Origin of the sequence: Campylobacter estrildidarum, from assembly GCF_005406205.1 — a bacterium.
GTDB lineage: Bacteria > Campylobacterota > Campylobacteria > Campylobacterales > Campylobacteraceae > Campylobacter_D > Campylobacter_D estrildidarum.
This window is the reverse complement of record NZ_NXLZ01000009.1, coordinates 1-57,671: the sequence shown is the minus strand read 5'-3', so window position 1 is coordinate 57,671 and position 57,671 is coordinate 1. Positions and strand designations below refer to the sequence as shown.

General features: G+C 30.1%; 54 protein-coding genes, 1 tRNA gene, 1 other RNA gene and 2 pseudogenes (1 of these 58 running past the window's edge). 38 read left to right on the top strand and 20 right to left on the bottom strand.

Features of this window, described 5'->3' with window-relative positions:
* The 3 genes in view from CQA69_RS05910 to CQA69_RS05900 are tightly spaced (each overlapping or abutting the next) and all read left to right on the top strand, a layout consistent with a single transcriptional unit that may run on beyond the window.
* Positions 1-379, top strand: partial view of a DUF829 domain-containing protein gene (locus CQA69_RS05910; protein WP_137620875.1) — the 3' end only. Its footprint begins 743 nt before the window's first position; 379 of the gene's 1,122 nt are visible here — the last part of the coding sequence; its start codon lies off the left edge, out of view; its stop codon occupies positions 377-379.
* Positions 376-1,758: a cytochrome P450 gene (locus CQA69_RS05905; protein WP_137620874.1), complete on the top strand. Its 1,383-nt coding sequence runs from the start codon at positions 376-378 to the stop codon at positions 1,756-1,758. Before CQA69_RS05910 ends, CQA69_RS05905 begins: the two co-directional genes overlap by 4 nt.
* Positions 1,748-2,155: a hypothetical protein gene (locus CQA69_RS05900; RefSeq protein WP_137620873.1), complete on the top strand. Its 408-nt coding sequence runs from the start codon at positions 1,748-1,750 to the stop codon at positions 2,153-2,155. Before CQA69_RS05905 ends, CQA69_RS05900 begins: the two co-directional genes overlap by 11 nt.
* A gap of 3 nt (positions 2,156-2,158) precedes the next feature.
* Here CQA69_RS05900 and acpS read toward each other — a convergent pair whose 3' ends face one another.
* Together acpS and fliL are read right to left on the bottom strand one after the other, a co-directional pair.
* Positions 2,159-2,506, bottom strand: a complete 348-nt coding sequence (gene acpS, locus CQA69_RS05895; protein ID WP_137620872.1) for a holo-ACP synthase — start codon at positions 2,504-2,506, stop codon at positions 2,159-2,161.
* Entirely contained in the window at positions 2,506-3,045 is a 540-nt protein-coding gene (gene fliL / locus CQA69_RS05890; RefSeq protein ID WP_137620871.1) for a flagellar basal body-associated protein FliL, read from the bottom strand. The genes acpS and fliL overlap by 1 nt, the downstream gene beginning before the upstream one ends.
* A 113-nt stretch (positions 3,046-3,158) precedes the next feature.
* On the opposite strand from fliL, the gene CQA69_RS05885 reads away from it, so the two are divergent.
* Together CQA69_RS05885 and CQA69_RS05880 are read left to right on the top strand one after the other, a co-directional pair.
* Positions 3,159-4,532 carry a phosphomannomutase/phosphoglucomutase gene (locus CQA69_RS05885; RefSeq protein ID WP_137620870.1) on the top strand — a complete coding sequence of 458 codons (1,374 nt, stop codon included), beginning with the start codon at positions 3,159-3,161 and terminating at the stop codon, positions 4,530-4,532.
* 40 nt (positions 4,533-4,572) lie between these two features.
* Positions 4,573-4,947 carry a DUF1090 family protein gene (locus tag CQA69_RS05880; RefSeq protein ID WP_137620869.1) on the top strand — a complete coding sequence of 125 codons (375 nt, stop codon included), beginning with the start codon at positions 4,573-4,575 and terminating at the stop codon, positions 4,945-4,947.
* A 117-nt stretch (positions 4,948-5,064) separates the two neighbouring features.
* On the opposite strand, the gene rsfS is transcribed toward CQA69_RS05880, so the two are convergent.
* Together rsfS and nadD are read right to left on the bottom strand one after the other, a co-directional pair.
* Entirely contained in the window at positions 5,065-5,391 is a 327-nt protein-coding gene (gene rsfS / locus CQA69_RS05875) for a ribosome silencing factor (protein ID WP_137620868.1), read from the bottom strand.
* Between the two features lie 15 nt (positions 5,392-5,406).
* Entirely contained in the window at positions 5,407-5,961 is a 555-nt protein-coding gene (gene nadD, locus CQA69_RS05870) for a nicotinate (nicotinamide) nucleotide adenylyltransferase (protein WP_137620867.1), read from the bottom strand.
* Between the two features lie 59 nt (positions 5,962-6,020).
* On the opposite strand from nadD, the gene gap reads away from it, so the two are divergent.
* The 5 genes from gap to CQA69_RS05845 are packed head-to-tail and all read left to right on the top strand — an operon-like array spanning position 6,021 to position 11,234.
* Positions 6,021-7,019 (top strand): type I glyceraldehyde-3-phosphate dehydrogenase, encoded by a 999-nt coding sequence (gene gap / locus CQA69_RS05865; protein WP_137620866.1) that lies wholly within the window; start codon positions 6,021-6,023, stop codon positions 7,017-7,019.
* 2 nt (positions 7,020-7,021) lie between these two features.
* The gene (locus tag CQA69_RS05860; protein ID WP_137620865.1) at positions 7,022-8,221 is read left to right on the top strand and encodes a phosphoglycerate kinase; all 1,200 of its coding nucleotides are present in this window, start codon (positions 7,022-7,024) and stop codon (positions 8,219-8,221) included.
* Complete coding sequence (locus tag CQA69_RS05855) at positions 8,222-8,893, top strand: triose-phosphate isomerase (protein WP_137620864.1); 672 nt, start codon at positions 8,222-8,224, stop codon at positions 8,891-8,893.
* A 4-nt stretch (positions 8,894-8,897) separates the two neighbouring features.
* The gene (gene fabI, locus CQA69_RS05850; protein WP_137620863.1) at positions 8,898-9,722 is read left to right on the top strand and encodes an enoyl-ACP reductase FabI; all 825 of its coding nucleotides are present in this window, start codon (positions 8,898-8,900) and stop codon (positions 9,720-9,722) included.
* Between the two features lie 3 nt (positions 9,723-9,725).
* Complete coding sequence (locus tag CQA69_RS05845; protein WP_137620862.1) at positions 9,726-11,234, top strand: hydrogenase small subunit; 1,509 nt, start codon at positions 9,726-9,728, stop codon at positions 11,232-11,234.
* A 33-nt stretch (positions 11,235-11,267) separates the two neighbouring features.
* Here CQA69_RS05845 and CQA69_RS05840 read toward each other — a convergent pair whose 3' ends face one another.
* The 6 genes and pseudogenes from CQA69_RS05840 to CQA69_RS05820 all read right to left on the bottom strand — a co-directional run bounded on the left by CQA69_RS05840 (position 11,268) and on the right by CQA69_RS05820 (position 17,019).
* Positions 11,268-12,599, bottom strand: a complete 1,332-nt coding sequence (locus CQA69_RS05840) for an MmgE/PrpD family protein (protein ID WP_137620861.1) — start codon at positions 12,597-12,599, stop codon at positions 11,268-11,270.
* Between the two features lie 8 nt (positions 12,600-12,607).
* Positions 12,608-13,975: an adenylosuccinate lyase gene (gene purB / locus CQA69_RS05835; protein ID WP_137620860.1), complete on the bottom strand. Its 1,368-nt coding sequence runs from the start codon at positions 13,973-13,975 to the stop codon at positions 12,608-12,610.
* A gap of 11 nt (positions 13,976-13,986) precedes the next feature.
* A pseudogene (locus CQA69_RS05830) lies at positions 13,987-15,150 on the bottom strand (trans-sulfuration enzyme family protein).
* Between the two features lie 13 nt (positions 15,151-15,163).
* Positions 15,164-16,432 (bottom strand): annotated as a pseudogene (gene dcuC / locus CQA69_RS05825) (C4-dicarboxylate transporter DcuC); the annotation flags it as partial.
* A 32-nt stretch (positions 16,433-16,464) separates the two neighbouring features.
* Positions 16,465-16,653, bottom strand: a complete 189-nt coding sequence (locus tag CQA69_RS09410) for a hypothetical protein (protein ID WP_407924070.1) — start codon at positions 16,651-16,653, stop codon at positions 16,465-16,467.
* Between the two features lie 3 nt (positions 16,654-16,656).
* Complete coding sequence (locus CQA69_RS05820) at positions 16,657-17,019, bottom strand: RidA family protein (protein WP_137620859.1); 363 nt, start codon at positions 17,017-17,019, stop codon at positions 16,657-16,659.
* A gap of 154 nt (positions 17,020-17,173) precedes the next feature.
* On the opposite strand from CQA69_RS05820, the gene CQA69_RS05815 reads away from it, so the two are divergent.
* From CQA69_RS05815 to fldA, 4 genes are all read left to right on the top strand, one after another.
* Positions 17,174-17,842 carry a helix-turn-helix transcriptional regulator gene (locus CQA69_RS05815; protein WP_137620858.1) on the top strand — a complete coding sequence of 223 codons (669 nt, stop codon included), beginning with the start codon at positions 17,174-17,176 and terminating at the stop codon, positions 17,840-17,842.
* 216 nt (positions 17,843-18,058) lie between these two features.
* On the top strand, positions 18,059-18,376 hold the full coding sequence (locus tag CQA69_RS05810; protein WP_137620857.1) for a DUF2325 domain-containing protein: 318 nt from the start codon (positions 18,059-18,061) through the stop codon (positions 18,374-18,376).
* Entirely contained in the window at positions 18,377-19,066 is a 690-nt protein-coding gene (locus tag CQA69_RS05805; RefSeq protein WP_137620856.1) for a hypothetical protein, read from the top strand.
* Positions 19,057-19,548: a flavodoxin FldA gene (gene fldA, locus CQA69_RS05800; protein ID WP_137620855.1), complete on the top strand. Its 492-nt coding sequence runs from the start codon at positions 19,057-19,059 to the stop codon at positions 19,546-19,548. Before CQA69_RS05805 ends, fldA begins: the two co-directional genes overlap by 10 nt.
* A 345-nt stretch (positions 19,549-19,893) precedes the next feature.
* Here the strand turns inward: fldA and CQA69_RS05795 are convergent, their stop codons facing one another.
* On the bottom strand, positions 19,894-21,525 hold the full coding sequence (locus CQA69_RS05795) for a 4Fe-4S dicluster domain-containing protein (protein WP_137620854.1): 1,632 nt from the start codon (positions 21,523-21,525) through the stop codon (positions 19,894-19,896).
* Positions 21,526-21,596: 71 nt separating this feature from the next.
* Between CQA69_RS05795 and selA the strand changes: the two genes are divergently transcribed.
* The 4 genes from selA to CQA69_RS05775 are packed head-to-tail and all read left to right on the top strand — an operon-like array spanning position 21,597 to position 25,991.
* Positions 21,597-22,916 (top strand): L-seryl-tRNA(Sec) selenium transferase, encoded by a 1,320-nt coding sequence (selA, locus tag CQA69_RS05790; RefSeq protein WP_137620853.1) that lies wholly within the window; start codon positions 21,597-21,599, stop codon positions 22,914-22,916.
* A complete protein-coding gene (gene selB, locus CQA69_RS05785; protein ID WP_137620852.1) occupies positions 22,913-24,715 on the top strand; it encodes a selenocysteine-specific translation elongation factor in 1,803 nt (600 codons plus the stop codon). Before selA ends, selB begins: the two co-directional genes overlap by 4 nt.
* A gap of 47 nt (positions 24,716-24,762) precedes the next feature.
* Positions 24,763-25,473 carry a bifunctional thiol oxidoreductase gene (locus tag CQA69_RS05780; protein ID WP_137620851.1) on the top strand — a complete coding sequence of 237 codons (711 nt, stop codon included), beginning with the start codon at positions 24,763-24,765 and terminating at the stop codon, positions 25,471-25,473.
* Positions 25,474-25,502: 29 nt separating this feature from the next.
* Entirely contained in the window at positions 25,503-25,991 is a 489-nt protein-coding gene (locus CQA69_RS05775) for a hypothetical protein (RefSeq protein ID WP_137620891.1), read from the top strand.
* On the opposite strand, the gene CQA69_RS05770 is transcribed toward CQA69_RS05775, so the two are convergent.
* Entirely contained in the window at positions 25,981-27,276 is a 1,296-nt protein-coding gene (locus tag CQA69_RS05770; RefSeq protein WP_137620850.1) for an MFS transporter, read from the bottom strand. The genes CQA69_RS05775 and CQA69_RS05770 overlap by 11 nt on opposite strands.
* Before the next feature lie 149 nt (positions 27,277-27,425).
* Between CQA69_RS05770 and rdgB the strand changes: the two genes are divergently transcribed.
* Entirely contained in the window at positions 27,426-28,049 is a 624-nt protein-coding gene (gene rdgB / locus CQA69_RS05765; RefSeq protein ID WP_137620849.1) for an RdgB/HAM1 family non-canonical purine NTP pyrophosphatase, read from the top strand.
* Between the two features lie 135 nt (positions 28,050-28,184).
* Here rdgB and CQA69_RS05760 read toward each other — a convergent pair whose 3' ends face one another.
* The 3 genes from CQA69_RS05760 to mqnE are packed head-to-tail and all read right to left on the bottom strand — an operon-like array spanning position 28,185 to position 31,024.
* On the bottom strand, positions 28,185-28,625 hold the full coding sequence (locus tag CQA69_RS05760; RefSeq protein ID WP_137620848.1) for a phosphoribosyltransferase: 441 nt from the start codon (positions 28,623-28,625) through the stop codon (positions 28,185-28,187).
* A 9-nt stretch (positions 28,626-28,634) separates the two neighbouring features.
* Positions 28,635-29,948: an NCS2 family permease gene (locus tag CQA69_RS05755; RefSeq protein WP_137620847.1), complete on the bottom strand. Its 1,314-nt coding sequence runs from the start codon at positions 29,946-29,948 to the stop codon at positions 28,635-28,637.
* 11 nt (positions 29,949-29,959) lie between these two features.
* Positions 29,960-31,024 carry an aminofutalosine synthase MqnE gene (mqnE, locus tag CQA69_RS05750; RefSeq protein WP_137620846.1) on the bottom strand — a complete coding sequence of 355 codons (1,065 nt, stop codon included), beginning with the start codon at positions 31,022-31,024 and terminating at the stop codon, positions 29,960-29,962.
* A gap of 220 nt (positions 31,025-31,244) precedes the next feature.
* Here mqnE and glmS point away from each other — a divergent pair, with 220 nt between their 5' ends.
* Positions 31,245-33,041, top strand: coding sequence for a glutamine--fructose-6-phosphate transaminase (isomerizing) (gene glmS, locus CQA69_RS05745; protein WP_137620845.1), 1,797 nt, complete (start codon positions 31,245-31,247; stop codon positions 33,039-33,041).
* Positions 33,042-33,177: 136 nt separating this feature from the next.
* A complete protein-coding gene (gene fumC, locus CQA69_RS05740; protein ID WP_137620844.1) occupies positions 33,178-34,569 on the top strand; it encodes a class II fumarate hydratase in 1,392 nt (463 codons plus the stop codon).
* Between the two features lie 29 nt (positions 34,570-34,598).
* On the opposite strand, the gene CQA69_RS05735 is transcribed toward fumC, so the two are convergent.
* Both CQA69_RS05735 and ruvB read right to left on the bottom strand, forming a co-directional pair.
* Positions 34,599-35,642 carry an AI-2E family transporter gene (locus CQA69_RS05735; protein WP_137620843.1) on the bottom strand — a complete coding sequence of 348 codons (1,044 nt, stop codon included), beginning with the start codon at positions 35,640-35,642 and terminating at the stop codon, positions 34,599-34,601.
* 3 nt (positions 35,643-35,645) lie between these two features.
* Entirely contained in the window at positions 35,646-36,653 is a 1,008-nt protein-coding gene (gene ruvB / locus CQA69_RS05730) for a Holliday junction branch migration DNA helicase RuvB (RefSeq protein WP_137620842.1), read from the bottom strand.
* Between the two features lie 94 nt (positions 36,654-36,747).
* Between ruvB and CQA69_RS05725 the strand changes: the two genes are divergently transcribed.
* Together CQA69_RS05725 and ssrA are read left to right on the top strand one after the other, a co-directional pair.
* Entirely contained in the window at positions 36,748-37,158 is a 411-nt protein-coding gene (locus CQA69_RS05725; RefSeq protein WP_137620841.1) for a histidine phosphotransferase, read from the top strand.
* A 1-nt stretch (position 37,159) separates the two neighbouring features.
* Positions 37,160-37,519: a transfer-messenger RNA gene (gene ssrA / locus CQA69_RS05720) on the top strand.
* Positions 37,520-37,728: 209 nt separating this feature from the next.
* On the opposite strand, the gene CQA69_RS05715 is transcribed toward ssrA, so the two are convergent.
* Positions 37,729-39,813, bottom strand: a complete 2,085-nt coding sequence (locus CQA69_RS05715) for an RNA degradosome polyphosphate kinase (protein WP_137620840.1) — start codon at positions 39,811-39,813, stop codon at positions 37,729-37,731.
* 210 nt (positions 39,814-40,023) lie between these two features.
* On the opposite strand from CQA69_RS05715, the gene nrfH reads away from it, so the two are divergent.
* From nrfH to CQA69_RS05695, 4 genes are all read left to right on the top strand, one after another.
* A complete protein-coding gene (gene nrfH, locus CQA69_RS05710) occupies positions 40,024-40,515 on the top strand; it encodes a cytochrome c nitrite reductase small subunit (protein WP_137620839.1) in 492 nt (163 codons plus the stop codon).
* A 15-nt stretch (positions 40,516-40,530) separates the two neighbouring features.
* Positions 40,531-42,363 (top strand): ammonia-forming cytochrome c nitrite reductase subunit c552, encoded by a 1,833-nt coding sequence (locus CQA69_RS05705; protein WP_137620838.1) that lies wholly within the window; start codon positions 40,531-40,533, stop codon positions 42,361-42,363.
* An 86-nt stretch (positions 42,364-42,449) separates the two neighbouring features.
* Positions 42,450-43,004, top strand: a complete 555-nt coding sequence (locus tag CQA69_RS05700) for a hypothetical protein (RefSeq protein WP_137620837.1) — start codon at positions 42,450-42,452, stop codon at positions 43,002-43,004.
* Between the two features lie 53 nt (positions 43,005-43,057).
* Positions 43,058-43,147, top strand: a tRNA-Ser gene (locus CQA69_RS05695).
* A 5-nt stretch (positions 43,148-43,152) separates the two neighbouring features.
* On the opposite strand, the gene CQA69_RS05690 is transcribed toward CQA69_RS05695, so the two are convergent.
* Together CQA69_RS05690 and CQA69_RS05685 are read right to left on the bottom strand one after the other, a co-directional pair.
* Positions 43,153-44,154, bottom strand: a complete 1,002-nt coding sequence (locus CQA69_RS05690) for a phospholipase A (RefSeq protein WP_137620836.1) — start codon at positions 44,152-44,154, stop codon at positions 43,153-43,155.
* Positions 44,151-44,726, bottom strand: coding sequence for a molybdenum cofactor guanylyltransferase (locus tag CQA69_RS05685; protein ID WP_137620835.1), 576 nt, complete (start codon positions 44,724-44,726; stop codon positions 44,151-44,153). The genes CQA69_RS05690 and CQA69_RS05685 overlap by 4 nt, the downstream gene beginning before the upstream one ends.
* Positions 44,727-44,787: 61 nt before the next feature.
* Here CQA69_RS05685 and CQA69_RS05680 point away from each other — a divergent pair, with 61 nt between their 5' ends.
* From CQA69_RS05680 to CQA69_RS05630, 11 genes are all read left to right on the top strand, one after another.
* Positions 44,788-46,095 (top strand): NFACT RNA binding domain-containing protein, encoded by a 1,308-nt coding sequence (locus tag CQA69_RS05680; RefSeq protein ID WP_137620834.1) that lies wholly within the window; start codon positions 44,788-44,790, stop codon positions 46,093-46,095.
* A 2-nt stretch (positions 46,096-46,097) separates the two neighbouring features.
* A complete protein-coding gene (locus tag CQA69_RS05675) occupies positions 46,098-46,436 on the top strand; it encodes a hypothetical protein (RefSeq protein WP_137620833.1) in 339 nt (112 codons plus the stop codon).
* Between the two features lie 9 nt (positions 46,437-46,445).
* Positions 46,446-47,171 (top strand): phosphatidate cytidylyltransferase, encoded by a 726-nt coding sequence (locus CQA69_RS05670; protein WP_137620832.1) that lies wholly within the window; start codon positions 46,446-46,448, stop codon positions 47,169-47,171.
* Positions 47,168-48,244 carry a 1-deoxy-D-xylulose-5-phosphate reductoisomerase gene (gene dxr, locus CQA69_RS05665; protein ID WP_137620831.1) on the top strand — a complete coding sequence of 359 codons (1,077 nt, stop codon included), beginning with the start codon at positions 47,168-47,170 and terminating at the stop codon, positions 48,242-48,244. The genes CQA69_RS05670 and dxr overlap by 4 nt, the downstream gene beginning before the upstream one ends.
* Complete coding sequence (gene pgp1, locus CQA69_RS05660; protein WP_137620830.1) at positions 48,241-49,629, top strand: peptidoglycan D,L-carboxypeptidase Pgp1; 1,389 nt, start codon at positions 48,241-48,243, stop codon at positions 49,627-49,629. The genes dxr and pgp1 overlap by 4 nt, the downstream gene beginning before the upstream one ends.
* The gene (gene tsaD / locus CQA69_RS05655) at positions 49,626-50,633 is read left to right on the top strand and encodes a tRNA (adenosine(37)-N6)-threonylcarbamoyltransferase complex transferase subunit TsaD (protein WP_137620829.1); all 1,008 of its coding nucleotides are present in this window, start codon (positions 49,626-49,628) and stop codon (positions 50,631-50,633) included. The genes pgp1 and tsaD overlap by 4 nt, the downstream gene beginning before the upstream one ends.
* 3 nt (positions 50,634-50,636) lie before the next feature.
* Positions 50,637-51,173: a prepilin-type N-terminal cleavage/methylation domain-containing protein gene (locus CQA69_RS05650; RefSeq protein ID WP_137620828.1), complete on the top strand. Its 537-nt coding sequence runs from the start codon at positions 50,637-50,639 to the stop codon at positions 51,171-51,173.
* Complete coding sequence (locus CQA69_RS05645; RefSeq protein WP_137620827.1) at positions 51,151-52,410, top strand: DUF2920 family protein; 1,260 nt, start codon at positions 51,151-51,153, stop codon at positions 52,408-52,410. The genes CQA69_RS05650 and CQA69_RS05645 overlap by 23 nt, the downstream gene beginning before the upstream one ends.
* Positions 52,407-54,236, top strand: a complete 1,830-nt coding sequence (locus CQA69_RS05640) for a motility associated factor glycosyltransferase family protein (RefSeq protein WP_137620826.1) — start codon at positions 52,407-52,409, stop codon at positions 54,234-54,236. The genes CQA69_RS05645 and CQA69_RS05640 overlap by 4 nt, the downstream gene beginning before the upstream one ends.
* Before the next feature lie 131 nt (positions 54,237-54,367).
* Positions 54,368-56,104: a flagellin A gene (locus CQA69_RS05635; RefSeq protein ID WP_137620825.1), complete on the top strand. Its 1,737-nt coding sequence runs from the start codon at positions 54,368-54,370 to the stop codon at positions 56,102-56,104.
* 144 nt (positions 56,105-56,248) lie between these two features.
* The coding region (locus CQA69_RS05630; RefSeq protein WP_137620824.1) for a flagellin at positions 56,249-57,671 on the top strand (1,423 nt) is incomplete at its 3' end.

The window sequence follows — 57,671 nt, the reverse complement described above, 5'->3', positions numbered from 1 at the left end:
AAGTAAGCTAAAGATTATTACTTTGGGCGAGTGCATTCCTTTGGTAAGTTATCAAAAAAATTCTAATGATTTTAGAGAAAAATTAGAATTTGTTTCTAAATTTAATTTGAAATGGTATGATTATACTTCGGTTATTGATGGGGCGTGTTTTCCTCAAGTTGATTTTTTTCGTACAAGTGGTGTTAATGCGAAATTCACACCGCATTTTTTAAGTGCTAAATTTCATACTTTATATGAAAAAGATGAATATAAAAAAATTAAAAGAGATAAAAATAAAGCCCATTTTTTATATCTTTATAGCCCAAATATTAAAGGTGGTTATGATTTTTTTAGTTTTATTTTATCCTCTAAGTTTCTAGAAGAAAAGGTAAAAATATGAGTCAGTGTCCTTTTTATCCAAAACCTTATAAAAATAAAGCCTCTACATTTTTAACCTTTTTGCTTAAACGCAGATCTTGGCTTGATGGACTTTATGAACGTAGTTATAAAATGCAAACTGGTTATGTAAAAATGCCTAATTTTGATCTTTACGTGATCAATGATACTAAAGAAGTCAAAAGAATGATGGTGGATGAGGTTAAGGAATTTCCAAAAAGTGCTTTTTTGCACGAGCTTTTAAGTCCGCTTTTAGGAGAGAGTATTTTTACTACTAATGGAGAAATTTGGAAAAAACAACGTGAGCTTTTACGTCCTAGTTTTGAAATGACACGAATTAATAAAGTTTTTAATCTTATGAGCGAAGCCGTAGCAGATATGATGGATCGTTTTAATAAACATCCTGACAATTCCATTATCGAAGTGGATGAAGCGATGACTTTTGTCACCGCTGATGTGATTTTTCGCACCATTATGTCTTCTAAGCTTGATGAGCAAAAAGGTAAAAAAATTCTTGATGCTTTTGTCGTTTTCCAAGAACAAAGTGTACATACAGCTATGCGCCGTATGTTTTATTTTCCAAAATGGCTTTCTTATATATTAGGGGATCGTAAACGAGCAAAAGCAGGAGATACGATAAGACAAGTTTTAAGTGATATTATAAAACCTCGCTATGAAGCTGTAAGCGCAGGAGATTTTGGAAAATTTGAAGATATTTTGAGTTCTTTGCTTTTAGTTATCGACTCAGAAACCAATAAACGTTTTTCATTTGAGGAAATTCTAGATCAAGTTGCCATGCTCTTTTTAGCGGGGCATGAAACAACAGCTAGCTCTTTAACTTGGACGCTTTATCTACTCAGTCTTTATCCTGAAGAACAAGAGAAAGCTTATGAGGAAATTATTCAAGTTTTAAAAGATGACAATATTGAAATTTTGCATTTAAGACAATTTAAATATTTAACTAATATCTTTAAAGAATCATTAAGACTTTACCCTCCTGTAGGGTTTTTTGCAAGAGAAGCGAAAAAAGATACAAAAGTTAGAGATAAACTGATTAAAAAGGGATCGGGTGTTGTAATAGCACCTTGGCTTATTCATCGTCATGAAAAATTTTGGACTAATCCAAATGGTTTCGATCCTTCTCGTTTTGATAAAGAATATAAAAAAGATGCATATTTGCCTTTTGGAGCAGGCGAAAGAATTTGCATAGGACAAGGATTTGCAATGCAAGAGGCTATTTTAATTTTAGCTAATATTTTAAAAGCTTATAAATTAGAGCTTGAAGAAGGTTTTGTACCTGATGTGGTAGGACGCCTTACTATAAGATCGGCTAATGGAATGAAGATAAAATTTAGCAAAAGGGATTTAAAAGATGAAAAATAGACTTAAAAATCTTTTTTTTCATTTAAAAAATAAACTTAATGGCAATTTAAAAGAAAAATTAGCAGGAACTTTATTGCTTTGTGCTATTGTTCCATTAGCAGTTTGTGGCTATATTTTTATTGTTATTGTGGGAATTTTTTTCAATACTGCACGTGCTAGACAAGGCGTAAGAGCACTTGATCATTTTGTTAATGCAAGTTTGTTTAATGGTTATGCTTGGGAGAGTGTGTCTTCGCATGCGTGGAGAGAAAGGAACCATAAAAAATGGGCTAGAATAGTTATTAAGATTACGGATTTTTTTCAAAAAGATCATTGTAAAAGAGCAAATAAGAGAGAACAACCGGTTGTAGATTTTATACTTTCAAAAAAATTAGATAAACAAACCATAGGAAATTGATTTTTAAGCTAAGGCTACTACAGCTATAGCAAAGCCATTATCGTGTGAAATACTAAGGGAAGTTTGAGTTATATTAAAATTTTCTATGATTTTTTGAGAATATTTTAACTTAGGAGCATTTCTTTGATCTTTAAAAATTTCTATATCTAAAAACCCACAAAGATCGCAAATTCCTACTCCTAAGGCTTTACTTGCAGCTTCTTTTGCAGCCCAAAGTCCCGCTAAATTTGCAGGACTTTTAACCAACAATTGTTCTTGAGAATTTAAAAACTTATTTAAAAAAATTTTTCCATGCTTTTTATAGATATTTTCTATTCTATTAATAGCAACAATATCACAGCCTACACGCATTAAGACACAACAAAATCCGTAAAATAAACATTTTTAATGAAACCATCGGTTAGAATTTCATTTATTTTTCCTACCAACTCGTCCTTTAAGCGCTCTTTTCCTTTTTGAGTGCTTACTTCTTCAAAAGTTTTTGCAGTTAAAGTCCGAATAATAATATCACGGATAACTGCTACTTTTTTATCAAGTTCAGGCTTTAAAAGTTCGCTATTTTGTTCAAGCTCTATAGTACATTTTACATACCGTGAACCACTATCACTAAGCAAATTTAATGTAAAAGGATCAAGTGGATACATAGGTCCTATATTGGCATAATCACTGCCACGTTGAGCAGGAGCTACTACTTTAGGTTTGTCAGTTTTAGCTTCTTCTTTTGGAGCTTCTTTTACTTCGCTTTCATCACTTGAACTACTAGAAATAAGCCAAGCAATTACACCCATAATACTAAGAAGTAAAACAAAAAGCAAAACGACAATAATAATTACAAGTGAACCACCTTTTTTCTTTTTTCCTTCTTCGTTATTTTCTAATTCCTCATCCATAAATTTTCCTTATATTTGTAAAATTGATGTAAAATTGTAGCAAATTTTTCTTTATCTATGGCAAAATTTATTTAAATACTAAAGAAATTTTTAAATTATTTAAGGATTTTATTATGCTAGATGTTATTTTTAGAGAATATGATATTCGTGGACTTTATGGTAAAGAACTTCACGAAAAAAGCGTAAAGGCTATAGGTTTTTGTTTGGGGCAAACCATGCTTGAAAAAGGTTGCAAAAATGTAAGCGTAGGTTATGATGCAAGATATAGCGCAAAAGAGCTTTTTGAGTATTTATTAAGCGGATTAAATAAAGCTGGAATTAAGGTTTATGATATAGGACTTGTGCCAACTCCACTTGGATATTTTAGTCTTTATGAGGGTTTAAAATTTGATGCAAATATTATGATAACAGGCTCACATAATCCAAAAGATTATAATGGCTTTAAAATCACTATAGGTAAGGAGAGCTTTTTTGGAGCAGAACTTAAAGAGTTTTCTAAAGAAGTTTATAAGCATTTAGATGACGAGATCGAAGATAATTTTAATGCGCAAAAATATGATATTTTAAATCTTTATGTGGAATTTATGCTTCAGCAGTTTAGTTTTTTAAAAGATTTTCATTATAAATTTGCTATTGATTGTGGTAATGGTGCTGCAGGAGTTGTGATAGAGCCTTTAATCAAAGCTTTAAATTTAAAGGCTCATATTATGTTTGCTAATCCAGATGGGCAATTTCCAAATCACGCGCCTGATCCAACAGAGGAACAAAATTTAGAGGCTGTAAAAAATTTTTTAAATCAAAATGAAGATTATGGACTCGCTTTTGCATTTGATGGAGATGCTGATAGAATGGTAGCTTTAAGCAAATCTCATGTTTTTTGCGGAGATGAACTTTGCTATTTGTTTGCTAAAAATATTCCAAATCCAAGAATTTTAGGTGAGGTAAAATGTAGCAAGAATCTTTTTGATGAAGTTTCAAAATTTGGAACTATTTTTATGAGTAAAACTGGACATTCAAATATAAAAAAAATGATGAAAGAAAAAAATATTGATTTAGCTGCTGAGGTGAGTGGGCATATATTTTTTAAGCATAGGTATTTTGGATATGATGATGGAATTTATGCCTTTTTAAGAGCTTTAGAGCTCGTTTATAAGGGATTTGACTTAGAGGGTATGATTAAAGAATTGCCTAAATTATATACAACGCCAGAAATTAAGCTTCCAGTAAACGAAGAAGAAAAATTTAAACTCGTGGATGAATTTAAAAAAGCGGTAGAAAATGGAGCATTGCAAGATGTAAAAAGTCTTTGTGAAATCGATGGGGCAAGAATTGATTTTGGCTATGGCTGGGCTTTACTTCGAGCTTCAAATACAAGCCCATATCTTATAACTCGTTTCGAAGCAATTTCTTTAGAAAAGGCAAATGAGCTTACAAATAAGGTTTTAGATTTATTTGAACAAATTAAATTAAAATTTAAGAATGAGTAAGCTAGTATTCTCATTTTTATTTTAATTATGGAGTAATTTAATGAAAAAAATATGGATTTTGATATCTATTTGTGGTGTAATATTTGCAAGCGAATGTGATAAAAAAATAGATCGCATTAATAAAGAAATAGAATTTGCAAAAATTCATAATGATAATGCGAGAAAATTAAGCCTAGAGCTTGCTTTAAAAGAAGTACAAAATGATTGTAGCAAAGATCCTCTTTTTTATGATAAAAAGCTAGAAGCTAAAAAACTTAAAGAGCAAGAAATAGAAAAAATAGAAAAAGAACTTGATGTTTTAAATGAAAAAAAGGATTATATGAGTAAAGTCGAATATAAAGCCAAGAAAAAAGCATTAAAAGAACAAAAAGATAAAATTAAAAAAGAAATTGAAGAATATATAGATAATCTTTAAAAATGTTAAAAAACCATATTTAAGGTTTTTTAGTTCTCATTATTCTTAAATTAAAATTTTTAGAGATTCTTAATTTTCTTTTTTAAAAATATATTTTCGTCGTTTTAAATTCTTAAGTTATTGTTTGTGCTTTTTAAGATCCTCTAATAATTCTTCTATATTATAAATTCCTCGATGTTCTGGTGTTAAAAGATGGATTAAGATATCACCCAAATCAATTACACTCCATTCTTCGCTACTTTCTATACTTAAAAATTCTTCACCTTTGGATTTGAGTTTGGTTTTTAATTCATCAATTAAAGATAAAGCATGCTTTTCACCTAAAGTGGCTGCAATGATGACATATTTTACAAAATACTCTTGTTCACTCATATCAAAAGTTTTTATATCTTCTGCTTTTTTTTCATCTAGAATTTTAACAATAAGCTCAACTCTTTTTTGCATTTTTTTCCTTTATTTTCAAATTATATCTGTTTTTTGAAATTTCTTATAATAATCTTTTACTTCATTTTTAATTTTTTCGCACACTTTGTCTGTATCTAATGTATAGCGTATAAAAGAAGAAGAGATTTTTATATCGGTTTTTAAATCTTTAAATTTTTTTGGAATTTCTATATTATCACGATTGGCTATAACAAATTCAACCAAAGAATTTAATTTTTCAAAATTATGCCAAAGATGAAGTTTTTCTAAATGATCAGCACCAATTAAAAAATAAAATTGACTTGGTTGATAAATTTTATAAAGATATTCTACACTTTCTATGCTTGGAACTGGACGTTTTTGCTTGATTTCAAAATCACAAATTTTTACTTTGTCTAAATTTCCCCAAAGTTTAATCACCCATTCTAATCTTTTTTCTTCATCAGCAAAAAATCCTTTTTTAAATGGATTGATAAAAGTTGGCATGATAATTAATTGATCAATATCAATGGTTTTTAAAGCTTCTTTTATGACAGCATCATGTCCTTTATGTGGTGGATCAAAGCTACCTCCAAAAAGTGCGATTTTCATTTAGTTTTTAACCTTTTTTTAGTAGAATATTAGCATAAAAAAATTGCAAAGGAAAACAAATGGCCGTAAAAGTTGCTATTAATGGTTTTGGGCGCATAGGCAGATGTGTCGCGAGGATTATTTTGCAAAGAGATGATATTGAGCTTGTAGCGATCAATGATACTACTGATATAGAACTTGCAAGATATCTTTTTAAATATGATACGGTTCATGGAGAATTTAGAGGAGATGTAGAAATTGAAAATGGTGATTTAATTATTGATAATAAAAAAATCAAGGTTTTTAAAAGTCGCAGTATAAAAGATCTTGATTTTTCAAAATACGGAGTTCAAATTGTTTTAGAATGTACAGGAGCACATCTAACAACAGAAAAATGTCAAGATTTTTTAAATATGGGAGTGCAAAAAGTGATTATGAGTGCTCCTGCAAAAGATAATACCCCCACCTATGTCTTAGGTGTTAATTCAGAGCTTTATAAAGGGGAGAGAATTATTTCAAATGCGAGTTGCACTACAAATTGTTTAGGGCCTGTTTGTAGGGTTTTACAAGATAATTTTGGTATAAAAAAAGGACTTATGACAACTATACATGCTTATACAAACGGACAAAGTATTATTGATGCTAAAGCTAGAGATAAGCGTCGATCACGAGCTGCAGCACAAAATATCATTCCAACTTCTACAGGCGCTGCTAAGGCTATGAAACTTGTTATGCCGGAGCTTGATGGAAAGCTTCATGGGCAAAGTATGCGTGTTCCAGTTGTTGATGTATCAAGCGTTGATTTAACTGTTTTGCTTGATCGTAAAGTGTGTAAAGAAGAAATCAATGATGCTTTTAGAAAAGCTTCGGCATCAAATTTAAAAGGCTTTTTGATGGTAGATGATGAAGAAAGAGTTTCAAGCGATTTTATTTCTTGTTCTTATGGAGCTATTGTGGCAAGCGATTTAACTCAAGTAATTGCAGATGATCTTGTTAAGGTGATTGCTTGGTATGATAATGAATGGGGATATTCAAGTCGTTTAGTAGATATGGCAGTTTATATTGCAAATAAGGCTTAATTATGGGTGATATTATTTCCATAAAAGACATAGATATAGAAAAGAAAAAAGTTTTTATAAGATGTGATTTTAATGTTCCACAAGATGATTTTTTAAATATCACAGATCATAGACGTATTCATTCGGCTATTCCTACGATTAGGTATTGTTTGGATCGTGGATGTAGTATTATTTTAGCTTCGCATTTAGGACGTCCAAATGAAATCAGTTCTAGGTATTCTTTAGACCCTATTGCTAAACGTTTGGCTAGACTTTTAAATAAAGAAGTTATTATGGCTAAAGATGTTATAGGAGAGGATGCAAAAAATAAAGTTTCTAACTTACAAGCAGGTCAAATTTTAATGCTTGAAAACGTGCGTTTTGAAAAAGGTGAAGCTAAAAATGATAAAAATTTAGCTAAGGAGCTTGCCTCTATGGCTCAAGTTTATATCAACGATGCTTTTGGGGTTTGCCATAGAGCACATGCAAGTGTTGAGGCTATCACTGAATTTTTTGATGAAAATCACAAAGGAGCAGGTTTTTTACTCCAAAAAGAGATTGATTTTGCTACCAATCTTATAAAACGCCCTATACGCCCTTTTGTAGCTGTTGTTGGGGGCTCTAAGGTGAGTGGAAAATTACAAGCTTTAACAAATTTATTACCTAAGGTAGATAAACTCATTATTGGTGGCGGTATGGCTTTTACTTTTTTAAAAGCTTTAGGTCATGATGTAGGAAATTCGCTTTTAGAAGAAGATCTTTTAGATGAAGCAAGTCGAATTTTAGCTAAGGGTAAAAATTTGGGAGTAAAAATTTATTTACCCGTAGATGTTGTTGCTGCACCCTCTTGTTCGCAAGAATCACCAATGAAATTTACTCCTGTTCAAGAGATTCCAAGTGGCTGGATGGGACTAGATATCGGGCCTGCTAGTGTAAGACTTTTTAAAGAAGCGATTTCTGATGCACAGACGATTTGGTGGAATGGCCCAATGGGTGTTTTTGAAATCGATAAATTTTCAAAAGGTAGTATAAAAATGAGTCATTATATTAGCGAAGGACATGCAACTTCTGTTGTAGGAGGAGGAGATACGGCTGATGTGGTTGCACGTGCTGGAGATGCAGATGAAATGACTTTTATCTCAACAGGTGGAGGAGCTTCTCTTGAGCTTATAGAGGGTAAGGAACTTCCGGGTATTAAAGTATTAAGAATAAAGGAGAATTAAGTGATCTTTGCTGCAAATTTAAAGTGTAATCATACAAGGGCGAGTTTTAAAATTTATGCTGATGTTTTAAACAAAACTATGGGCGTAAAATGTGATGATATTATTGTTTTTCCTCCAAGCATTGCTTTTTTAGAGTCTCAAACTAATTTTATACAAGGAGCGCAAAATTTTTATCCTTGCATCAATGGAGCTTTCACAGGAGAACTTGGAAAAGAACATTTGGATGAATTTGGCATCAAGTGCGTTTTAATAGGGCATTCTGAAAGAAGAATTTTAGGTGATGAAACTTTAATAAAAGCCAAATTTGATTTTGCAAAAGAGCATAATTATAAAATAGTTTTTTGTATAGGTGAAGATTTAAAAACAAAAAATTCAGGTAAAACTTTAGAATTTTTAAAATCTCAACTTGATATCATTGATTTAAATTATAAAAATTTAATTATTGCTTATGAGCCTATTTATTCTATAGGAACTGGAGTGAGTGCAGATATTAAAGATATTAGCAGTGTTCTTGAGTATTTGACTACTTTAAGTCAAGCACCTTTGCTTTATGGTGGAAGTGTCAATGAAAACAATATAAAAGAAATTTTAAGTATTGAAAATTGCGGAGGCGTATTGGTTGGATCTGCTGCCTTAAAGGTTGAAAATTTTATAAAATTAATCAAAGGATAAAAAGATGGTAATGAAGGGTAAAAAAGGTCTGATTGTAGGGGTTGCCAATAACAAATCAATCGCTTATGGTATAGCAAAGGCTTGTCGCGAACAAGGTGCAGATTTGGCTTTTACATTTTTAAATGATGCTTTAAAAAAACGTGTAGAACCTATAGCTGAAGAACTTGGTTCCCATTTTGTTTATGAACTTGATGTAAATAATGAAGAACATTTATCTAGCATTGCAGAAAAAATCAAAAAGGATTTAGGAAAGATTGATTTTCTTGTTCATGCGGTTGCTTACGCACCTAAGGAAGCTTTGGAAAATGATTTTTTACAAACTTCAAAAGAAGCTTTTGATATAGCTATGGGAACTTCTGTATATTCTTTGCTTTCTTTGACGCGTGCAGTTTTACCTGTTTTAAATGAAAATTCTTCTATTTTAACTTTAAGTTATCTTGGCGGGGTAAAGTATGTACCACATTATAATGTTATGGGTGTAGCAAAAGCGGCACTTGAAAGTTCTGTGCGTTATTTAGCGAGAGATTTAGGTGTGAAAGGAATTCGTGTTAATGCTATTTCAGCAGGCCCTATTAAAACTTTAGCCGCTAGTGGAATAGGAGATTTTAGAATGATATTAAAATATAATGAAGTCAATGCTCCGCTAAAACGCAATGTTAGTATAGAAGATGTTGGAAATTCAGCGATGTATTTGCTCAGCGATTTATCTCGAGGGGTTAGTGGAGAAATTCATTATGTAGATGCAGGATATAATATCATGGGAATGGGTGATGTTGAAAAAGATGAACAGGGAAATACTGTTCTTTGCTGGGATAATATAAAAGGATAAAATATGGCAAAGCTTAGCAATGAGGAATTAAAAAAAATACTCGAGAATCGTATAGTTGAAATTGAAAATTCAAGTTTAAAAGATGAGAAGATTATCAATGAAGAAAGTGTAAAAACCATTGTTAAGCATTTATCTTTAGGAAATGAAATTCCACCTTTAGCTAAACAATTTTTTGAAATAGCTCCAAAAATGAAAGTAGTTTGGCTTCATCTTTGTGAATGTACAGGTTGCAGTGAAAGTCTGTTACGTTCGGAATTACCAAGTTTTGATGAATTTATATTTGACTTTTTCTCTTTAGAGTATCACGAAACTTTAATGGCTGCAAATGGAACAAAAGCAGAAGAGCTTTTAGAAGATATTTTAGATCAAGATTTTCTTTTAGCTGTTGAAGGTGGCGTTGCCGCAATTGATACTTTTTTCTTAACTATAGGTGCTAATGCAGAAAGCGGTCATGAAATTTTACAAAAATTAGCAAAAAAAGCTAAGGCTATTTATGCAATTGGAACTTGCTCTTCTTATGGAGGAATTCAAGCTGCATATCCAAATCCTAGTAAAACTTGTGGAATTTCCGAAGTTTTAACTCAAAAAGTGGTTAATATCCCAGGTTGTCCTCCAAGTGATGTAAATATTATTGCAAATTTAGCATTTTTTGCACTTTTTGGGGTTCTTCCGGAATTAGATGAGCAAAATCGTCCTGTGTGGGCTTATGGAAAATGTTTACACGATATGTGCGAGAGAAAGGCTAAATTTGAAAGTGGATTTTTTGCAGAACATTTTGATGATGAAGCGGCAAAAAATGGAGCTTGTCTTTTTAAAATAGGTTGTAAAGGGCCTTATACTTACAACAACTGTCCAAAAGTGAAATTTAATTCTAAAACTTCTTGGCCAGTTGCTTCAGGACATGGTTGTATTGCGTGTAGTGAAAGGAATTTTTGGGATGAATTTGGTAATTATGAAAAACCTATGGCAAACATTTTTTCTTATGCAAAATCGCAAAATAAGGATTTTTCAACTCAATTTATTTTAGAAGATCAAATCAAGACTTTATCGAGTATAGATTTTGAATTTGAAAGCAATCTAAAACTTATTTTGCAAAATATAGCCAAAAATAAACTAGGGGCTTCATTGGTTGAAAATTATAAAAAAGGTTTTGAAAAAAACTATGCTTTTATAGAGAAAAATTTTGATGAAAATTCAAGTATTTCAAATGATATTTGGAAATATCTCGAAATTAATTTTATTTTAGCTAAAGGCGAGTTTTTAAAAAATAAAGAAGATTTTTTAAATGCAGCCCAAAATTATACTTTTAAGCATGCTAGTCCTTATGATTTTAAGTTAAATTTTAATGGTGAAAAACCTAAGCTTGATGTGAGCAAATCTTTTCGTATGCCTTTAATTTATCTTTGCGGAGGGCTTGACTTTGAGGGCATTGCTTTTAGTGTTTTAAAGGCTTTTGAAAATAGTGTTAAAGATATTTTAGAATTTAACAACTCAAAAATTGTTAATTTATAAGACATAATGACTTTTGCCTAAAAACAAAAGTCATTATATTGTAAAATCTTTTTGATTTTCTAAATTCATAATTTGTTCTAATAATCCATTTGCTTTTTCTTCCGTAAGACTCATTTTGGCATTATTTAAAAATTTTTCTTTTAATTCTTCAAAGCTTAAAGGATTGTCAAAATTTCCTTTATTGATAAAAACATCTTTTTGGATGACTTTTCCATTTTGTAAAGTCACTTTTATATGTCCTGGAAAATATTTTGGAAATCCTGAAGATTGTTTTTTCTCATAAGTGATTTTTTGTGCAAAATTGATAAGTTCTTTACGCGTTAAATTTTCGTAAGAATTTAATGTAATTTTGCCATCAAAAAAACCTAAAGCTATTAAAAAAGGTAAAGAAAATTTAGCTTCATAAGCAGTTTTTGGTTGATATTTTTTTTCAATTGGATCGCAAACAAAAGAGATGGGAATTTCATCAATAAAACAATGGATATTTTTTATTTCGTCAGCTTTTAAGCCATCATTTTTTAAAGAAATAGCACACTCAATAAAACCATGTGTAAAATGGCAACTTGGATAAGGCTTTATAGAAACTTGCATAATTTGCCAAATTCGACCTAAAGCTTTAGCAAGTTCTGTTTTGTCCGAGTTTTCTTCTATACCAAAGCATTTAAAGATATTATCTCTTCCTTCAAAAATGCTCAAAGGTCCACTCATATTATTTTTAGCTAAATTTGCAACTAAAATACCATTTTTTACAACATTTGCTAGATGTAAAACTTTAGAATTGGAACCATTAGATAAAAATTCATTTACTCCGCTTGCAAAACTTCCAGCAAGACCTAAAGCATTAATGATTTGTTCCTTATTTAAATTTAGCAAAATCGCACTTGCGCTTACACTTCCAAAAATTCCAGCGATAGCACTTGTGTGAAAACCGCGTTTATGAAAACTTCCTTTACTCGCAATACCTACTCTAGCAGCTATTTCCCAACCAATAATAAAAGCTTTTAAAATTTGTTTTGCATCTTTGCAAATATTAAAACCATAGCTTAAGCAAAGTGGGGTTAAAAAAGCACTAGCGTGTAAAATCGCTTCTGTGTGAGTATCGTCAAAATCAAGAGCATGTGAAGCGATCGCATTAACCATGGTTGCATTTATGGTATCTATTTTTTGATCTTGCCCCCAAACCGCTGTATTTCCTTGGTTTTTTAGGGCTTTTAAAGCATTTAAAACACATTCTTCTTTATGGGCAGCTAAGGCTGTTCCAAGACTATCAAGCATAAGTTCTTTAGCTCTGTAAATTACATTTTGAGGTATCTCATCAAAATGTAATTTTATAATAAAATCAGCTAATTTTTCGCTATAAAACATTTGCTTTCCTATTTTAAAATAGCGCTATTTTTGATTTTGGCTAAAAATTCATCTACAAGCTTTGGTGCATAACCTACGTAAGTAGTTGCGTCAAGCAAAGCATCGATTTCTTTTTCTTTTAAAACTTTACAAACTCTTTTATCAGCGAGTAAAACTTCTTTGAAAGTTTTTTGTTTTTCGATACCTAGCATAGCATTTTCATAAACGATTTCATGGGCGTGTTGCTTACCATAGTGATCGCTTAGAGCAAACATAACACGTTCTGCTAAAACAAAACCGTTAAGGGTATTTAAATTTTTAAGCATTTTATCTTTCTTAACTTCTAAATCACTTAAAGCAAATTTCATATTAGCTAAAACTACAGAAAGCATTAAAAATATTTCAGGTAAAAGTTTCCATTCCATTTTCCAAACTTGCCCATCTCTTTCGTGCTCGTGTCTTTCTATATCGCTGAGTATGGCTAAATTTGCTTTTAAAGCATTGCTTACCGTAACAGCATTTTCGCTAACCGCAGGATTTCTCTTATGAGGCATAGTGCTAGATCCTACTTGACCTTTTCCGAAAGGTTCTGCTATTTCGTCAATTTCATTGTGTGAAAGTATGAGAAGTTGATGAGCGATTTTATTGAAAGTTGCATTGATATTGCCTAAAACATACCCTAATTCTATAAAGCGATCGCGTGCAGGTTGCCAAGAAATATTTGGCACACAAAGACCTAAATTTTCTAAAGTTAGTTTTTCAACTTCATTAGCCTTTTGGCTTAAACTCGCTTTGGTTCCAACGGCTCCTACAATACTTCCAACATAAAGTCTTTTTTCAAGTTCTAATATTCTTTCAAAATGACGATCAAGTTCGCTAAGCCAAATGGCAACTTTATGTCCAAAGGTTATTGGTAAGGCTTGTAAAGCTAAAGTTCTTCCCATCATCGCAGTATTTTTGTGAGTTTTGGCAAGTTTTGCTAAGGCTTTTGCGATGGTTTTTAATTCTTGCTTGATAATTTGCATCGCTTCTTTAAATTGCAATACAATGCCTGTATCAATAATGTCTTGAGTAGTAACTCCAAAATGAACAAATTCTCCTAAATTATCTTTACAAGCTTTTTCTAAGCCTCTAACAGTTGGAACTAAAGGATGCTTTGTTTTTTTAAATTCTGCGAAAATAAATTCCATATCCATAAATTTATAATGCGATTTTTTGGCTATTTCATCTGCTGCTTTTTTAGGAATGATTCCAAGTTTTGCTTGAGCTTTTGCTAAGGCTGCTTCAACATCAAGCCATTTTTGAATACGATTTTCTTCGCAAAAGATAGCACGCATTTCTTGAGTGCTCCAAGAATCTGCTAATAATTTATGATCAAATACGCTTATTCCTGTCATTTTTTATCCTTTTATTTTTTAATTTTTTCAAAAGCTTGTTCTAAATCAGCTATGAGATCTTTGGTATCTTCAAGTCCTATGTGAAATCTCACAAATGGACCCCTATGGCTCCAATCACTTGCAGTTCTAGGAGGAGTCGTTACTGTAGTTAAGCTTTCATATCCACCCTAACTTGCTCCTATAGAAAAATATTTTAAATAATCCACAAAAGCAATAGCATCATTTTGATCATATCCATCATTAAATTCTATAGTGATCATTCCATTAGCTCCTTTATGATCGCGTATAAAAATTTCATGATTTGGGTGAGATTTGAGTTTTGGGTAAAAAATAGTTTTAATCTCTTTTCTTGTTTTTAGAAATTCAACTATTTCATCGGCACTTTTTTCGTGAGCTTTCATTCTTACATCTAAAGTTCTCACACCTCTAAGCACCAAATATACATCATCAGGACTTGTAGTAAATCCAAAAGCTTCTGGGAGTTCGTTGAAATTTTTCCATTCTTTTTGATTGCAAACTACTATACCCATGGTAACATCTGAATGTCCGCTTAGGTATTTTGTTGCTGCAATAACTGAAATATCAACTCCAAGTTCTAAAGGATTTAAAAAATATCCGCTCGAATAAGTATTATCAATGGCAACGGGGATATTATGAGAATGTGCGATTTTACAAAGTTTTGGCAGATCAATGATTTCATAAAGTATAGAACCAGGACTTTCGCATAAAATAAGCTTTGTATTTGGTTTAATTTTTTCTTCTACATCACTCGCATCAGCCTTTAGAAAATCAACTTCAACACCTATTTTTTCTAAAAATTTATCACAAATAGTTCTAACCGGCCCATAAATTGCATCTGTGATTAAAAAATGTGCGTTTTTACTTGCATAGTTTAAAAGCACCATAGCTAAGGCTGCAAGTCCAGTAGGAAAAAGCTGAGCTCTATAACCACCTTCTAATTCGCAAATGAGTTTTTCAAGTTCAAAATTTGTAGCGGTGCCTCTTGCTCCATAGCTTAAAACTCTTTCATTTTTTCTTAACTCTCTATATTTTTGCCAAGTCGCATGATCTTTAAAAAGTATAGTTGATGCACGCATTAAAGTTGGATTTACCGATCTTACTTCAGCACTTTGATCTCCTCTTCCTAAATGGATTAACTTAGTTTTTGGTTTCATTTTTTTCTCCTTTTTAAAGATAAATATAAGTCATTAAAATATTGACAATAGTTGCTACTAGCATAGGAATAGCTGTCCTTTTTACCACTGCAAAAGGACTCACCTTTGTCATAGCAGATATTGCTAAAATTGCAGGCGCAATAGGGCTAACACATCTTCCAAAACCTGTCATAATTTGAATAGGTGCTATCATAGAAATAGTTTCAACTCCAAAATGTTTTGCTATATTTGGGATAAGTGGAGCAAAACTAAAAAATGCTGCATTCCCTGAACCCATTAAAAAAGCACAAAAAGCGAGAAGTATAGAAACAGCTATGATAATAGCAAGAACTCCAAAACCTGCATTTTTTAAAATTTCTATCAAAGTATCTACAAAACCAACGGATAAAAGCCCACTAGCAAATACTTGACCACAAACAATAAGCGAAACTGTAATCACAAATAAATGTCCCATTCCTTTAAAGAAAATCATTATTGAATTTAAAGTTTCAATAACGCTTTTATAGCGTATCATTTCAAAAATAATTGCTATAAAAGTTGAAATCATCATAGCAACAGGAACATTAATTTTAATACTTGATTGATAATGAATTTGTAATAAAGCCAAAATGCTATCAAGAACAGAACTAAAACCTAGGATTAAAATTAAAGGTATAACAGGCAAAAGAGCATAAATTTTTGGTGGCTTTTTGATTTCTTTTTCTTTGCTCTCATTAAGTTCTTCTTTAACTTTTTTAGGATCAAAAACAAAATTTTCTTTTTTATCAAAAAAATAATTGCAAAGATAAATAGAAATTCCTACAGCTATAATGATAGGTAAAGTTGTGAGAAGTTGATAGTGAACGAAATAAAATGCAGGATCAATTTTAGCTACATTTGAAGCCATGATGACATTGCCACTCCCAGGTCCATGATCGATATATTGGCAAATTGCAATCACGCTTAAAGCAGAAAGTTTAGATACTCCTGTTCTAACCAATATAGGATACATAGTTACCATAAGCAAAAGTGCTAAACCAGCGTGAGAGGGTATAAAAAGAACTAGAAATTGAGAAATAAAATATGCAACTATAAGTAAAATATAAGGTGATTTTACCATTTTTAAAGGTTTTTCAAAAACTTTAAAAAGCGCATAAGAAGCACCCACATGATCCATATAAGCAGAAAAACCAGCTATACACATTAAAGTAAGCCCAAGTCCTGCTAAAGTGCTCGATAAAGTTTGATTAAAAACTTCAAAAATATCAAAAAAACCTAAATTTAAAGATCCTTTTTTGAGAATAGGGTGTTCTAGTTTGTAAAAATCTATACTTTTTAAAAAATCATAAATTTGTGAGGGGGGGTATTTGATTCTGGGAAAGTATGGATTAAAAATGTAACGATAGTTGTCAAACTAAGTAATAAAAATCCGCTTAAAAGCAATGCCATATGGGCATTGACTTTTTTATAAAGCATAAAGATAAGTAAAGCTATACTTAAAAGTGAAAAACCAAGACCTAGCATTTTTTATCCTTTAGAAGCAATGACTTCTATCTCCACTTTAGCTCCTTTTGGTAAATCTTTAACTGCAAAAGCACTTCTTGCAGGATAAGGAGCTTGGAAAAATTCAGAATAAACTTCATTAAAAGCGACAAAATCTGAAATATCTGCTAAAAAACAAGTTGTTTTTAACACTTTATCGTAAGAAATTCCATTTTCTTCTAAAATAGCACCTATATTTTTTAAAGATTGTTTGGTTTGTTCTTTTATATCTTGACTTTCTATTTCTCCTGAGTTAGGATTGATAGGAAGTTGTCCAGAAATAAATAATAACCCATTTGCTTCTCTATAAGCTGAATAAGGTCCAATAGCTTTTGGATAATTTGGCATTTTTTCTCCTTGAATGTTAAATTATTATTGTTATAATAGAATATTATCATTTTAATAATAATTTGTCAATATTTTATTATTATGATAATAAAATATTATTTTAAAGAATTTTAGATTTTTGAGATTTTAATTTTTTAGTGTCTAAGGAAAAGTTATGGACGAAAAACAAAAAGAACAATTTATAAAGCTGACAAAATTTTTAGGGCAGGTTTTAGGCAAGCAATATGAGGTTGTTTTTCATGTTATAGACAAAAAAGGTGCTTACATCGCTGCTATTTCAAATAATCATATTAGTGGTAGAACTCTTGAATCTCCCTTGAGTGCTTTTGCAAGCGAACTCATACAAAAAAAAGCTTATTTAAAAAAAGATTTTTTACATGATTATAAAGCTTTGATCGGAAAAAATAAACTTGTAAGAGGATCAACTTTTTTTATAAAAAATTCAAATAAACTTGTAGGAATTTTATGTATAAATCACGATACAAGTGCAATGAGAGATGTTATTTGTAAGATTATAGATATAGAAAAATTAGAAGATATGAGTGAGTTTTTAAATCAAGAAAAAGATAATAATTTAGAAATTAATGATTTGGGTAATGTGGAAACCTTAAGTCGTTCTATAGAAGAAATTTTGGCTCAAAATATCGATATGAATTATTTAAATTCAAATTATCAACTTAGCATTACACAAAAAGAAGAAATCGCAAAAACTTTATATGAAAAAGGTATTTTTAATATTAAAGGTGCTGTATCTATTGTTGCAAAATTTTTGAAAATTTCAGAACCTAGTGTTTATAGGTATTTAAAAAAGTTTAAAAAATAAAAATTTTTAATTCTACTGATGATCAATGTAATCTTTAATTGCTGATTTTTTATAGATAATTTTTTATTTTTCAAAGTAAATTAGTATTTTATGATACATTTTCTTTGTATTATATGTTTAAAAAATATAAATTGATAATAAAATTCAAAATAAATTTAGTTTATTAATATTATAATAATAATTATCAATATATTAAAAATTTACCGAAGGAAAATTATGTCAGTTTTAGTTATCGGTGCAGATGAAATTACTCCTATAAAGGCTGTTTTACATGATCTAGGTGCTAAGAAAATTGAACATTGGGATGCACGTAATGAAAATAGGGTTAATCGTAAACCTATTCCTTGTGATACAGAATGTATAGTTATGCTAACAAGTTTTTTAAATCACAATACTATGAAAAAAATTAAAAGCGAGGCTAAAAAAAGAAAAATTCCATTAGTATGTGCTAAAAGAAGCGTGAATTGCGTGTATTGTGAATATTGTAAAATTTTTAATTTAAGCAAAGAATTTGCTATACCTAAAGGATTGTAAATGTTATTTGGTTTCGAACAAGACAAAGAAATAATTCCTCAGGTTTATAATTTTTTAGATAAACAAGAGCTTATAATGACTTTTTTAATTCAGTATAATTCTTGTGTAGAAGATGAGATGAAAATTCCTCTTATTTATGGAAAAAATGCTAAAAATATTCAAGATGCTTTTAAAAATTTCATAGAGGACATTTCAAATGTGAATTTTGGAAAAATTAAAATTGTTTTTAAATGCCACTTATCAAAAACAAGAAAAGGATTGATTTTTAAAACAAAAAAATTAGAAAATTATAATCTAAAGCAAATTTTAAAAAATTATACTTATGGATTGTGTTTTAATGCACAAAAATTATTTAATGATTATGTATATGATAAAATTTCCAAGCAAAATCCAAATAAAACAGTTAATCAAAAAGACGATCTTATTATAGTAGATAAAAAATACGCTATTTTAACACTTTGTAAAAAGATTAATAAACACAATTTAGAAATTGAAAATGAAATTCATAGATCATTAACTTTAATAAGAGAAAATAATTTTAGTAAATTTTACATAGTCTGTCCGCGTAATGAAAATTTTACGCGTTTTATAGAAATCAAACATTTTTTGTATGATTTAAATAAAACTATGTTAAAATTAGTTCCGTATAAAATATCAAATCAACTTATAAGGAGAAATAAATGTCAGTAGCGGTAATTTATGGAAGTGCTATGGGAAACACAGAAGGAGCAGCCAATACAATTGCTTCAAAATTAGGAATCAGTGATGTATTAAATATTGCAGATATTGATGCAGCTAAAATCAATTCTTACGATAAGCTTATTTGTGGAACTTCTACTTGGGGAAGTGGAGATCTGCAAGATGATTGGGATGGTTTTGATTTTTCAGGACTTAGCCTTAGTGGCAAAACAGTAGCCGTTTTTGGTATGGGTGATAGTGAAAGTTATTCTGATACTTTTTGTGGTGGTATGGGAAAATTAGCCGAAAATTTAAAAAATGCAGGTGCAAATTTAGTTGGTGAAGTTTCAACTGATGGCTATACTTTTGAATCAAGCGATGCAGTAGTAGGTGGTAAATTTGTAGGGCTTGCTTTAGATAATGACAATCAAGAAGATCAAACAGAAGCAAGAATTGATGCTTGGATAGAGCAAATTAGATCTTATTTTGCATAATAGAATATCAGCCTTTGTGCTGATATTCTAAGAAGTTTATTCTAGTTTTTTAAACTTAAGCCTAAATTTCAAAGATAAAAATTGTTTAAAAATTTAAAATTGATATATTTAAATTAGTTTTTAAATAATTTTGGTAAAAATTCTTAAAGTAAATATAGTGCTTTAAAAACATAAAATAACTCTTGATTTTTTTAATAAACGTAAATCTTTGCTATATTCAAAAATATTTTTTATCTCACAAAAGCAATCAAATACTATTTAAGCATAGGTATAAAATGAGATTAACTTAAACTTTTTATATGATTTAGATTATAAAAATTATCAATTTTATAGTAATTTTCAACTTTATCTCATACTTTTTATCATTATTTTTGCCTTGCATTCTGCACAACAATAAAGTGTTTTAATTTTATTTTGATCTTCTTTAAATTTAGGTTTCATAAGTTCTGCTATTTTTTGCACAGCTTTTTTAGTGGTAAATTCTTTTCCGTATTCTATACATGCAAAAAGTTCATCTTTTGCCATCGTTTGATATTCAAAAAACTTAGGATTAAATTCCATCCCACTTCTTGTTAGCTTTAAGGTATCTTTTTCAGCACAATTCATTTCACAATACCCACAGGTAGTGCAAAGCGAAGCATTAAATTTTAAAGCATTTTCTTTATGATCTGCGATTAAAGCCCCTACATTACAAGCTCCAACACAGGAAAGACAAAGGGTGCAAGTTTGAGTATTGATTTCTATTTTGCCATATCTTATCCAATCTCCACTTTTTAAAGAGCCAAAATCATTATTTTGTATAAGTTTTTGCATTCTTTTAGAAAAATTTTCTCTTGTGCTAAGAGTATTATTATGAAATTCAAAATATAAATCTTCTATAAATTTTTGTTGCTTTAAATGAGTATTTAATTCTTCATTAGCAATAAAAATAGCTTTTTTATTAAATTTTCTTTCAAAAAAAGTATTTAAAAGTTCTATAGCTTCATAATTTCCTTGAGATAGCGTTTGAGTGAAAAAGACTATATTAGCACCACTACTTTGTAAAAGAGCTAAAAAATGCATAGGAGTAAGCCATCCATCTTTTATGATTAGCGGTAAGGTATTTTTTGGAAGTTCTAAATTTAAATTTTCTAGAGGAATTTTTTCTGAAATGAGTAAAATTTTATTTTTTTTAAAAAAGTTGCAAATTTCAAAAAAACTGTTTCTAGGTAAATTAGCACTATCAAGCGATCCACTAGGGCAAATGCTAATACAAGAACCACACTCCAAACAATCTATTTGTGAAAAAATTAGATTTTTATTTTCATCATCTTTTAAAATAGCTGTTGTGGGACAAATTTCGACACATTTAGCACAATGCTCACTACGTCTTGAATGATATTGACATATATTTAAATCGTAAGAAAAATAATTTTTGTAAGTGTAATTTGGAACAATACTATTTAAAAATTCAAGCAGGGTTTCTTTGTTTCTAAAATTTTGCATATCATAACAACCACTTTGCCTTGAAAAATCTTTTCTTAAGTATTGGTGATTGAAAATTAAAATATCAAAATCAATTTCTATTTCATCAGATATTATTGCACATAATTCTCCTATAGTTCCAAAAATACCTTTGACTTCTTCATTTTTCAAAGCAATGACTTTAAAATCATTTTTTTTCAAAAAATCAGCAAGTTCTTCTTCTAGATCAATAAGAATAATACGTTTTTGAATGGGTTTATTTTCTTCAAAATCAAGTCCAAAATCATAAATATGATTTCTAATTTGATAGAGTGTTAAAATATTTTTAGCTTTTTCTAGGGCATCATCTTGAGAATTTTTAAGGTAAAAATTAATTTCTGGAGCGTAGATGCTAGATTTTTGTTTTTTATCATTAGAGATTAAAACTTCTATACCTTTATTTGTTTCCCAAATTTCAATTTTATCAGGCAAAGGGATTAAATCTTTGTTTTTTATGAAAACAAATTCTTTCATTAAGTTTTTCCTCTAAAAAATATTTTTTAAATTTTATGTTAAAATAACCAAATATTTTCTTAAGGTTTAAGATGGACAAAATAAAAAAATTCCCACAAATTGGAACTTTAATCGAAGATGAAACTTTAAAGGAATATCCTTTTTACTTAAGGGCTTATTTTTGCAAAAATATCGTGGCTAATATGAAGGCTTTGGATGAGAATAGTTGTGAAAAAAATATTCTTTTAAAAAAAATAAAATCAGAAATTCAAAAATATCTGCGTAAAGATTTACAAAGTGTGATCAATGCTACAGGTGTGATTATCCATACAAATTTGGGAAGAAGCGTGATTGATGAAAGTATTTTTAACCAATGTAAGGATCAAATTTGTAATTATATAAATCTTGAATTTGATTTAGAAAATGGCAAAAGAGGAAGTCGCTACGCTTTAGTGCTTGAGAAACTTAAAATGCTTTTTGAGTGTGAAGATGCTTTAGTGGTAAATAATAATGCTGCAGCGGTTTTTTTAATTTTAAATTCTCTTTGTTTAAATGAAGAAATTATTAGTTCTAGAGGTGAGTTAGTCGAAATAGGTGGGAGTTTTCGCGTACCTGAAGTGATTAAGGCTGCAGGAGTTAAACTTAAAGAAGTTGGAACAAGCAATAAAACGCATCTAAAAGACTATGAAGAAGCTATCGATGAAAATACAAAATTACTATTAAAAACACACAAATCAAATTTTACTCTTATAGGTTTTCAAAGCGATGTAAGCATTGTGGAACTTGATAAATTAGCCAAAGAAAAAGGAATTTTAACGTATTATGATTTAGGCTCTGGGTGGTGTGAAAATTTAAATGAAAAATTAGCAAAAAATGAACCTATGATTAAAAAAGTGCTTAAGAATTGCGATATTTTAAGTTTTAGTGGTGATAAGCTTTTTGGATCTGTTCAAGCTGGAATTATATTAGGTAAAAGAGAACTGATTGAAAAGATTAAAAAAAATCAACTTTTAAGAATGTTAAGAGTGGATAAAATTACTTTAGCACTACTTAATGAAACGTTTAAGGCTTATCTTGAAAAAGATTATACTAAAATCACCACCTTAAGACTTTTAAATGACGATATCGAACATATAGAGCAAAAAGCTTTATGGGTGCGACAGCAGATTAAATTTGAAAGCGAAATTAAGAAAAGTAGGAGTTTAGTTGGTGGTGGATCTATGCCTGATAGAACTTTAGAAAGTAGAGTTTTATCTTTTGAAGGCAAAGCTTTAACATTGCAAGAAAAATTTAGAGAAAAAAATATCATAGGGCGCGTTGAAAATGATAGTTTTGTTTTAGATTTTAGGACGATTAGAGAAAGCGATTTAAATATTTTAGTTAAACTAATTAATTCTATGGAAAATTTATGAATTCTTTGCTCATTGGCACTGCAGGGCATATTGATCATGGAAAAACTTCTTTAATTAAAGCTTTAAATGGCTTTGATGGAGATAATTTAAAAGAAGAAAAAGAAAGACAAATCACGATCAATCTAAGTTTTTCAGATCTAAAATTAAAAGATAAACACTTTTCCTTTATCGATGTTCCAGGTCATAAAGATTTAGTTAAAACTATGATTAGTGGAGCATTTGGTTTTAGTGCTTGTTTGTTTGTTATAGATATTAATGAAGGTTTAAAAGAGCAGAGTATAGAACATTTAGAAGTGCTTGAAATTTTAGAAATTAAAGATATTATTATTGTATTTAGCAAATGTGATTTATGTGAAAATTATAAAGAACGTGGGCAAGAAATTTTACAAAAGTTAAATTTTACCCCCTTAAATGTTTTTCATACATCTATAAAAGATCAAGCTAGTATTGATGTTTTAAAAGATTATCTTTTAAATTTAAAGGATAAAAATGCAAAAGATGATTTGATTTTTCGCTATTACATAGATAGGGTTTTTTCTCTAAAGGGCATAGGAACTGTCGTTACAGGAAGTTTAAATGAAGGAAAAACCAGCGTAAATGAAAAAATTATTTGTTTGGATAATCAAAAAGAACTTTTGGTTAAAAATATACAAAATCATGATCAAGACTATAAAGAAATCAAGGCTTTTAATCGTGTAGCTTTAAGTTTAAATTGTAATCATAAAGATTTAAAAAAAGGTTTTGTTTTAAGCAAGAAAGGTATTTTTAAAGGATTTTTAGAATGTGATGTTTTAATCAAAGCTAAAAGAGGTTTAAAAAATGAAAAAATGCTTTTTTGTGTGGGAAGTAAAAGTGTAGAATGTAAACTTACAATCTTAAAAGAATTAGATAATGATGAATTTTTTGTTCACCTTACTTTTAAAACGCAGCTTTTTTTGTGTTTTGATGAAAAATTTATTTTACTTCAAAATAATCGCATTATAGGAGGCGGCAGAGTTTTAAATCCTGTTAGCGAACCTTTAAAAAAAGAATTAAAAAATAAATTATTGTTTTTACTTCGAAATAGAGATTTTAAATCAGTTTTTAATTTTTTAAAAGATATCCATAAAATGGGTTTTGGTTTACTTTCTAGCTATCAAAGATTTAAATTACTCCACAAAGAAGCCTTGGATTTGGCAAAAAGCTTAAATGGTGTTTTTGTTGATGAAAAAAATCTCAATGTCTACAATCTTTTAGCTTTGGATGAATTTAAAAAAATGATTATTTTCATACTGGATAAAAATCCTTATGCTATGTTTTCTCCGACTTCATTATCTCTAAGAATTTCTTGGGCAAGTATAGAATTTTGTGAATTTGGGCTTAAAAGTATGCAAAATTTACTCGATTTTAAAAATGGAATATATTTTAAAAAAGGGATTGATTTTGAAAAACTTAAAGAAAGAAATAATAACGAGCTTTTTGAGATATTAAGAAAACAAGGTATCAAGCCACAAGCTCCTTATAATCTTTATGAAGTTTTAGATCTTGATCGAAAAAGCGGTGATGAGATTTTAAAAAAACTTACTCAAGAAAAATTAGTTATTAGGCTCTCGCATAATTTCTTTGTGGAAAAAAAATCTTTAGATAGGCTTATACAAGAATGTTTAGAAATTTTGAAAAATTCAAGTCTTGATGTACAAAAGATGAAAGAAATTTTTCAACTATCAAGAAAATATGCTATAGCATATCTAGAATATTTAGATAAAGATGAAAGAATAGAAAAAAAAGATGAAAAAAGATTTTTAAAAACAAATGTTTAGAAAATCATTATAAAATTAAACCTATATTTTATTATTAAGGAAGATAAATGAAAAAATTAGGTTTAATTTTTGCTTGCTCAGCGTCTTTGTTTGCCGCAAGCAATAGCGAAATCAGCGATTTTTATTCTAAAAGCATTAAGATGCAATTTCCAAATGCTACTATAAGTGTAAAAGATCGTCAAAAAGTTGGAAATACAGGATTTGAAAGCGTGATTGTTACTATAACAGTTGATGGACAAAAACAAGATCAAATTCTTTTTACAAAAGATAATATCATAGTCCCTGATATTATTGATCTAAAAACAAGAACTTCTTATGCACAAGAATATGAAATGAAAAAATTTCAAGAAGCAAGAGAAAATTTTACTAAAAATGCTAAACCTGTAGCGCAAAAAGAAAAAATGGTGATTACTTTGGGAGATAAAAGTAAGCCTGCGATTTATGTATTTTCTGACCCAGAATGTCCTTTTTGTAGAGAGCAATTGGCGCAAGTTAAAGATGAGCTAAAAGATTATCAAATCAATTATATTTTAACTCCAGTACATGGAAAATCTGCTTTTGAAAAATCAGCATTGATTTATAAAGAAGCTAAAAAAGCCAAAAATGATGAGGCAAAAATAGCCATTTTGAAAAAATATTATGATCCAAATATCAAAAATTATCCAAAAGTGAGCGATGCTGAATTAAAACAGATATTCTCTCTTTATGAAAAATATCGTGCTTTAGGACTTAGTGCTACTCCAACCATTATAAAATGAAATTTTTATTGATATTTTTAGCACTCTTTATGAGTGCTTGTGTCAATTCAACTTTTATTAAAAGTACTATACAAACAAATAATGAAGGTATTTTTATTCAAGCAAAACAAAATGAAAGCTTTGAAATTTTTTTCCAAAACCCTAGCAAAATCGAAAGTAATTTAGAACAAGAATTAATATCTAGTTTAGAAAATTTAGGACTAAAACAAACAAGCGAAAATCCAACTTATAAAATTTATATTAATCTTGTAGATATGAAAAAACATTCTTATGCTCAAAGAGTAACAATTTCGGCGAGATTTTTTTATGATTTTGATCCTTTAGAAAGTGATGGAGAGTGGTTTATAGAAAACTATTATAGCATGCAATTAAATATACAAATCATTCAAGAAAATACCATACAAAAAACGAGTTTAATTGCACGGACAGCTTATCTTGGAGATAAAAAGCGATGTCAAATATCATTAGAAAATAAAATTATCAATCAGATTACGAGCTTTTTTTATTTTAAATCTTAGTTTTTAAAATTTCTTCATTCGTAACCTTGCTATCAAATTTAATGATTAAATTTTTTGAATTTTTGTAAATATCGACCACTCCAATATTTTGAATAAAATCTGTAAAATTTAACTGAGTATCCAAAGGGAGATAAATATTTTTAAAATCAGATGGATTTTTTAAGAAAAATAGAGCAATAAGCCAAAAAATAGCAAGAATGGTTAAAATAATTGCTAAAATATTTAACTTATCTAAATGTAAAAATATCCCGCCAACTATACCACCTATAAAACTTCCCCCATAACCAAAAGCGTTAAAAAGCCCTAATGCGGCACCTTTTTCATGAACTTTGCATAATTTTGAAGCACAGCTTTGCATAATAGGTTCGTGTAGATTAAATCCAATAAAAAAAATAACTACTGCGATAATAAAAAGATTAATTGAATTTGAAAAGGCAAATAATATATAAGAAAGAATGAAAAAGGCTACCCCTAAAAGCAAAATTTGCTTAGCCAAACCTCTTTTTTCCCCTAAACTTCCAGCAAATCCCATAGCAATAAAACCTGCTATCATAGAAGAGGTATAAACGATCCAAAGTTTATGTGCATCAAATCCTAAGTGTTTAACTAAAATGATAGGAATGCTTAAAAAGGCTATACTCATAAGCATTTTTTGCATACAATTTGTAAGATTCATTAAGGCTAAATTTTTTTGTTTAATAAGATGCAAAAATGGAGTTTTTTTATTTTCATGAGTGATTTTGCTTTCTTGTGGGATAACAGTATAGAGCAAGATAATGCATAAAAAAGATAAAAATGCACTCAAATCAAAAAGACTTGATAAACCCCATTTTGCACTCATTAAAGGAGATATTACCATAGAAGCTGCAAAACTAAGCCCTATAAAAGAACCCATAACAGCCATTGCTTTTCCTCTATTTTCTTCAGTAATAAAATCGCTAATCATAGCAGTTGCAACTGCTCCTATTGCACCAGCACCTTGGAGCATTCTGCCCAATAACATTATGTAGATATCATGTGCGAAAGAACAAATTAAAGAACCAATGATAAAGATAATAAGTCCTATTAGTAAAGTTTTTTTACGTCCGATTTTATCACTTAAAATTCCAAAGGGTATTTGTAAAATCATTTGAGTAAGAGCATAAATTCCTACCAAAAAACCTACTAAAAATTCATTTGCACCTTCGAGTTTGAGTGCATAAAGACTCAAAACTGGCAAAACAATAAAAAGACCAAAAAATCTAGTTCCAACAATAAAAGATAAAGGTAAGACGTTGTTTAGCATTATTAATTTCCTGATTGTCAAAATTTCTATAAACTAAGATAATTTTACTATGAATTATATTAACACATTGTTAATTTTTAATCTTTAGCATTCTTATATTAATATTTATAAGTTTATATTAGTTTTTTAGTGGATATAAGGTTTAATTAATGAAAATTCTTTTAGCAACGAGTAATAAGCACAAGGTTTTTGAAATTAAAGAAATTTTAAAAGATTATAAATTGTATGCTTTTGATGAGGTTTTAAAACCTTTTGAAATAGAAGAAAACGGCAAAAGCTTTAAAGAAAATGCTTTAATAAAGGCTAGAGCCGTTTTTAACGCTTTAGTTCAAAAACAAAAAAATGAATTTTTAGTTTTAAGCGATGATAGTGGAATTTGCGTTGAAGTTTTAGATGGAAAGCCTGGAATTTATTCTGCTCGTTTTAGCAATAAAGGAGATGATAAGAGCAATCGTGAGAAATTGATATCCGAAATAAAACAATTAGGTGTTTGTGAAAGTAAGGCTTATTATATAGCAGCTATTGCGATAGTAAGTTCATATGGTGAGTATGTGGTGCAAGCAAGTATGCACGGAAAAGTAATGAGTGAAGAAAGAGGAGAGAATGGTTTTGGTTATGATAGTCTTTTTATTCCAAATGGTTTTGATAAAACCTTAGCTCAGCTTAGTTCAAATGAAAAAAATACGATCTCGCATCGTTTTAAAGCATTAGAACTTGCTTTAATTATTTTAAAGATGATTAAAAAAGGAAAAAAGGGTGAAAAAATTTATTAAATACATTGTTGTAGTTGTTTGGTTTGCAAGCTTGGTTTTCTTAGAGTGAATACTGATAAAAAGTTAGTAAAATAAACTTCCGCTTAAAAATAAAATCATTGCAAAAACCATTAAAACTCCAAAATATTTGTTTAGTTAGATTTTTATATCCCAAAAGAAATTTATCCATTCCTTGGTTTCTTTAATTTTAAAGTCAGGCTCTAAGAGAGCTGTCTTTTTATAAAAAATAGTTGCGATTTTTAATTCCATATGAGAAAATTGCTCTTGCAGTCTTTTTTTAATTTCCAATAAGCTTTCTCCGCTATCTACTATATCATCGATGAGCAAAATTTTTTTATAATTTTTAAGATCTGGGATATTAAAAATTTCAATAGTATCAAGTTTTCTAGTATCATCATAATGTATAGAGTTTAGACTAAAAAGATTGCGTGTTTCTAGTGCAACGGCTAAAGAATGTCCCAAAGTCATACCACCTCTAGCAACTGCAACGAGAGCATCGGGATTAAATTCTTTTTTTATTTGTGTAGCCAAAAATTTAACATCTTCTTCGAAATAATCATAAGAATAAAAAAACATTAATAGCCTTTATTGTAGCGCAATCAATAAAAAATTACCTAAAGAAATTAGACTTAAAACAACAATACCTAAGTTGATTTTATCCCATTGGCGTTTAAAAATTCTTATTAGCAAGTAAGTTAGAAAACCAAAGGCAAAGCCTGAGGTAATAGAGTAGGTTAAAGGCATCATAATGATAGTAAAAAAACTAGCTACAGCAATAGCTTCATCTTTAAAGTTTATATTTTTAACTTCCATAAACATCAAAACCCCAACCATTATAAGGACAGGATAAATTGCATTTGCTGGTATAGCTTTGAAAAGAGGAAGCAAAAAAAGAGTTAGAATAAAACATAGCGCTACAACCAAAGCTGTAAGACCAGTTCTTCCCCCGCTTTCTACTCCTGTTGTGCTTTCCACAAAAGCAGTAACGGTTGAAGTACCAACAAAGGCTCCAAAGGTGGATCCTGCAGCATCTGCCATTAGAGTTTTTCCAAGTTTCTTTTCACCATTTTTAGCATCATCAAAGATTTTTCCTCTTTCTCCCACGCCAGTAATCGTTCCAATGCTATCAAAAAGTTGAGTGATGAAAAAGGTTAGTATTATAGGAATCATACTTATATTTAAAGTATTTTTAATATTTAAATGTAAAAATATTGCCCCTAATCCGTTTTTAGAATCAAAAGCAGGTAAAGAGAATAATTGAGTTGGAAATTGTGCTTGATCAATATGAAGAATCCAAGCAATTACTGAGCTTATTAAAACTCCAAAAATAAAAGCCCCTTTAAGTTTAATTGCCCAAAAAAAGATAATAAGCGCAAGGGCGAACATTCCAAAAAGTACATGAGAACTGCTAAAATTTCCTACACCTACTAAAGTATCTTTATTATGCACAATAATCCCCATTTGACTTAAACCTAAAAAAGTGATAAAACATCCAATTCCAGCACAAATAGCTAATCTTAAATCTTTAGGTATATTTCTAATAATCCAAAGGCGAAAATGCGTAAAAGAAAGAATAAGAAAAATTGCACTTGAAATAAAAACAGCTCCTAAAGCACTCTGCCAAGGAATTTTTTGTGCTCCACAAACTGCAAAGGTAAAATAAGCATTTAAGCCCATACCAACACTCATAGCTACGGGAGTATTTGCAAAAAAAGCATTAAAGGCACTTGCTACAATAGTAACTAAAGCAGTAGCTGTGATTAAAGCCTCTATAGGCATACCCGTATTGCTTACTATAGCAGAATTTACAGGAATGATATAAACCATAGCTAAAAAGGTTGTTAATCCAGCAACTATTTCTGTGCGAAAATCAGTTTTATTTTCCTTAAGTTTAAACAAAAAATTATTCCTTAATATATTTTTAATTCATTATATAAGCTATCGCGTTCTACCGGGATTAAATTAGCGGTTTTAATCATATCGATGAAAGTTTTTAAGCTTGTTCCTTTTGCCGATTTTGCTCCTCCGGCGCTTTGGATGCTCTCTTTTTCGATGGTTCCATCTAGATCATTAGCTCCAAATTCTTGAGCCACCATAGCTAGATTTAAAGTCATTGTTGCCCAATAAGCTTTTATATTTTTGATATTATCAAGCACCAAGCGTGAAATAGCAACAGTTTTTAAAATCTCTTCACTATCTATAATTTTATCCGTTTGTATAAAGCTGTTATCTCTTTGCCAAACTAAAGGAATGAAGGCATTAAATCCACCTGTTTCATCTTGTAAATTTCTAAGTCTTATCATATGATCGATTCTATGTTCTCTTTCTTCTATATGTCCAAAAAGCATAGTTGCATTACTTTGTTTGCCTTTTTGATGCCAAAGTTTGTGAATTTTAAGCCAATTTTCACTACTAACTTTTCCATGACAAATTTTTTTACGAATTTCCTCATCAAAAATTTCAGCTCCTCCACCAGGCATTGAATCCACGCCATATTCTAGCATTTTTTCAATCACTTCTTCATAACTCATTGCAAAACGTCGGTGTAAAAAATCAATTTCAGCTGCTGTCATAGCTTTTATATGTATATTTGGATATTTACTTTTAATCATTTTAAAAATTTCTAAATACCATTGCCAACTTGTGTCTTTATTGTGAGCAGAAACTATATGTACTTCTTTTGTGCCGCGTGTTACAGTTTCATCAACTATTTTTATGATTTCTTCATGGGACATTATATAAGGATTTGGATTTTTGCGGTGAGCTGAAAAGGCACAAAATTTGCAAGTATCTGCACAGATGTTGGTTGGATTTATATGACGATTGATATTAAAATAAACTTTTTTACCGTGAAGTTTCTCACGTCTTTTATGTGCAAATTTGCTTAAAGTAAAAAGATCTAATTCCCAAAGTTTATTTGCTTCCTCTTGATTTATTCTTTCTTCATTTTCTAATTTTTTGAGTAAATTTTTCATTTGATTATCGCTTTTTGTTTTTCAAAATTTTAAAATAAACATTATAAATTCTTACTGAAAAAGAAATTTAAAATTTGAATGAAAAACATCAAAAATTAACAGATAAAAGTTAAATTATTTATTAAAATTTTTAAAAAATAGTAATGAAACAAACTATTAAATAAGATAAGTTAAAATAAATTAATATTTATCGATGTTTATATTTTTAAAGAGAGTAAAAATGTGTGGAATAGTTGGTTATATAGGAAACAATGAAAAAAAGCAAACGATCATTAATGGACTTAAGGAACTAGAGTATCGTGGTTACGATAGTGCTGGCTTGGCTGTAATGAAAGATGGAGAGATGAATTTTTTTAAAGCTGTGGGAAAGCTTGAAAATTTATCGAATAAATGTAGCAGTTTTTCTAGTGAGGGTTATGGATTTGCTATAGGTCATACACGTTGGGCAACTCATGGAAAACCAACTGAAATTAACGCACATCCACATTTGGGTCAATATTCTTGCGTGATCCATAATGGAATTATAGAAAATTATAAAGAGATTAAAGATAAATTAGAGCAAAGCGGTATCACTTTTTTAAGTCAAACCGATACTGAAGTTATAGTTCAACTTTTTGAATTTTATGCTAAAGATACAGATATTTTTGAAGCATTTAAAAAGACAATTGATGAATTGCGTGGAGCTTTTGCTATTCTTTTAATCACCAAAAAAGATCCCAATCGTGTATTTTTTGCTAAAAATGCTGCCCCTTTAATTATAGGAAAAAATCAAGAGAATGAAATTTATTTTGCTAGTGGAGATGCCCCTTTGATTGGACTTTGTGAAGAAGTTATTTATCTTGAAGATTTAAGTTTGGGTTATGCCAGTAAAGAAGAACTTGCAATTTTTGAAAATCATAAATTAAAACAAAATTCTTTTACTAAACTTTCAGGAGATAAGGCCTTTGCTAAAAAAGACGGCTTTCGTTTTTTTATGGAAAAAGAAATTTATGAACAAAGTCGTGTAATGAGTGAAGTTTTAATGGGGCGTATCAATGGAGATGAGGTTGTTTTTGATGAACTTGAAAATGAAGATTTAAGCACCATAGAAGAAATCACGCTTTGTGCTTGCGGAACGAGCTATCATGCGGCAATGGCGAGTGCCTATTTGTTTGAACGTTTGGCGAAAATTAAAGCTAAAGTGGAAATCGCAAGTGAATTTCGTTATAGAGATGCAGTGATTAAGCCAAATTCTTTATTTATCGTGATTTCTCAAAGCGGAGAAACAGCAGATACTTTAGAGGCTTTAAAAATAGCTAAAGAACAGGGTGCAAAAACTTTTGCTATTTGTAATGTAGATAATTCCAATATAGTTCGTTTGGCACACTTAAGTCTTTTAACGCGTGCGGGTATCGAAAAAGGTGTTGCATCAACTAAAGCTTTTGCAACCCAAGTTTTAACGCTTTGGATGTTGGCAATTTTTATTGCACAGAAGAAAAAATTAGATATTTCGACAGAAATTAAGGCATTGTTGCATACTCCAAATTGCGTAAAAGTAAATGCAAAATTACATGAGAAAATTCATCGTTTGTCCAAACGTTATCTTGATGGACATGGATTTTTCTTTATAGGACGTGATGTTTTTTATCCTCTAGCTTTAGAAGGTGCTTTAAAATTAAAAGAGCTTTCATATTTGCATGCTGAGGGTTATCCTGCAGGAGAGATGAAGCACGGCCCTATAGCATTGGCTGATTCTAAGCTTTATACCATTGCCTTAATGCCTAAAAATATGCTTTATGAAAAAACAAAATCTAATGTTGAAGAATTGATAGCTAGAGATTCTACTGTTCTTAGTATTTCGCCTTTGGAATTTGATTTGAGCGATGATTTTATAAAGACTAATGAACAAAGTCATTATATGTGTGAATTTTTTGAAATGATGGTGATCACCCAGCTTTTGGCTATGGAAATTTCAATAAGACTTGGAAATGATGTAGATATGCCAAGAAATCTTGCAAAAAGTGTTACTGTAGAATAAATTTAAAATATTTTGTGAATTTTTGAAACAAATATCATAAAAAACTTGTAGATAACTATAAAATTTTAAATTATAAAGATAATTTTATGTAAATTTTGTTTAAATGTTTTCAAGTACAATTTAAAAAGGAATGCTTATGGAATATAGAATCGAACACGATACTATGGGAGAGATTAAGGTCCCAAATGATAAATATTGGGGTGCACAAACCGAGAGAAGTTTTGAAAATTTTAAAATCGGTTGTGAGAAAATGCCAAAGGTTTTAATTTATGCTTTTGCAAATCTCAAAAAGTCTTTAGCTTTGGTTAATAATAAACTTGGAAAACTTGATGATGCGAAAAAAAATGCTATAGTTCAAACTTGCGATGAGATTATTTCAGGTAAATTTGATGATAATTTTCCTCTTGCGATTTGGCAAACAGGATCAGGCACTCAAAGCAATATGAATATGAATGAAGTAATTGCAAATCGTGCCACTGAAATTATGGGTGGAGATTTTCGCAAAGAAAAACTCGTACATCCAAATGATCACGTAAATATGAGTCAAAGTTCTAATGATACTTTTCCAACGGCTATGAGTATAGTTGCGGTAGAACAAGTTGAAAAAAAACTTATCCCAGCCCTTAATGAACTGATTGCTACTTTTGAAAAAAAAGTGAAAGAATTTGAAGGTATTATCAAAATAGGACGCACTCACTTGCAAGATGCAACCCCACTTACTTTAGCACAAGAATTTAGTGGTTATCTTTCTATGCTTTTACATTCTAAAGAGCAAATCATCGCTTCTTTGCCAAGCTTAAGAGAATTAGCTATTGGTGGAACAGCTGTAGGAACAGGTCTTAATGCTCATCCAGAACTTAGTGAAAAAGTCAGTGAAGAATTGAGCAAACTTATAGGGACTAAATTTATTTCAAGCCCAAATAAATTTCATGCTTTAACAAGTCACGATGCGATTAATTTTACCCACGGAGCAATGAAAGGATTAGCGGCCAATTTAATGAAAATTGCAAACGATATAAGATGGTTAGCTTCAGGCCCAAGATGCGGTCTTGGAGAGCTTATTATCCCTGAAAATGAGCCAGGGAGTTCTATTATGCCAGGTAAGGTAAATCCTACTCAATGTGAAGCCATAACTATGGTTGCAGTTCAAGTTATGGGAAATGATGCTACGATTGGATTTGCAGCAAGTCAAGGAAATTTTGAGCTTAATGTATTTAAACCTGTGATTATCTATAATTTTTTACAAAGTCTAGATTTATTAGCTGATTCCATGCATTCATTTAATATTCATTGCGCTATAGGTATTAAGCCAAATAATGAAAAAATAGAATATAACTTACATAATTCTTTGATGCTAGTTACTGCTTTAAATCCGCATATAGGCTATGAAAATGCCGCAAAAGTAGCTAAAAATGCGCACAAAAAAGGAATCTCTTTAAAAGAAAGTGCTATGGAGCTTGGTTTGGTTAGTGAAGAAGATTTTAACCGCTTTGTCGATCCAACCAAGATGATAGGCCCAAAGGCTTGAATTTACCTAGCTTATAAGCTAGGTAAAAATCAGATCAATTTCTTCTCTTTTAAAATTATATACATTCTAATAGTAGAAATAAAGAAAGTTAAAATTGCAGGACCTAGAATAATACCCCAAAAACCAAAACTTGATATCCCAGCCATCATAGCCAAGAAAATCAAAAGTTCATTGATTTTTGTTGGTGTTTTAACGAGTTTTTTATTGATCCATTTTATAATTAAAGGTTTGATTAAAGTATCAGCGATAAAAGAAATAACAACTATAGAATAAATTAAAATTACCAGTGCTGAATTTAAACCATTAGATGCAAATTCATAAAGACTTACAGGTATATAAATCAAAGCTCCACCTACAGCAGGTATTAAAGAGCTAACTGCAAAAATAGCACCCATTAAAATTCCATCATATCCGTAAAATACAGTAATGATCCCAAAAAGCGTTCCTTGAAAAATTGCGATAATAACCATAGAATAAAGAACTACCGCCATTACATTTCCAACTTCTGATAAAACATCATTAAGTTCATTTTTATTTATAGGGATAATAGACTTTAAATAAATTACAAGTTCTGTTCCATAAAGGTTAGCAAAAAAATAAAAAACGCAAATTAAAACCATATCGATAAGAAATTTAGCTCCAGATTTAGTAAAACTCGAAGCATAGCTTAATGCTTGTTTGGAAATACTATTTAAATCAATTGAAACTAAAAATTCTTTGATTTTTGGTTCTAAGAAGTTGAGTCCTTCAGGTAGGGCAAATTGATAATTTTTAATATAATCAAGAGTATGAGAAATTATACTAATATCAAAATTTTTTAAAGTTTTAGCAAATTCTATCATGGTATAAAAAAACGGAGCAAAGAAAAGCAAAACCATGCAAGAGGTAGTAAGTATAGAAGCAAAAAATTTGTGTCCTTTAGTTAAATGTAGGAATTTTGCATTGATATTTGAAGTTGCAACAGCCATTAAACTCGCGATAATGATCACAAGCAAAAAGCTTTTAAAAAGATAAAGTAAAAGTGATAAAATCACCAAAATGAAACAAATTAGGAAAATTTTTCCGTTTTTCAATAATTACTCCTCAAATAAAGTTTTTTCATATTTTAAATTTAAAACATTATAACTTTTATGACTTGCTATGCGTCCTTTAGCAGTGCGTTCTATATAGCCATTTGCTAATAAATAAGGCTCTATAACATCTTCAATTGTATTTTCATCTTCGCTTAAAGCCGCTGCTATGCTTGCAAGCCCTATAGGTTTTTGTTTTGCTGCAGTTAAAAGTTCAAGGTATCTTAAGTCCATTGCATCAAAGCCCAATTCATTAACCCCTAAAGAATTTAAAGCCTCATTAGCTCTTTTTAGAGTGATATTTTTTTCATCATTTACATCTGCAAAATCTCTTACTCTTTTTAAAAGTCTAAGGGCAATTCTAGGAGTAGATCTTGATCTTTTTGCAATTTCAAGGGCTGCCTCTTCTTCACAGGTTTTATTGAGTTTTAAGGCAGCTTTTTGAAGTATGATTGCAAGTTCGCTATCTTTATAAAATTCAAGACGAAATTGCATACCAAAGCGATCCCTTAAAGGATTGCTTAACATACCCGCACGGGTTGTTGCACCTATAAGGGTAAATTTTGGCAAATCGATTTTTATAGTTTGTGCCGCAGGACCACTACCTATGATGATATCTAAGCGATAATCTTCCATTGCAGGATAAAGCACTTCTTCAATTGCAGGGCTTAGACGATGAATTTCATCGATAAACAAGACATCACCTTCGCTTAAATTCGTTAAAATAGCGGCTAAATCCCCGCTTTTTTCTATCATAGGTGCAGCTGTTGTTTTGATATTTGCTCCCATTTCATAAGAGATAATATTAGCTAAAGTTGTTTTTCCAAGTCCAGCTGGACCGCTAAAAAGAATATGATCTAAACATTCATTGCGTTTTTTTGCTGCAGCAATAAAAACATTTAAATTTTTTTTTATATTTTCTTGTCCTATATAACCATCAAAGCTTGAAGGACGTAAAGAATTTTCGTAACTTTCATCAAAAGAATATTTTTCTATTTCTACTATTCTATCCATAATTTTATTCTTATAATTTTTTAAAAATTAAAATAAGATTTTAGCTAAAATTTGCTAGAATTTACTTAAATTTTATGAAAATATGGTTTCAAAGATGGGGATTTTAACAAAATTAGAACTAGATTATGAAATTGATGATATAGAGAAGTTTTTGCAATTTTTTAGAACAATGTGCGATAGATTTGAACCTTTGATTATTAATCTTGGCAGTGATAGCATGCGTTATAAAGAAGCTGTAAAAGAACTTGAAACTTTAGTACATAATACCGCTTGGGCAGCAAGACGTCTAGGACTAGATGAAATAACTGATTTTTGTGTATTTTGTGAAGAGATGATGGCGCAAGCAAATCGTTTTGAAGGTCCAGCTAGTGAAGAATTTACAGATTGGATGCTTTTAGTGAGTGATCAGTTTGAGAAATATTGTCGTTCGTATGAAAATGATGATTCTGTTTTAGCTGTTTTTAATCCTTTAATTGTTAATGTTCCAAATATTATTTCTAAATAATGGGAGCGACTTGGCTTCGACAGGAGTAAGTCTGCTTAGATGGCATGTCGCTTTAGGCAAAGCGTAAAAAGCCTAAATAAAATTAAACGCAAACAACGTTAAATTTGCTCCTGCTTACGCTAAAGCTGCGTAAGTTCAGTTGAGCCTGAATTTTAAGTGATACTATCTAGCTTGAAATTTGGTCATCTTAAGATAGTGTAGTTTAAAACTTGACACATTTTAAGCGAATTTAAAGTCTTAGCTATATTTTTAAGTTTTGGAAGATGAGCGAAATATAGTGAAGCAGTCATCTTTGCTAAGCATGTAGAGATCTTTGTGGAGTTATTTTTGGACAGGGGTTCAATTCCCCTCGCTTCCACCATTAGTAGATTTCTTAAAATTTAAAAACCTTTCACAATACCTATTTTTAGAACTTCTTTTCATTATCAATTAATTTCTAATTATTGCAATTTTTTCTATTTTTTCTTATAATTCTGTAGCCATTTATGTAGCCAAAATAAAAATTAAAATACATAATTATTATATTTTAGGTATTTTCAAAAACAAATTCAATTCTTGTTAATCGCCATATTAATTTTCTTGAAATAGTTTAGATGCTAATTGTGCCGCTTTAGCTTGATCTGTATCCTTTTTTAAGGTTTGATATATCTTACTAATATAATCTTCTAAAGTTTGTTGAGAATCTATGGTTTTATCATTTTGTTCAACCTTGACATATTCTCCATCACTTTGTAATTCATAAGCTAAAGTGTTATCACTAAGTTGTAAGCGTAAAAATTGTGCTAATTTGGCTTTATTTTTTTCATCAAAAATTGGAGTCATAAGTTCTAGACGCCGTTCTAAATTTCTTGGCATCCAATCTGCACTTGATATAAAATAGTTTGGTTCGCTATGTTTAAAATAAAATACTCTAGCGTGTTCTAGGTATTTTCCTATAATACTTCTTACGCGTATATTTTTGCTGTATTCTTGATTAGGTTTTAGGCAACAAATTCCTCTTACAATAAGATCAATTTGAACTCCATTTAAACTTGCTTTGTAAAGAGCCTTAATGATGTCACTATCTACGAGAGAATTCATTTTTGCAATAATAACTCCTTCGCTCCCTTTACTTGTTTCTAAGTGTATCATTTCTAGAATTTTTTCTTTGATTTGATTTGGACTCATTGAAAGAGTTTTAAGACAACGATTTTTATTAAAGCCAGACAAGATATGAAAAAAGCTTGTTACATCTTGAGCAATTTCGATTTTATTGGTAAAATAACTTATATCTGTATATATTTTTGCACTGCTTGCATTGTAATTTCCTGTGCCTAAATGTATATAAAATTTAAGTTTTTCTCCTTGTTTGCGTATAACTTGTGATACTTTGGCATGAACTTTAAAACCTCTAATTCCGTAAATAACGTGAGCACCAGCGTTTTCTAAAGCTTTTGCCCAGTGCAAGTTATTTTCTTCATCAAAACGTGCTTTTAATTCCACCATTACCGTAACTTGCTTTCCTTCGCTTGCCGCATCGATTAAGGCTTGGACGATGTTTGAATTTTTTTCTACTCTATAAAGGGTCATTCTTATAGAAATCACTTCAGGATCTTGACTGGCTTCTTTTATGAATTTATATACAGGATCAAAACTTTCATAAGGTTGAATGATTACAATATCTTCTTTATCTATAGCATCAAAGGTAGATAAATTTTCTTCAAAAGGCGGTAAAGTTTTTGGCGTATAAAGCGGATTTAAAAGATGAGTAAAGGTTTTATTTCCTACAATTTGCCAAAGTCTAGGAAGATTAAGCAAAATAGAATATTCATAAACATCTTTATGAAAAATTTTCATATGAGTGCTAAGAAATTCTACAATTTGTTCATCCGCATCTTTTTGAATTTGGAGTCTAACAAAAGCTCCTTTTCTTCTAAGTTTTAAACCTTGTTCTAATATCATCATAAAATCATCCGCCTCTTCTTCTTCAATAACAATATCCGCATTTCTTGTGACTCTAAAGGCAGCAGAAGCTAGAAGTTTATAACCAGGAAAAATTTCTTCGATATGTTGATGGACTATACTTTCTATAGGAACATAAATATTAGAAACCACTTCATAAAAACGAGGCAGTACTCTTGAAATTCTAACCATTCCAAATTTTATAAGTTCAGGGTGATTTTTATCGCAAATTTTAACCGCTAGAGAAAAAGATAAATTATTTAAATGCGGAAATGGGTGAGTTGCATCTACTGCTATAGGAACGATCACAGGAAATATATTTGAGAAGAAATACTCATCGCATTTTTGTTTTAAATTTTCATCTAAATTTTCATATTGTTTAATAAATAAATTTTCTTTTTCAAGTTCTTGTATAATTTCTCCAAGATAACATTCTAAAAGTTGTTTTTCTTCGTGTAAATATTTACGTATAGCTTTTAATTGTTCTAAAGGACTCATTTCATCGCTACTGCTTGCATTTACACCAGCTGAAAATAGCTGTTTTAATCCCGCTACGCGTATCATATAAAATTCATCTAAATTAGTACAATATATCGCGATAAATTTAAGACGTTCTAATAAAGGCATGGGTTTTGTGCATTGATTTAATACGCGTGAATTGAATCGTAGCCAAGAAAGCTCTCGATTTAAAAACATATCAGGACTTGTTTGCATCAAAATTCCTTTTTTCTTTCAATTTTAACATTTATTAGAAAACCAATGATTTTTTATTGATAATTAAGAGTTATTTTTTAATTTTTATAAAAATTATTAATTAAAAGATTAAATATATCCTTAAATATATTTTAACAATATTTATGTTAGAGTATTATAAGATTTTATTTTCTGAAATAAAGAAAATAGTGTTTTCCAAGGAGAGCTGATTTGAAGAAATTTTCAAACCTTTTTAATATTTTTCTTATTTTGCTTTTTGTATTTTTTGCTGTTGGATTTTATACTTTTTATAATGCAAAAGGTACATCTTATTTAAGCAATACAAGCGAATCTTGTAATAATTGTCATATTATGAATGAGGTTTATAATGAATATATGGCAGGACCGCATTCTCAAAAGACTAAAGGTGAGCCAAGAGCAACTTGCGTAGATTGTCATTTGCCACATAGTTTTTTGGCTAAATGGATTGCTAAAGCTGAGAGTGGTTTAGGTCACGCCTATGCTTTTACTTTCAAACTTGATGAACTTCCTACGAATTTAAGTGCAACAAAAAAGAGCAAAGAGATGATACAAGAAAATTGTATTCGTTGTCATGCAGATTTTGTGCAAACAGCGATAAATGCTACCACCAATCCCCACACAGATAAATCTTTAAAATGTGCTTCTTGCCATAAAGATGTGGGTCATAAACATGGAATTTAATAAGGAGATAATATAATGAAAAAAATTTTTTTGCGTTTAGGTATTGTTGCTCTTGTTTTTCTCATAGCTGGAGTTTTATGGCTTAATAATGATATTAACCAAAAAAAGAAAGATGAAGCGAATAAAAATACTATTTCTGCAAGTACCGATCTTTCTTTATTAAGCGATGATGATCCTAATTATGAAAGATGGGGTAAGGTTTTTCCAGAGCAACTTGATATGTATTTAAAAGTTGAAAAAGAAAAACCACAACCAACAGAATTTGGTGGAAATTTAGCTTATTCAAAACTTATTCGTTTTCCGCAATTAACTATACTTTGGGCAGGATATCCTTTTAGTATTGACGCAAATGAAGAAAGAGGTCATTTTTGGGTTCAAATTGATCAAATGAAAACAGCAAGAAACAATAAAGATTTTCTTAATGCTCATGGATTTAAAGCTTTCAAAGGACAACCTACAGCTTGTATGAATTGTCATAGCGGTTGGACTCCTTGGCTTATTAAAAATGTTGCTAAGGGAGATTTTGTAGCGTTTAATTCTACTAATTATTGGACGATGATGAAAAATATTCCTGCTGCTAATGGTATAGTAGAAAATTCACCAGAACATGCTGGAGCACACGGTGGTAAAAGAATGGGAGTTACTTGTGCAGATTGTCATAATCCAAATGATATGAGCTTAAGACTTACTCGAGAGGCTGCTATTAATGCTTTAGTGGCTAGAGGTTATGAAAAAGATCCTGTGCAAGGTGTGAAAGCTACTAGAGAAGAAATGAGAACTTTGGTTTGCTCTCAATGTCACGTAGAATACTATTTTAAACCAACTGGAGAAAAGGTTAAGGTGATGGGAGAAACTATTGCTGATGATACTTCTAAAAAATGGTGGGATGGTACTCAAAAAACTTATGATGAGTATGAATTTTGGAGAGATGGCAATAAAGCTAAAGAGATAGAAACTAATGGTATTGTCTTAACTTTTCCTTGGGATGAGTGGAAAAAAGGGCAACCATTTAGAATTGAAATGCTTGATAAATACTATGATAAAGTTCGCACAATTTTTGGTTCAGATTTTACACATAAACTTACAGGTGCTCCAATTATTAAAATTCAGCATCCAGAAAGTGAGCTTTATAGCGGTGGTGTACACGCTTTAAATGGTGTGAGTTGTACCGATTGTCATATGCCTTATATTAGAGAGGGTGCTAAGAAAATTTCTCAACACAATATAACTTCTCCTTTAAGAGATATTAATTCAGCTTGTAAGTCTTGTCATAAACAAAGTGAAGACGAGTTAAGAGCACAAGTTAAAGATATTCAAAATGTCGTAGCTTCAGAACAAAGAACAGCTGAATATGCTTTAGTAAGTTTTATAATGGATACTAAAAAATTGCGTGAGAAATTAGGAACTATGGAACAATTCCAAATCGATAATAAGGCAGATAAAGCTAAAATCAATGCAGAATTAAAAGATGTATTAGAACTTCATAGAAAGTCTCAAATGAGAGTCGATTTTGTTAATGCTGAAAATTCAACAGGTTTTCATAATCCACGCGAAGCTTCTAGAATTATTTTTCAAGCTCTAGATATGGCAAGAATGGGACAAGCTAAGCTTTTAGAAATTGCTAATGCAAACGGAATTAAAGATTTTAAAATTTCACATTTAGGCTTTGAAGATATTCAAAAATTAAATCCAGGTGAGCTTTATTACAAAGTAGATGTTAATGGATATAAGGCAGGTGAGCGTTATTATGCCGATGAAAAAGAGGTTAATGGAAACCCTCCAAAAGAACTTTTAGAAGAAGATAAAAATCTTTCTCCTTACAATTATGAATTTATAGATAAAAAATAATAAAATTTTAATGTGGAATTTTTATTTCACATTAACTTCACATTACTTTTCTATGATATTTTATGAAAAATATCATAGGAGAAAAAATGCCTAGCAAAAACAAATTATTTAGACAAATTCATATTTATTTGAGTTTATTTTTCTTACCTTGTGCTTTGATATTTGCTATAACAGGAATTGCTTATATTTTTGGTTTTAATCAAGATATTGGATTAAAAGAACAAAGTTATAAATTGATAAAGCATATAGAAGAAGGAAAAGAAAAAGAAGCTTTGATAGAATATCTTATAGAAAACAATTTAACAATTCCTTCAAATATTAATACCATCAAGAATAAGCATAAGGGTATAAGCATAGGTGGAATTCATTATAGTGCAAGTATTGCACAAACTTCTAAAGACGAATATACAATTACTCTTAAAACTAGATCTTTATTAGGCGATATGATTATGCTCCATAAAAATAAAGGTTTATGGTATTTTTCAGTACTTAGCGTGGGTTTTGGAATTGTTTTGTTTTTGCTTTATATTTCTGGACTTACAATCACTTTATTTGCTAACAAAAAAGATAGAAAAAAACAATTTTTAGTTCTTTTTTTAGGATTTTTTATCACAATAATTCTAGCTTGTCTTAGCCTTTAGATTTTAAGCTAGGTATTATTTAAAATACTATATAATCATACTTTTATTTTTAAGGACAGATGGGTGAGTGGCTGAAACCACACCCCTGCTAAGGGTGCAGATCTTAACGGGTCTCGAGGGTTCAAATCCCTCTCTGTCCGCCACTTTTTTAATAAGAAATTAAAAATCCAGTAGAAATTCTTTGTAATTTTCTATTATAATCAATTAAACTTTCTCCATATCCATTAAAGTATTGTAAATACCAATAAATTCCATTATTAAAAATGTCATATCCTGCATCAACTTGAATAGCACCTTTATTGCGGCGGAGATTAAGATTGTTTCTTAGCATGATATTAGCAAAATAATCTTTGCCTAAATATCCTAAATTCAAATCAAAATTTCCAAGATAATGCGTGATATCAGGATTATCATCATCTTTTCTTTCTTCAGGAATTCTATACCAAATTCGTGGAACGATTAAAAATCGTTTATATAAAATTGCTGTAGAAGCATAAATTCTATTCCATGATCTAGATTCTAAATTTTCATCCCCTTTTCCGTTACTTTCGTGTAAAAATCCTAGGCGAAGATTATTAAAAAATTGATAGTCTTTCAGAAAAAGAGGAAAATCGACAAAAAATTCAGGTTGATAGTTTGTTTCTCTAAAAGGAGAAGAGTGTTTATAATTTTGCCACCAAGAAGTTTGAGTATAGCCTATATAATATTTTTCATTAAGTCCGAATAAATTTTCAAATAATCTTTTTTTAATGCTAAGTTGAAATTTCATTTCTGTTTTACGGTTGTCATTACGAATCGAATTAAAGCTATAGGCAAAAGGTAGAAAATAGTTCATTTTATAAGCACTAATACCTAAAGGATTAAAATCAGTATCTTCTCCAAGATAGTTGGCTAAGGTAAGTTGAGAAAAATTTTCCTTTTTATTTTTCAAAGAGTCTAAATTTTCTTTAGTGTTTGCGTTTTGATTTAAATTAGCTTGTAAATTCTTGTTAATTGGAGAAGGAGAATTATTTTGATATTTTAAAGCTATTTTTTTATAAATTTGCATAGCTTTTTTATAATCACCTTTTTTTTCAAATTCTAAAGCTTCTTTGAAATTTTCAGCTATGACTATATTGCAAATTAATAAAAATAAGATAATTTTTTTCATTTTAACTCTCTTTTAAATTTTTCATATTCCTCGTAAAAATTTAAATTTAAAAAGGCATTTTCATTTTCAAATTTTACAAATTTAGTTTTAACCTTAGAAAATAAAAATCCTATTTTTTGTTCATTTTTTTTAAAAAATTCTTTACAAGTATTTGCTAAAGAGCTGTGATAAAATCCGCATAAAGGATGCTTATAGGAAGGAGTTTGAGCTACAACGATTTTATAATTCTCATTTATAAAAGCAAACATCTTTAAAATTTCATTTTCGCTTATATTTGGACTATCTACACTTAAAATAAAGACAAATTCATTTTTAAAAAAGGAAAGTATGGAATAAAGAGCGAGCATAGGAGAGTATATTTGAAATTCCGAAACATCTTTAATTATCGTAAATTTTTGATCAAATTTATCTTCTTTAGTGCTTACATAAACATTTTTAAACCATTGGGACATTTTTCTAACTTGAAATTCAATCAAAGTTTCATTTTTGATCTTTAATTTACTTTTATCTTGCCCCATACGACTTGATTTTCCACCACATAAAATCACACAATTAAGTTCATCAAGTCTCAAATTATTTCCTTTTTTTTATAACTCTACCATAAATTCGCTAAAATGTTTTATAATTTTTATTATGAAATATACAGAACTTTTACAATTGAGAGATTTTTTTAAAAGTTTTAAAAAAATCGATTTTATAAAACGTATTAATGATAATGTTTTAGAGCTTAGTCTTGAGAGACAAAAATTTATTTTTGATTTAAGTCGTGGCAATAGTGCAATTTATACCGCAGATTTAAGTGTAAAAACCTATAATGCACCCTTTGATTTTATGCTTAAAAAATATTTTAATCATGCTTTGATTAAAGATGTGAAAGTATTAGAAAATAATCGAATTTTATGTTTTCATACCCTTACTCATAAATCTTATAAAAGTTATGAAAATAAGATTTATTTTGAATTTACAGGCAAAAATACCAATGCTATCGTTACTGATGAAAAAGAAATGATTATAGAGGCTTTAAGACATATTGATAAAAGCTACCGTATAGTAAAACCAAATGTTATTTTAGAGCTTTTAAAACCCTATAAAATGGATGATAAGTATGAAAAAATCGTAGATTTTAATCTTTATTTTAGTGAAAAATTTAAATCGATCAATGAAAGTAAAATCAACCAAATCAAAGTTTCAAAGATAGCTCAAATGGATAAAAAAATTGCGAATTTAAACGAGTTATTGTCGGGTTTAGAAAAGGAAGATTTTTTGTTTGAAAAAGCCTTAGAATATAGAAAAAAAGCTGATATATTGTTTGCAAATTTGAGTTGTTTAAAAGAGTATGAAAGAGAGTTTGAGCTTAAGGATTTTGAAGATAAAAAAATTCACTTTAAACTCGAGTTTAGCCCTAAAGAAAGTGCTAATTTATTTTATAAAAATGCTAAAAAATTAGAACAAAGAGCTAGAAATTTAAATATACAAAGAGATAATTTGCAAGAAAAATTAGATTTTTCTTTGAATTTAAAAAATTTGCTTATGCAAGCAAAAGATGAATTTGAGCTTGAAATTTTATTGCCTAAAAAAAGCAGTAAGAAAAATAATGAAAACAAGGAAAACGATAATATTGCAAATTTTTATTTTTATGATTTTAAGATTTGCGTGGGTAAAAATGAAAAAGGCAATGAATTATTATTAAAAAATGCAAAAAAGGATGATATATGGTTACACATAAAAGATATTCCAAGTTCGCATGTGATTATTGTTTCAAACAAGAGAAAAATTAGCGAAGATGTGATAGAATTTGCAGCAAAGCTTTGTGTGAGTTTTTCAAAATTAAAGAAAGGTTCATATTGGGTCGATTATACTTTAAGAAATTTTGTTAAAATCCAACAAAAGGCATTTGTTAATTATACAAATTTCAAAAGTATTAATATTACAAAGGATTGATTATGCCAGTTAGCCCTATAGGAAATATGAATTTTGTTAATCAAAATATGGCTTATCCAGCAGCTCAAGCAAGTAACGAACTTGCTAAAGAAGGTTTTTCAGCAACTTTAAATATGGCAGCGGCCAAAGAGCAAGAAAAAGTTTTAGATAAGCTTGAAAAGGTCAATGAAACTCATGATATTAAAGAAGAAATTAAAGAAAAGGCAGAACAAGAGGAAAAAAAGAAAAAACATAAGCAAGAAGCAAAACAAACAGAAGATGAGGATGATGAGGAAGCTTTAGATGAAGAGCCGAATTTTAAGGACGCACAAAGTATCCATCGTATCGATATAAGTATATAAAGGAAAAATATGTTTAATTTAACTAGAATAGTTTGGGGTTTATTAATGGCCGCAGCAGTGGTTATTATAGCTTTGATTGATCAATTTTTTATCAATTTCATTATTTTTGCAATTTTATTATTTTTAGCTTTTTATGAAGCAAAAAAGCTTTTTAGTTTAGAAAATGCAAGTATTATACCTTTAATCCTTGCATTTATTTTAGGAACTATGGTCTTTAAACCTTTATTTTTAGGAATTTTGGTCGCTCTTCTAGTACTTGGATATCAAGTGTATAAAAAATCAAACTTAAAGGTTGTTTTGATTTATTTATATCCTAGTTTGCCCATTTTAGCACTTTGGCAAGTGTATTTAGATCGCGGAATGTTTGCTTTGTTTTGGTTGATTTTGATTGTTGCAAGTTGTGATAGTGCAGCATATTTTATAGGAAAATTGATAGGAAAAACTCCTTTTTCACCTACAAGCCCTAATAAAACTTTAGAAGGCGTGATCGGTGGGCTTGTTTTTGCCACTTTTTTTGGAACTTTAATAGGAGTTTTTGTTTATGGTTTCTGGCTTTCTTTGCTTTGTTCTTTTTGTGCGGCTTTTATGGCTGTTATAGGGGATTTATTAGAAAGCTATTTTAAAAGAGAAGCAGGAGTGAAAGATAGCGGGGATCTTATCCCAGGCCACGGTGGCATACTCGATAGAATCGATGCTGTGATTATTGCTGCTTTTGCAATGGTTGCCTTTTTATGATTGTTTTTGGAAGTACAGGAAGTATAGGAGTAAATGCTCTTAAACTTGCTGCTTTAAAAAATATCAACATTTCAGCACTTGCTTGTGGAGAAAATATTGCTCTTTTAAACGAACAAATACAGATTTTTAAACCTAAATTTGTCGCTATAAAAAATGCTAAAGATAAACATTTAGTAAAGCATGATAAGGTTTTTATAGGACAGGCGGGTTTAGAAAAGATTTTAGAGAGTTGTGAAGATAATTTTTTGCTCAATGCTATTGTAGGATTTGCGGGATTAAAAAGCACATTAAAAGCAAAAGAATTAGGAAAAAAAATTGCTTTAGCAAATAAAGAAAGTTTAGTTGTTGCAGGAAATTTTTTAAAAGGAGCCGAGTTTATACCTGTAGATAGCGAACATTCGGCCTTAAAATTTTTACTTGAAGGTAAAAAAGATATTAAAAAACTTTATATTACAGCAAGTGGTGGAGCTTTTCGCAAAAGTAAAATTAAAGATTTGCAAAATGTTACCCCTAAAGATGCTTTAAAACATCCTAATTGGACTATGGGAACTAAAATCACTATAGACAGTGCAACTATGGTAAATAAGCTTTTTGAAATAATGGAAGCGTATCATTTATATGATTTTAAAAATATCGATGCTTTAATAGAGCCAAAATCCATTGTTCATGCGATGTGCGAATTTAAAAATGGTGCTACTACAGCATATTTTTCCAAGGCCGATATGAAACTTGCTATTTCAGAGGCTATTTTTTCAACACACGAAACAAAAATTTTAGATTCGATTGATTTTGTTAAACTTTCTAGTTTAAAATTTTACAAAATAAGTTTAAGAAAATATCCTGTTTTTAAGCTCAAAGAAGCTCTTTTAGCAGAGCCTAATTTAGGCGTTATTATCAATGCGGCTAATGAAATAGGAGTAGAGAATTTTTTAAACCACAAATGTGGATTTTTGGATATTTCAAGTTCTATTTTTAAAGCACTTGATCATTTTGGAGTTCCTAAAATTTCAAGTATTGAAGAAGTTTTTGAATATGATTATAAAACAAGAGAATATTTAAAAGGTGTTCGATGAAATTTTTTTTAATGATATTATTTTTATACACAAGTGTTTTTGCGCTTGAATTTAGTGTCGGAGAAAATGGAAAAAGTTTAGATGATAATAACACAGTTTTGATTTTTGGTGGAATTCAAGGCGATGAACCAGGAGGATTTCACGCGGCAAGTTTGCTTTTGAGTGATTATAATATTACAAAAGGTAAAATCATCGTTGCACCTAATCTCGCTTTTGATAGCATTATAAAACGTTCACGTGGGAATAATGGAGATTTAAATCGTAAATTTGCGAGTATTAGTCCAAAAGATCCCGATTATAGAACGATTCAGCGTATAAAAGAGCTTGTTTTGCTACCTGAAGTGAGTATGGTGATCAATCTTCACGATGGTTGGGGTTTTTATAAACCTACCTATATTGATGCTATGCAAAATCCTAAAAGATGGGGGAATTCTAGCGTCATTGATACAAGTGAAATCAATGCAAGCAAGTATCCTGATCTTGAAAATATCGCTACACAAACTGTCAATAGTGTCAATACATCTTTAGCCGATCCAAAACACGCTTATCATCTTAAAAATACCAAAACACAAGAATTAGGTGATACTGAAATGCTTAAAGCCCTTACTTATTTTGTAATCTCGCACAATAAAGCCGCTTTTGCCAATGAAGCAAGTAAAAACTTACCTGTAAATTTAAGAGCTTATTATCATCTTTTAGCAATTGAAAATTACTTAAAAACTGCAGGTATAGAATTTAAAAGAGATTTTAAACTTACACCTCAAGGAGTTAATGAAGCGATCAATCGCGAAATTGAAGTTAAGCTTTTTGATGATAGAATGCTACTTTCTTTAAAGAATCCAAGAAAAAGCATTAAATACGTGCCTTTTCCAGTTAATAAAGAGCTAAATTATAATGTAAGCAATGAGCTTACAGCTGTAATTGCTGATGGTTCTTCTTTTTTTATACAATATGGTAATCGTTTTCAAACAAGGCTTTATCCTGAATATTTAGAATTTAGTAATCCTTTTGATGAGGTAACTATAAAGGCAGATCAAAAGGAATTTGTAACAAAATTTGGAACTAAGATCAAAGTGAAGGAAAATTTTTTCATACCTAGGATTAGAGGAGTGCGTGTAAATATTATAGGTTTTGATCATGGTAAAGATGAAAGCGATATTCTTGTGCATAAAAAAGATATGCAAGCTGCATATTCTTTAGATATGGCAGGTAAAATTTATCGTGTAGAATTCTATGAGCTAAGAGGAGCAAATTTGCAGCAACTTTTAGAAAATACATCTGATTCTAAACTTATAAAAAAAGCAAAGATTTTAGATCCAAGTATTTTAAGAACGGCAAGAGCTAAAGATAAATTTATCGGTTCTATTTTAGTGGAATTTGAATGAAAAATTTAATTCTAGCTATAGAGAGTTCTTGTGATGATAGCTCTATTGCGATTATCGATAAAAATAATTTAAAATGTGTATTTTATAAAAAAATTTCTCAAGAGCTTGAACATAGTATTTATGGAGGTGTTGTGCCAGAACTTGCCGCTCGTCTTCATAGCGCAGCATTACCAAGTATTTTAGAGCAATGCAAGTCTTATTTTAACGAGCTTTGTGCCATAGCTGTAACAAATGAACCAGGGTTAAGCGTGTCTTTACTTGGAGGCATTACTATGGCTAAAACTTTAGCGGCGAGTTTGAACTTGCCACTTATAGCTATTAATCATCTTAAAGGGCACATTTATAGTCTTTTTTTGGAAGAAAAGATTATTTTCGATATAGGAATTTTGCTTGTAAGTGGTGGGCATACTATGGTGCTTTACATCAATAATGAAAAAGAAATTCAAATTTTAGCAAAAACAAATGATGATAGTTTTGGAGAGAGTTTTGATAAGGTGGCTAAAATGATGGGTTTGGGTTATCCAGGTGGAGTGATCATAGAAAATTTAGCTAAAAAAGCTAAAAACAAAAATATCAAATTTAGTATTCCTTTAAAACATTCTAAAGAGCTAGCTTATAGTTTTTCAGGACTTAAAAATGCGGTGCGTTTAGAAATTTTAAAGCATAAAAATTTGGATGAGAATATAAAAGCAGAAATCGCTTATGGCTTTGAAGAAGCTGCTTGTGGGCATATCATGGATAAATTAGAGAAAATTTTTAAGCAATATTCTTTTAAAGAATTTGGAGTTGTCGGAGGTGCAAGTGCAAATTTAAATTTGCGTTCGCGTTTACAAAATTTATGTGAAAAATACAATGCCAAATTAAAACTAGCTCCTTTAAAATACTGCTCCGATAATGCTTTGATGATAGCAAGAGCTGCAGTAGATGCTTATGAAAGATCCGAATTTGTAAGTATAGATGAAGAAATTCTTAGTCCAAAAAATAAAAATTTTGCAAGGATATAATCAATGAAAAAAGCCTTTACTATTTTAGAACTTGTTTTTGTGATTATCATTCTGGGAATTTTAGCAGCTATTGCTTTGCCAAAATTAAGCTCAAGCAAAGATGAAGCAGAGCTTAGCAAGTCTTTAAGCAATTTAAAAACTTTAATCAACGATATAAGTATTTATGCTTTAAAAAATGATGCGTTAAATACTATTAATTTAATGAGTAATGTAAATGGGGTTGAAAATGTTGATCTAAGCAATTTTAATGGAATGAAAGAAGTAAATTTTAAAGTGGGCGATGATAAAGAATGCTTAAAGCTTATATTTATCAATAAGGCAGATTTTATTTTAATGGGAATTTCAAGCAATGAAGCAAGCAAAAAAGCTATAGAAAATATAGCTAATGGTTCTAATATTGACTTAGAAAATGTAGATTTTACTAGCACTTCTAAAAATAAAGCCTGTATTGCTTTAAGCAAAAGTGAAGTTTTTAAAAATTTAGCTTCAAAAACTTATACTTTAATAGGAGTTTATAATGTTAGTCAATCAAACCTATGAAATTGATTCTTGCGATGATGTAGAACTTAGTATAAAAAGAGAATCTAAGCTTGAGTTTAAGCTTTGGTTTGATGATGAAAAAAGTCCTAAAGCTTTGGTTTTTATCGTTCCAGGATTAGGAGGAGATTCTGATGAAAACTATCGCGGACATTTAGCTGAAATTGTCGCAAAAGATTTTAATGTTGCTGTAGTGAGTGTGAATTATCATTGTATAGGAAATCGTCCACAAACTAGTTCCACCTTTTATCTAGATGAAATTGATAAGCTTATACTAGATGTAACTTGCCAAACTGCGGACATAAAACTTCCTTATGATGTGAAGCAAATTCAAAATTATGATCAAATGAATGAAGTTTTTAAATTTATCAATCAAGCTTTGATAGAAGGAAAAAAAGAGGGTAGATTTAGACTAGATTATTTTTTAAATTTGCACGTGAGTTTGCAACCCGCAAAAAATGAATATCAAAATTTTGGTATTATGCAAGCTCAAGATCTTTTAAATACTGCCCTTTATTTAAAGAAAAATGCTCCTTTTGATACTATGGGGGGGGGTATTCCTGTGATTATGATAGGTAGTTCCCACGGAGGATATTTGGCTCATTTAGCTACTAAAATAGCACCTTGGCTTGTGGAAGGAGTTATAGATAATTCTAGTTATGCTAAATTTCTTTGGCGATTGGTTGGATTTGGCAAAGAAATAGATTTTATGCAATATGCGGAATTTTCAACCTTTGATTTTTTTCAGCATATTAAAGTTTACTGTTCTACAAAAACCTTTTGGACAAATAACTCAAAATCGCCACATTATTTTTCTCCAGCAAGAAGAAGGATAAGAAATATTTTAGATTTAGAACATCTAAAAATTCAGTCTTCTTTTTCAAAACCTTGTTATATAAGCTATCATTCTATGTATGATAAACAAATTTCTCCACCAAATGAAAAAATAGAACTTTATGATTTTTTTAAAAATAATGATTTTGATGCAAAACTTTACATGATCAAAGATGAAAATCAAGTAGATGGAAAATTTATTAAAAGTTTAGAACACGGTATGGGAATGTCCATAAAAACTCTAATTAAAAAAGAACTCCCTCCTATGCTTGAAAAGATAAAAAATAATCCTAAAAAGATTGCAAGAAAAAAAACCATAGAGTATCCTTGTGAAGATTTGCTTTATAAATTTAGCCAAAGAAATGATAGAATACATTTAGAAATTAAAAATATAGGTACAAAATGACTCATTTGGAAAAAAATATCCAAGCTTTAGCAAGTGGTACAAATGAACCCTTAGCTAAAAAGCTTGTGGAATTTTTACAAAATTCAAAATGCACTCGTTTTTATTTAGATGAAAATCTAAATATTTTTGATCAAAAAAATCAAGTTTTTATGTATAACTATGTGGAACAAGAAATTGCTTATTTTCAAAATGCTATTTTAGAAAAAACTTTAAGATATCCTTTTGTTTGTATCTATGGTATAGGCAATGCTTTACTGATTAAAAATTTAGTCTCATTTTATAAACATATTTTTGTTTTTGAGAGTGAAATTGAACTTTTTATTTTAGCCTTAAGTGTAGCGGATCTTAGTGAAGAATTAAGCAGTGGTAAGGTTTATCTCATCGATACTTTTGAAGAAAAAATCAATATCCAATTAAGTATATTATTTGATCAAAAGGATATGTTTGAGTATTTAAATCTTTATGAAATGTTTATGAGTAATGCATTTTATGAAAAATATTTTATGGATGAAATGAACCGTATAGATGGTATTGTCTATGATAATATCAATCTTGTAATTAGAAATTTAGAACCTGATTGTAAAATTTCTTTAATTTGTTATGAAAATTTTATAAATAATATACCATTAATGATAAAAGGTATTCCTTTTCAAAGAATAATCAGCGAAAGAAAAGCCAAATTTGAAAATTGTATAGTAGTTTGCGCTGGACCTAGTCTTGAAAAACAAATTGCACTTTTAAAAAAATACCAAGAAAATTTTGTTATTTTTTGTGTTGATGGAGCTTTTTCTTTGCTTTATAAAAATGATATTATTCCTGATTATGTATTAAATTTAGACTATACAGAACTTCCGTTAAAATTTTTTGAAAATATTCAAATAGAAAAATTGAAATCAACCTTATTTCTTTTAGCTATAGGAACAAACCAAAAAGTAGTTCTTGATATTGTAGATAAAGATGTTTATTTTTCTTTGGTTTTAAGCGATCATCGGTTTTTAAAACAATTCAGTATAAAGGATTTTGGTTATTTGGATGTAGGAACACATGTTGGTCATATGTGTTATACTTTAGCCATAGCTTTAGAATTTAAAAATATTGTTATCATAGGGCAAGATTTAGCTTATAATCAAGAAGGAAACTCTCATTTTAAAGATTTTGCCTTAGGAAAAAATATAGATACAACTTTAAAAATTCCAAATTTTGAAACTTTAGCTTATGGCGGAAAAGGCAAAGTGCTCACACATTTAGCTTGGAATGATTATAGAAAAAAAATAGAATATCTTTTTTTGCATAATCCGCAAGTAAATTTTTACAATTCTACAGAAGGAGGAGCAAGAATAGCTTTTGCAAAGGAACTTAGTTTTGAGGAATGCTGTATTCGCTTTGCGCAGCAAAAGAAACAGGTTTTAGATATTCCAAAGCCTTTAACTCAAAACCGAAGTGATAAAGTTCTAAATAAGGTTTTGCAAAGATTCAATAGTGATTTAAAACAAATCCATCAAGTCTTAGAAGACGCCAAAGCTTTACATAATGCTTTAGAAACGATTTTATCAAGTGAGAAAAACTTACCTTTGGAATTTTTAGCTAATGTTTATAAAAATATAGAAAATTTTGATTTCTTGCTTGAACAAATCCCGCTCATTGACGATGGAGTTTTACGAGGGGTTCTTTTTGCAAGGGGTAATTTGCTTAGTGAAGTGATCGCAAAAAAAACAAACGATGAACAAGAATATTTACTTTTATTTTTTAAAGCTTATAGAGAATGGCTTAATTTATTTATTGAAAAATTTTCAAAGCGAGAAGCTATTTTAAGTGCTCTTGTTTGATTATTATCCTTCATCAAAAATACAAAATTTCAAAAAAATTCAATTAAAACTATAAAGATTTTTTTTAAGCGAACGATATAGTGTTTAACAAGTTCATGGATGAGCTTGAATTTTATTTAAAAGGATTTAAAATGGGATTTCGTATTAACACAAACGTTGCAGCACTTAATGCTAAAGCAAACTCTGATCTAAACTCTAAAAGCTTAGATGCGTCTTTAAATAGACTTAGTTCAGGTCTTAGAATCAACTCAGCAGCAGATGATGCTTCAGGGATGGCTATCGCGGATTCACTTCGCTCTCAGTCTAATACTTTAGGTCAAGCTATATCTAACGGTAATGATGCTTTAGGTATCTTACAAACTGCGGATAAAGCAATGGATGAGCAACTTAAGATCTTAGATACTATCAAAACTAAAGCGACTCAAGCAGCTCAAGATGGTCAAAGTTTAAAAACAAGAACTATGCTTCAAGCAGATATCAACCGCTTAATGGAAGAACTTGACAACATTGCAAATACGACTTCATTTAATGGTAAACAACTTTTAAGTGGTAATTTTACCAATCAAGAATTTCAAATCGGTTCAAGCTCAAACCAAACTGTAAAAGCAAGTATAGGAGCTACTCAGTCTTCAAAAATCGGTGTAACGAGATTTGAAACAGGTTCTCAAAGCCATTCTTCAGGCGTTGTAGGACTTACAATTAAAAATTACAATGGTGTTGAAGATTTCAAATTTCAAGATGTAGTGATTTCAACTTCTGTTGGAACTGGACTTGGAGCTTTAGCAGAAGAGATCAATAAAAGTTCTGATCAAACTGGAGTTCGTGCAACTTTTGATGTAAGAACTACAGGAGCCTATGCAATTAAAGCTGGAAATACATCTGAAGATTTCACTATTAATGGTGTAGTTATTGGTAAAATTGATTATAAAGATGGTGATGAAAATGGTTCTTTAGTTTCTGCGATTAACGCTGTAAAAGATACTACAGGTGTAGAAGCTTCTAAAGATGCTAATGGTAAATTAGTTCTTACTTCAAGAGATGGTAGAGGGATTAAAATCACTGGTGAAATTGGTGCTGGTGCTGGTATCTTAAATAAAGAAAACTATGGAAGATTATCTTTAGTTAAAAATGATGGTAGAGATATTGCTATTGATGGAACAGGTCTTAGTGCTATAGGTATGGGCAAGACCGATATGATTTCTCAAACTTCGGTTTCTTTAAGAGAGTCCAAAGGACAAATCGATGCAAATACTGCAGATGCTATGGGCTTTAATGCTTACCAAGGTGGTGGAAAACAAGTTGTAGTAGGATATGGCGGTGTTAAATCTTACATGGAAGCCAACGGTTTCTCTGCTGGTTCAGGATATTCTGTAAATAGTGGTAAAAATATGTCAGCGGCTTTAGAAGGATCTGTTGTTTTTATGAGTGAGGTAACTTCAAAAGCAGCAAATGCGGCTTCAGTTTATACTATCTCTACTGGTTCAGGTTTCTCTGCTGGTTCGGGAAATTCTCAATTTGCACCTTTAAAAACTTCAGCAGGTAATGCAGTGGGCACTACAAAAGAAACTTCAGGTGTTACTACACTTAAAGGTGCTATGGCAGTAATGGATATCGCTGAAACAGCAATTGCAAATCTTGACCAAATTAGAGCGGATATCGGTTCAGTTCAAAACCAAATCACATCAACTATTAATAACATCACTGTAACTCAAGTAAATGTGAAATCAGCTGAATCACAAATCAGAGATGTAGACTTTGCAAGTGAAAGTGCAAACTACTCTAAAGCAAACATCTTAGCTCAAAGTGGATCTTATGCAATGGCCCAAGCTAATGCTAGCGGACAAAATGTATTAAGATTGCTACAATAGTTTTTACAAATCCAATCTAAGTCTAGTATATCTAGGCTTAGATTTCTTCTTTTTTTATAATCAAAAATATTTATCTTTAAAAATTAAAAGTTGGAACACTTCTTGCTTATATCCTTTTGATGCAATATTTTGAAAGGATTTAAAATGGGTTTTAGAATAAACACCAACATTGGTGCGTTGAACGCACATGCAAATTCAGTTGTTAATGCTAACGAACTTGATAAGTCTTTAAGCAGACTTAGTTCAGGTCTTAGAATTAACTCAGCAGCAGATGATGCTTCAGGGATGGCTATCGCAGATTCTTTGCGTTCACAAGCAGCAACTTTAGGTCAAGCGATCAACAATGGTAATGATGCAATTGGTATCTTACAAACTGCAGATAAAGCAATGGATGAGCAACTTAAGATCTTAGATACTATTAAAACTAAGGCAACTCAAGCAGCTCAAGATGGTCAAAGTTTAAAAACAAGAACTATGCTTCAAGCAGACATCAACCGCTTGATGGAAGAACTTGACAATATCGCTAATACAACAGCTTTTAATGGTAAACAACTTTTAAGCGGTAATTTTACCAATCAAGAATTTCAAATCGGTTCAAGCTCAAACCAAACTATTAAAGCAAGTATAGGACCTACTCAGTCTTCAAAAATCGGTGTAACAAGATTTGAAACAGGTTCTCAAAGTCATAGCCAAGGCGTAGCAAGTCTTGTGATTAAAAATTATAATGGAGTTGAGGATTTTAAATTTCAAAGTGTAGTGATTTCAACTTCTGTTGGAACTGGACTTGGAGCTTTAGCAGAAGAGATCAATAGAAGTTCTGATCAAACTGGAGTTCGTGCAACTTTTGATGTAAGAACTACAGGAGCCTATGAGATTAAGGCTGGAACTACATCTGAAGATTTTGCTATCAATGGTGTGATTATTGGTAAAGTTTCTTATAAAGATGGTGATGAAAATGGTCAATTGATTGCTGCTATCAATTCAGTTAAAGATACTACAGGTATTGAAGCTTCTAGAGATGCTAATGGTAAATTAGTTCTTACTTCAAGAGATGGTAGAGGGATTAAAATCACTGGTGAAATTGGCGCTGGTGCTGGTATTTTAGCAAATCAAAAAGAAAACTATGGAAGATTATCTTTAGTTAAAAATGATGGTAGAGATATTAATATCAGCGGGACAGGTCTTAGTGCTATAGGTATGGGCAAGACCGATATGATTTCTCAAACTTCGGTTTCTTTAAGAGAGTCCAAAGGACAAATCGATGCAAATACTGCAGATGCTATGGGCTTTAATGCTTACCAAGGTGGTGGAAAACAAGTTGTAGTAGGATATGGCGGTGTTAAATCTTACATGGAAGCCAACGGTTTCTCTGCTGGTTCAGGATATTCTGTAAATAGTGGTAAAAATATGTCAGCGGCTTTAGAAGGATCTGTTGTTTTTATGAGTGAGGTAACTTCAAAAGCAGCAAATGCGGCTTCAGTTTATACTATCTCTACTGGTTCAGGTTTCTCTGCTGGTTCGGGAAATTCTCAATTTGCACCTTTAAAAACTTCAGCAGGTAATGCAG

Bases quoted from the DNA above. Each gene is read 5' to 3' on its own strand.
- CQA69_RS05820 (WP_137620859.1), bottom strand. From the start codon at position 17,019: ATGCCAAATTATCCAAAAGCTATTGGACCTTATTCAGCTTATAGAGAA.
- CQA69_RS05650 (WP_137620828.1), top strand. From the start codon at position 50,637: ATGAAAAAAGCCTTTACTATTTTAGAACTTGTTTTTGTGATTATCATT.
- gap (WP_137620866.1), top strand. From the start codon at position 6,021: ATGGCCGTAAAAGTTGCTATTAATGGTTTTGGGCGCATAGGCAGATGT.
- CQA69_RS05770 (WP_137620850.1), bottom strand. From the start codon at position 27,276: ATGCTAAACAACGTCTTACCTTTATCTTTTATTGTTGGAACTAGATTT.
- CQA69_RS05725 (WP_137620841.1), top strand. From the start codon at position 36,748: ATGGGGATTTTAACAAAATTAGAACTAGATTATGAAATTGATGATATA.
- glmS (WP_137620845.1), top strand. From the start codon at position 31,245: ATGTGTGGAATAGTTGGTTATATAGGAAACAATGAAAAAAAGCAAACG.
- rsfS (WP_137620868.1), bottom strand. From the start codon at position 5,391: ATGCAAAAAAGAGTTGAGCTTATTGTTAAAATTCTAGATGAAAAAAAA.
- CQA69_RS05780 (WP_137620851.1), top strand. From the start codon at position 24,763: ATGAAAAAATTAGGTTTAATTTTTGCTTGCTCAGCGTCTTTGTTTGCC.
- selA (WP_137620853.1), top strand. From the start codon at position 21,597: ATGGACAAAATAAAAAAATTCCCACAAATTGGAACTTTAATCGAAGAT.
- CQA69_RS05880 (WP_137620869.1), top strand. From the start codon at position 4,573: ATGAAAAAAATATGGATTTTGATATCTATTTGTGGTGTAATATTTGCA.
- mqnE (WP_137620846.1), bottom strand. From the start codon at position 31,024: ATGAAAAATTTACTCAAAAAATTAGAAAATGAAGAAAGAATAAATCAA.
- CQA69_RS05815 (WP_137620858.1), top strand. From the start codon at position 17,174: ATGGACGAAAAACAAAAAGAACAATTTATAAAGCTGACAAAATTTTTA.
- CQA69_RS05675 (WP_137620833.1), top strand. From the start codon at position 46,098: ATGCCAGTTAGCCCTATAGGAAATATGAATTTTGTTAATCAAAATATG.
- CQA69_RS05860 (WP_137620865.1), top strand. From the start codon at position 7,022: ATGGGTGATATTATTTCCATAAAAGACATAGATATAGAAAAGAAAAAA.
- CQA69_RS05680 (WP_137620834.1), top strand. From the start codon at position 44,788: ATGAAATATACAGAACTTTTACAATTGAGAGATTTTTTTAAAAGTTTT.
- dxr (WP_137620831.1), top strand. From the start codon at position 47,168: ATGATTGTTTTTGGAAGTACAGGAAGTATAGGAGTAAATGCTCTTAAA.
- tsaD (WP_137620829.1), top strand. From the start codon at position 49,626: ATGAAAAATTTAATTCTAGCTATAGAGAGTTCTTGTGATGATAGCTCT.
- CQA69_RS05840 (WP_137620861.1), bottom strand. From the start codon at position 12,599: ATGTTTTATAGCGAAAAATTAGCTGATTTTATTATAAAATTACATTTT.
- CQA69_RS05705 (WP_137620838.1), top strand. From the start codon at position 40,531: ATGAAAAAAATTTTTTTGCGTTTAGGTATTGTTGCTCTTGTTTTTCTC.
- CQA69_RS05845 (WP_137620862.1), top strand. From the start codon at position 9,726: ATGGCAAAGCTTAGCAATGAGGAATTAAAAAAAATACTCGAGAATCGT.
- CQA69_RS09410 (WP_407924070.1), bottom strand. From the start codon at position 16,653: ATGCTAGGTCTTGGTTTTTCACTTTTAAGTATAGCTTTACTTATCTTT.
- CQA69_RS05700 (WP_137620837.1), top strand. From the start codon at position 42,450: ATGCCTAGCAAAAACAAATTATTTAGACAAATTCATATTTATTTGAGT.
- fliL (WP_137620871.1), bottom strand. From the start codon at position 3,045: ATGGATGAGGAATTAGAAAATAACGAAGAAGGAAAAAAGAAAAAAGGT.
- CQA69_RS05645 (WP_137620827.1), top strand. From the start codon at position 51,151: ATGTTAGTCAATCAAACCTATGAAATTGATTCTTGCGATGATGTAGAA.
- acpS (WP_137620872.1), bottom strand. From the start codon at position 2,506: ATGCGTGTAGGCTGTGATATTGTTGCTATTAATAGAATAGAAAATATC.
- fumC (WP_137620844.1), top strand. From the start codon at position 33,178: ATGGAATATAGAATCGAACACGATACTATGGGAGAGATTAAGGTCCCA.
- CQA69_RS05810 (WP_137620857.1), top strand. From the start codon at position 18,059: ATGTCAGTTTTAGTTATCGGTGCAGATGAAATTACTCCTATAAAGGCT.
- CQA69_RS05775 (WP_137620891.1), top strand. From the start codon at position 25,503: ATGAGTGCTTGTGTCAATTCAACTTTTATTAAAAGTACTATACAAACA.
- CQA69_RS05885 (WP_137620870.1), top strand. From the start codon at position 3,159: ATGCTAGATGTTATTTTTAGAGAATATGATATTCGTGGACTTTATGGT.
- CQA69_RS05795 (WP_137620854.1), bottom strand. From the start codon at position 21,525: ATGAAAGAATTTGTTTTCATAAAAAACAAAGATTTAATCCCTTTGCCT.
- CQA69_RS05760 (WP_137620848.1), bottom strand. From the start codon at position 28,625: ATGTTTTTTTATTCTTATGATTATTTCGAAGAAGATGTTAAATTTTTG.
- selB (WP_137620852.1), top strand. From the start codon at position 22,913: ATGAATTCTTTGCTCATTGGCACTGCAGGGCATATTGATCATGGAAAA.
- ruvB (WP_137620842.1), bottom strand. From the start codon at position 36,653: ATGGATAGAATAGTAGAAATAGAAAAATATTCTTTTGATGAAAGTTAC.
- fabI (WP_137620863.1), top strand. From the start codon at position 8,898: ATGGTAATGAAGGGTAAAAAAGGTCTGATTGTAGGGGTTGCCAATAAC.
- CQA69_RS05640 (WP_137620826.1), top strand. From the start codon at position 52,407: ATGACTCATTTGGAAAAAAATATCCAAGCTTTAGCAAGTGGTACAAAT.
- rdgB (WP_137620849.1), top strand. From the start codon at position 27,426: ATGAAAATTCTTTTAGCAACGAGTAATAAGCACAAGGTTTTTGAAATT.
- CQA69_RS05900 (WP_137620873.1), top strand. From the start codon at position 1,748: ATGAAAAATAGACTTAAAAATCTTTTTTTTCATTTAAAAAATAAACTT.
- CQA69_RS05805 (WP_137620856.1), top strand. From the start codon at position 18,377: ATGTTATTTGGTTTCGAACAAGACAAAGAAATAATTCCTCAGGTTTAT.
- nadD (WP_137620867.1), bottom strand. From the start codon at position 5,961: ATGAAAATCGCACTTTTTGGAGGTAGCTTTGATCCACCACATAAAGGA.
- CQA69_RS05905 (WP_137620874.1), top strand. From the start codon at position 376: ATGAGTCAGTGTCCTTTTTATCCAAAACCTTATAAAAATAAAGCCTCT.
- CQA69_RS05670 (WP_137620832.1), top strand. From the start codon at position 46,446: ATGTTTAATTTAACTAGAATAGTTTGGGGTTTATTAATGGCCGCAGCA.
- fldA (WP_137620855.1), top strand. From the start codon at position 19,057: ATGTCAGTAGCGGTAATTTATGGAAGTGCTATGGGAAACACAGAAGGA.
- CQA69_RS05690 (WP_137620836.1), bottom strand. From the start codon at position 44,154: ATGAAAAAAATTATCTTATTTTTATTAATTTGCAATATAGTCATAGCT.
- pgp1 (WP_137620830.1), top strand. From the start codon at position 48,241: ATGAAATTTTTTTTAATGATATTATTTTTATACACAAGTGTTTTTGCG.
- purB (WP_137620860.1), bottom strand. From the start codon at position 13,975: ATGACAGGAATAAGCGTATTTGATCATAAATTATTAGCAGATTCTTGG.
- CQA69_RS05635 (WP_137620825.1), top strand. From the start codon at position 54,368: ATGGGATTTCGTATTAACACAAACGTTGCAGCACTTAATGCTAAAGCA.
- CQA69_RS05715 (WP_137620840.1), bottom strand. From the start codon at position 39,813: ATGCAAACAAGTCCTGATATGTTTTTAAATCGAGAGCTTTCTTGGCTA.